Source organism: Bradyrhizobium liaoningense (assembly GCF_018130785.1).
Classification (GTDB): domain Bacteria; phylum Pseudomonadota; class Alphaproteobacteria; order Rhizobiales; family Xanthobacteraceae; genus Bradyrhizobium; species Bradyrhizobium liaoningense_A.
Window position 1 is genome coordinate 55475 of sequence record NZ_JAFCJT010000016.1, and the last position, 52768, is coordinate 108242.

59 protein-coding genes and 1 riboswitch (2 of these 60 cut by a window edge) are annotated in these 52768 nt (G+C 64.8%); of the genes, 27 read left to right on the forward strand and 32 right to left on the reverse strand.

Going from position 1 to position 52768, the window contains the following annotated elements; all coding sequences use genetic code 11:
• The 4 genes in view from dxs to JQ627_RS26500 are tightly spaced (at most 37 nt apart) and all read left to right on the forward strand, a layout consistent with a single transcriptional unit that may run on beyond the window.
• Window positions 1-725, forward strand: partial view of a 1-deoxy-D-xylulose-5-phosphate synthase gene (gene dxs / locus JQ627_RS26485; protein WP_212487017.1) — the 3' end only. 1204 nt of this gene lie to the left of the window's left edge; only the last 725 of its 1929 coding nucleotides appear in the window; its start codon lies off the left edge, out of view; the stop codon is at window positions 723-725.
• Window positions 726-762: 37 nt separating this feature from the next.
• Window positions 763-1317, forward strand: coding sequence for a nucleoside 2-deoxyribosyltransferase (locus JQ627_RS26490; RefSeq protein ID WP_212487018.1), 555 nt, complete (start codon window positions 763-765; stop codon window positions 1315-1317).
• A 27-nt stretch (window positions 1318-1344) separates the two neighbouring features.
• Window positions 1345-2079, forward strand: a complete 735-nt coding sequence (locus JQ627_RS26495; protein ID WP_212487019.1) for a TlyA family RNA methyltransferase — start codon at window positions 1345-1347, stop codon at window positions 2077-2079.
• Window positions 2072-3319, forward strand: coding sequence for a methyltransferase (locus tag JQ627_RS26500; RefSeq protein ID WP_212487020.1), 1248 nt, complete (start codon window positions 2072-2074; stop codon window positions 3317-3319). Before JQ627_RS26495 ends, JQ627_RS26500 begins: the two co-directional genes overlap by 8 nt.
• A 40-nt stretch (window positions 3320-3359) precedes the next feature.
• Here the strand turns inward: JQ627_RS26500 and JQ627_RS26505 are convergent, their stop codons facing one another.
• The 5 genes from JQ627_RS26505 to JQ627_RS26525 are packed head-to-tail and all read right to left on the reverse strand — an operon-like array spanning window position 3360 to window position 8295.
• Entirely contained in the window at window positions 3360-4211 is an 852-nt protein-coding gene (locus JQ627_RS26505; RefSeq protein WP_212487021.1) for an ABC transporter permease, read from the reverse strand.
• Between the two features lie 2 nt (window positions 4212-4213).
• Entirely contained in the window at window positions 4214-5062 is an 849-nt protein-coding gene (locus JQ627_RS26510) for an ABC transporter ATP-binding protein (RefSeq protein WP_212487022.1), read from the reverse strand.
• Entirely contained in the window at window positions 5059-6105 is a 1047-nt protein-coding gene (locus JQ627_RS26515; RefSeq protein ID WP_212487023.1) for an ABC transporter substrate-binding protein, read from the reverse strand. The genes JQ627_RS26510 and JQ627_RS26515 overlap by 4 nt, the downstream gene beginning before the upstream one ends.
• A 37-nt stretch (window positions 6106-6142) precedes the next feature.
• The gene (locus JQ627_RS26520; RefSeq protein ID WP_212487024.1) at window positions 6143-7363 is read right to left on the reverse strand and encodes a CaiB/BaiF CoA-transferase family protein; all 1221 of its coding nucleotides are present in this window, start codon (window positions 7361-7363) and stop codon (window positions 6143-6145) included.
• Window positions 7360-8295: a hydroxymethylglutaryl-CoA lyase gene (locus JQ627_RS26525; protein WP_249143383.1), complete on the reverse strand. Its 936-nt coding sequence runs from the start codon at window positions 8293-8295 to the stop codon at window positions 7360-7362. The genes JQ627_RS26520 and JQ627_RS26525 overlap by 4 nt, the downstream gene beginning before the upstream one ends.
• 193 nt (window positions 8296-8488) lie before the next feature.
• On the opposite strand from JQ627_RS26525, the gene JQ627_RS26530 reads away from it, so the two are divergent.
• Window positions 8489-9295: a GntR family transcriptional regulator gene (locus tag JQ627_RS26530; RefSeq protein ID WP_249143384.1), complete on the forward strand. Its 807-nt coding sequence runs from the start codon at window positions 8489-8491 to the stop codon at window positions 9293-9295.
• 48 nt (window positions 9296-9343) lie between these two features.
• On the opposite strand, the gene JQ627_RS26535 is transcribed toward JQ627_RS26530, so the two are convergent.
• Window positions 9344-9943 (reverse strand): hypothetical protein, encoded by a 600-nt coding sequence (locus JQ627_RS26535; RefSeq protein WP_212487026.1) that lies wholly within the window; start codon window positions 9941-9943, stop codon window positions 9344-9346.
• Between the two features lie 170 nt (window positions 9944-10113).
• On the opposite strand from JQ627_RS26535, the gene JQ627_RS26540 reads away from it, so the two are divergent.
• Entirely contained in the window at window positions 10114-11172 is a 1059-nt protein-coding gene (locus tag JQ627_RS26540; RefSeq protein WP_212487027.1) for a class I SAM-dependent methyltransferase, read from the forward strand.
• 30 nt (window positions 11173-11202) lie between these two features.
• Here JQ627_RS26540 and JQ627_RS26545 read toward each other — a convergent pair whose 3' ends face one another.
• Window positions 11203-11586, reverse strand: coding sequence for a VOC family protein (locus JQ627_RS26545; RefSeq protein WP_212487028.1), 384 nt, complete (start codon window positions 11584-11586; stop codon window positions 11203-11205).
• A 136-nt stretch (window positions 11587-11722) separates the two neighbouring features.
• Here JQ627_RS26545 and JQ627_RS26550 point away from each other — a divergent pair, with 136 nt between their 5' ends.
• The gene (locus tag JQ627_RS26550) at window positions 11723-12364 is read left to right on the forward strand and encodes a carboxymuconolactone decarboxylase family protein (RefSeq protein WP_249143385.1); all 642 of its coding nucleotides are present in this window, start codon (window positions 11723-11725) and stop codon (window positions 12362-12364) included.
• A gap of 52 nt (window positions 12365-12416) precedes the next feature.
• Window positions 12417-13190 carry an enoyl-CoA hydratase/isomerase family protein gene (locus tag JQ627_RS26555; protein WP_212487030.1) on the forward strand — a complete coding sequence of 258 codons (774 nt, stop codon included), beginning with the start codon at window positions 12417-12419 and terminating at the stop codon, window positions 13188-13190.
• A gap of 32 nt (window positions 13191-13222) precedes the next feature.
• Here JQ627_RS26555 and JQ627_RS26560 read toward each other — a convergent pair whose 3' ends face one another.
• Window positions 13223-13855, reverse strand: a complete 633-nt coding sequence (locus JQ627_RS26560) for a hypothetical protein (protein ID WP_212487031.1) — start codon at window positions 13853-13855, stop codon at window positions 13223-13225.
• 179 nt (window positions 13856-14034) lie between these two features.
• Complete coding sequence (locus JQ627_RS26565; RefSeq protein ID WP_212487032.1) at window positions 14035-14898, reverse strand: DUF1194 domain-containing protein; 864 nt, start codon at window positions 14896-14898, stop codon at window positions 14035-14037.
• Window positions 14899-15190: 292 nt separating this feature from the next.
• Window positions 15191-15268: riboswitch (Fluoride riboswitch) on the forward strand.
• 114 nt (window positions 15269-15382) lie between these two features.
• Here JQ627_RS26565 and JQ627_RS26570 point away from each other — a divergent pair.
• The 5 genes from JQ627_RS26570 to clpS are packed head-to-tail and all read left to right on the forward strand — an operon-like array spanning window position 15383 to window position 18128.
• Complete coding sequence (locus tag JQ627_RS26570) at window positions 15383-16591, forward strand: MFS transporter (RefSeq protein ID WP_212487033.1); 1209 nt, start codon at window positions 15383-15385, stop codon at window positions 16589-16591.
• Window positions 16566-17000, forward strand: coding sequence for a fluoride efflux transporter CrcB (gene crcB / locus JQ627_RS26575; protein ID WP_212487034.1), 435 nt, complete (start codon window positions 16566-16568; stop codon window positions 16998-17000). The genes JQ627_RS26570 and crcB (JQ627_RS26575) overlap by 26 nt, the downstream gene beginning before the upstream one ends.
• Window positions 17001-17006: 6 nt before the next feature.
• Entirely contained in the window at window positions 17007-17435 is a 429-nt protein-coding gene (crcB, locus tag JQ627_RS26580; RefSeq protein ID WP_212487035.1) for a fluoride efflux transporter CrcB, read from the forward strand.
• Window positions 17436-17437: 2 nt separating this feature from the next.
• Window positions 17438-17779 (forward strand): DUF190 domain-containing protein, encoded by a 342-nt coding sequence (locus JQ627_RS26585; RefSeq protein WP_018322578.1) that lies wholly within the window; start codon window positions 17438-17440, stop codon window positions 17777-17779.
• A 43-nt stretch (window positions 17780-17822) separates the two neighbouring features.
• Window positions 17823-18128: an ATP-dependent Clp protease adapter ClpS gene (clpS, locus tag JQ627_RS26590; RefSeq protein WP_014497217.1), complete on the forward strand. Its 306-nt coding sequence runs from the start codon at window positions 17823-17825 to the stop codon at window positions 18126-18128.
• Window positions 18129-18170: 42 nt separating this feature from the next.
• Here clpS and JQ627_RS26595 read toward each other — a convergent pair whose 3' ends face one another.
• The 4 genes from JQ627_RS26595 to fabI form a co-directional block, all read right to left on the reverse strand.
• A complete protein-coding gene (locus JQ627_RS26595; RefSeq protein ID WP_212487036.1) occupies window positions 18171-19361 on the reverse strand; it encodes an adenylate/guanylate cyclase domain-containing protein in 1191 nt (396 codons plus the stop codon).
• Window positions 19362-19436: 75 nt separating this feature from the next.
• Complete coding sequence (gene aroC / locus JQ627_RS26600) at window positions 19437-20525, reverse strand: chorismate synthase (protein WP_071916063.1); 1089 nt, start codon at window positions 20523-20525, stop codon at window positions 19437-19439.
• 89 nt (window positions 20526-20614) lie between these two features.
• The gene (locus tag JQ627_RS26605; protein WP_212487037.1) at window positions 20615-21214 is read right to left on the reverse strand and encodes a histidine phosphatase family protein; all 600 of its coding nucleotides are present in this window, start codon (window positions 21212-21214) and stop codon (window positions 20615-20617) included.
• 15 nt (window positions 21215-21229) lie between these two features.
• Window positions 21230-22045: an enoyl-ACP reductase FabI gene (fabI, locus tag JQ627_RS26610; protein WP_212487038.1), complete on the reverse strand. Its 816-nt coding sequence runs from the start codon at window positions 22043-22045 to the stop codon at window positions 21230-21232.
• 172 nt (window positions 22046-22217) lie between these two features.
• Here fabI and JQ627_RS26615 point away from each other — a divergent pair, with 172 nt between their 5' ends.
• Both JQ627_RS26615 and JQ627_RS26620 read left to right on the forward strand, forming a co-directional pair.
• Window positions 22218-22706: an RNA polymerase sigma factor gene (locus JQ627_RS26615; protein WP_212487039.1), complete on the forward strand. Its 489-nt coding sequence runs from the start codon at window positions 22218-22220 to the stop codon at window positions 22704-22706.
• Between the two features lie 106 nt (window positions 22707-22812).
• The gene (locus JQ627_RS26620; RefSeq protein ID WP_212487040.1) at window positions 22813-23583 is read left to right on the forward strand and encodes an anti-sigma factor; all 771 of its coding nucleotides are present in this window, start codon (window positions 22813-22815) and stop codon (window positions 23581-23583) included.
• A 312-nt stretch (window positions 23584-23895) separates the two neighbouring features.
• On the opposite strand, the gene JQ627_RS26625 is transcribed toward JQ627_RS26620, so the two are convergent.
• Both JQ627_RS26625 and JQ627_RS26630 read right to left on the reverse strand, forming a co-directional pair.
• Window positions 23896-24861: a DnaJ C-terminal domain-containing protein gene (locus tag JQ627_RS26625; protein WP_212487041.1), complete on the reverse strand. Its 966-nt coding sequence runs from the start codon at window positions 24859-24861 to the stop codon at window positions 23896-23898.
• Window positions 24862-24972: 111 nt separating this feature from the next.
• Complete coding sequence (locus JQ627_RS26630) at window positions 24973-25380, reverse strand: RT0821/Lpp0805 family surface protein (RefSeq protein ID WP_212487042.1); 408 nt, start codon at window positions 25378-25380, stop codon at window positions 24973-24975.
• A 113-nt stretch (window positions 25381-25493) separates the two neighbouring features.
• Here JQ627_RS26630 and pdxH point away from each other — a divergent pair, with 113 nt between their 5' ends.
• From pdxH to JQ627_RS26645, 3 genes are read left to right on the forward strand one after another with little or no spacing between them, the layout of a single operon-like run.
• Window positions 25494-26135 carry a pyridoxamine 5'-phosphate oxidase gene (gene pdxH, locus JQ627_RS26635; RefSeq protein WP_212487043.1) on the forward strand — a complete coding sequence of 214 codons (642 nt, stop codon included), beginning with the start codon at window positions 25494-25496 and terminating at the stop codon, window positions 26133-26135.
• A gap of 39 nt (window positions 26136-26174) precedes the next feature.
• Window positions 26175-26927, forward strand: a complete 753-nt coding sequence (locus JQ627_RS26640) for an SDR family NAD(P)-dependent oxidoreductase (protein WP_212487044.1) — start codon at window positions 26175-26177, stop codon at window positions 26925-26927.
• Window positions 26928-26944: 17 nt separating this feature from the next.
• Window positions 26945-27715, forward strand: coding sequence for a class I SAM-dependent methyltransferase (locus JQ627_RS26645; protein ID WP_212487045.1), 771 nt, complete (start codon window positions 26945-26947; stop codon window positions 27713-27715).
• 85 nt (window positions 27716-27800) lie between these two features.
• Here the strand turns inward: JQ627_RS26645 and JQ627_RS26650 are convergent, their stop codons facing one another.
• Complete coding sequence (locus tag JQ627_RS26650; RefSeq protein ID WP_028148212.1) at window positions 27801-28019, reverse strand: hypothetical protein; 219 nt, start codon at window positions 28017-28019, stop codon at window positions 27801-27803.
• 186 nt (window positions 28020-28205) lie between these two features.
• Window positions 28206-29183 (reverse strand): magnesium/cobalt transporter CorA, encoded by a 978-nt coding sequence (gene corA / locus JQ627_RS26655; RefSeq protein ID WP_212487046.1) that lies wholly within the window; start codon window positions 29181-29183, stop codon window positions 28206-28208.
• A 341-nt stretch (window positions 29184-29524) separates the two neighbouring features.
• Here corA and JQ627_RS26660 point away from each other — a divergent pair, with 341 nt between their 5' ends.
• The gene (locus tag JQ627_RS26660) at window positions 29525-30211 is read left to right on the forward strand and encodes a L,D-transpeptidase (RefSeq protein ID WP_212487047.1); all 687 of its coding nucleotides are present in this window, start codon (window positions 29525-29527) and stop codon (window positions 30209-30211) included.
• A gap of 35 nt (window positions 30212-30246) precedes the next feature.
• Here JQ627_RS26660 and JQ627_RS26665 read toward each other — a convergent pair whose 3' ends face one another.
• Window positions 30247-31344 carry an extensin family protein gene (locus JQ627_RS26665; RefSeq protein ID WP_212487048.1) on the reverse strand — a complete coding sequence of 366 codons (1098 nt, stop codon included), beginning with the start codon at window positions 31342-31344 and terminating at the stop codon, window positions 30247-30249.
• A gap of 65 nt (window positions 31345-31409) precedes the next feature.
• Between JQ627_RS26665 and JQ627_RS26670 the strand changes: the two genes are divergently transcribed.
• Both JQ627_RS26670 and JQ627_RS26675 read left to right on the forward strand, forming a co-directional pair.
• Window positions 31410-33038, forward strand: coding sequence for a fatty-acid--CoA ligase (locus JQ627_RS26670; RefSeq protein WP_212487049.1), 1629 nt, complete (start codon window positions 31410-31412; stop codon window positions 33036-33038).
• A gap of 292 nt (window positions 33039-33330) precedes the next feature.
• Window positions 33331-34185 carry a DUF1499 domain-containing protein gene (locus JQ627_RS26675; RefSeq protein ID WP_212487050.1) on the forward strand — a complete coding sequence of 285 codons (855 nt, stop codon included), beginning with the start codon at window positions 33331-33333 and terminating at the stop codon, window positions 34183-34185.
• Between the two features lie 55 nt (window positions 34186-34240).
• Here the strand turns inward: JQ627_RS26675 and JQ627_RS26680 are convergent, their stop codons facing one another.
• From JQ627_RS26680 to JQ627_RS26695, 4 genes are all read right to left on the reverse strand, one after another.
• Complete coding sequence (locus tag JQ627_RS26680) at window positions 34241-35164, reverse strand: MBL fold metallo-hydrolase (protein ID WP_212487051.1); 924 nt, start codon at window positions 35162-35164, stop codon at window positions 34241-34243.
• 171 nt (window positions 35165-35335) lie between these two features.
• On the reverse strand, window positions 35336-36550 hold the full coding sequence (locus JQ627_RS26685) for an acyl-CoA dehydrogenase (protein ID WP_212487052.1): 1215 nt from the start codon (window positions 36548-36550) through the stop codon (window positions 35336-35338).
• 137 nt (window positions 36551-36687) lie between these two features.
• Window positions 36688-37764: a 3,4-dihydroxy-2-butanone-4-phosphate synthase gene (ribB, locus tag JQ627_RS26690; protein WP_212487053.1), complete on the reverse strand. Its 1077-nt coding sequence runs from the start codon at window positions 37762-37764 to the stop codon at window positions 36688-36690.
• 174 nt (window positions 37765-37938) lie between these two features.
• Complete coding sequence (locus tag JQ627_RS26695; protein ID WP_212487054.1) at window positions 37939-39669, reverse strand: cation:proton antiporter; 1731 nt, start codon at window positions 39667-39669, stop codon at window positions 37939-37941.
• A gap of 67 nt (window positions 39670-39736) precedes the next feature.
• Here JQ627_RS26695 and JQ627_RS26700 point away from each other — a divergent pair, with 67 nt between their 5' ends.
• On the forward strand, window positions 39737-40264 hold the full coding sequence (locus tag JQ627_RS26700; protein WP_212487055.1) for a DUF3124 domain-containing protein: 528 nt from the start codon (window positions 39737-39739) through the stop codon (window positions 40262-40264).
• Between the two features lie 91 nt (window positions 40265-40355).
• Window positions 40356-41588, forward strand: a complete 1233-nt coding sequence (locus tag JQ627_RS26705; RefSeq protein WP_212487056.1) for a PLP-dependent aminotransferase family protein — start codon at window positions 40356-40358, stop codon at window positions 41586-41588.
• An 8-nt stretch (window positions 41589-41596) separates the two neighbouring features.
• On the opposite strand, the gene JQ627_RS26710 is transcribed toward JQ627_RS26705, so the two are convergent.
• Entirely contained in the window at window positions 41597-41869 is a 273-nt protein-coding gene (locus JQ627_RS26710; protein WP_212487057.1) for a helix-turn-helix domain-containing protein, read from the reverse strand.
• Between the two features lie 155 nt (window positions 41870-42024).
• Between JQ627_RS26710 and JQ627_RS26715 the strand changes: the two genes are divergently transcribed.
• Both JQ627_RS26715 and JQ627_RS26720 read left to right on the forward strand, forming a co-directional pair.
• Window positions 42025-42477 carry a hypothetical protein gene (locus JQ627_RS26715; RefSeq protein WP_212487058.1) on the forward strand — a complete coding sequence of 151 codons (453 nt, stop codon included), beginning with the start codon at window positions 42025-42027 and terminating at the stop codon, window positions 42475-42477.
• 149 nt (window positions 42478-42626) lie between these two features.
• Window positions 42627-42851: a hypothetical protein gene (locus tag JQ627_RS26720; protein WP_212487183.1), complete on the forward strand. Its 225-nt coding sequence runs from the start codon at window positions 42627-42629 to the stop codon at window positions 42849-42851.
• Window positions 42852-42920: 69 nt separating this feature from the next.
• Here JQ627_RS26720 and JQ627_RS26725 read toward each other — a convergent pair whose 3' ends face one another.
• The 5 genes from JQ627_RS26725 to JQ627_RS26745 all read right to left on the reverse strand — a co-directional run bounded on the left by JQ627_RS26725 (window position 42921) and on the right by JQ627_RS26745 (window position 48068).
• Window positions 42921-43739 carry an aldo/keto reductase gene (locus JQ627_RS26725; protein ID WP_212487059.1) on the reverse strand — a complete coding sequence of 273 codons (819 nt, stop codon included), beginning with the start codon at window positions 43737-43739 and terminating at the stop codon, window positions 42921-42923.
• A 304-nt stretch (window positions 43740-44043) separates the two neighbouring features.
• Complete coding sequence (locus JQ627_RS26730) at window positions 44044-45618, reverse strand: alkaline phosphatase (RefSeq protein WP_212487060.1); 1575 nt, start codon at window positions 45616-45618, stop codon at window positions 44044-44046.
• A 118-nt stretch (window positions 45619-45736) separates the two neighbouring features.
• Window positions 45737-46156 carry a hypothetical protein gene (locus JQ627_RS26735; protein WP_212487061.1) on the reverse strand — a complete coding sequence of 140 codons (420 nt, stop codon included), beginning with the start codon at window positions 46154-46156 and terminating at the stop codon, window positions 45737-45739.
• A 108-nt stretch (window positions 46157-46264) separates the two neighbouring features.
• Window positions 46265-47266 carry a nitronate monooxygenase family protein gene (locus JQ627_RS26740; protein ID WP_212487062.1) on the reverse strand — a complete coding sequence of 334 codons (1002 nt, stop codon included), beginning with the start codon at window positions 47264-47266 and terminating at the stop codon, window positions 46265-46267.
• Window positions 47267-47330: 64 nt separating this feature from the next.
• A complete protein-coding gene (locus JQ627_RS26745; protein WP_212487063.1) occupies window positions 47331-48068 on the reverse strand; it encodes an SDR family oxidoreductase in 738 nt (245 codons plus the stop codon).
• Between the two features lie 165 nt (window positions 48069-48233).
• On the opposite strand from JQ627_RS26745, the gene JQ627_RS26750 reads away from it, so the two are divergent.
• Entirely contained in the window at window positions 48234-48698 is a 465-nt protein-coding gene (locus tag JQ627_RS26750) for a helix-turn-helix domain-containing protein (RefSeq protein WP_212487064.1), read from the forward strand.
• A gap of 172 nt (window positions 48699-48870) precedes the next feature.
• Here the strand turns inward: JQ627_RS26750 and JQ627_RS26755 are convergent, their stop codons facing one another.
• The 4 genes from JQ627_RS26755 to JQ627_RS26770 form a co-directional block, all read right to left on the reverse strand.
• Window positions 48871-50484, reverse strand: a complete 1614-nt coding sequence (locus JQ627_RS26755; RefSeq protein WP_212487065.1) for a DHA2 family efflux MFS transporter permease subunit — start codon at window positions 50482-50484, stop codon at window positions 48871-48873.
• Window positions 50481-51635 carry an HlyD family secretion protein gene (locus JQ627_RS26760; protein WP_212487066.1) on the reverse strand — a complete coding sequence of 385 codons (1155 nt, stop codon included), beginning with the start codon at window positions 51633-51635 and terminating at the stop codon, window positions 50481-50483. Before JQ627_RS26760 ends, JQ627_RS26755 begins: the two co-directional genes overlap by 4 nt.
• 206 nt (window positions 51636-51841) lie before the next feature.
• Entirely contained in the window at window positions 51842-52000 is a 159-nt protein-coding gene (locus JQ627_RS26765; protein ID WP_212487067.1) for a hypothetical protein, read from the reverse strand.
• Between the two features lie 23 nt (window positions 52001-52023).
• Window positions 52024-52398, reverse strand: a complete 375-nt coding sequence (locus JQ627_RS26770; RefSeq protein ID WP_212487068.1) for a PRC-barrel domain-containing protein — start codon at window positions 52396-52398, stop codon at window positions 52024-52026.
• 152 nt (window positions 52399-52550) lie between these two features.
• Here JQ627_RS26770 and JQ627_RS26775 point away from each other — a divergent pair, with 152 nt between their 5' ends.
• A protein-coding gene (locus JQ627_RS26775; protein WP_212487069.1) for a hypothetical protein crosses the window boundary here: on the forward strand, window positions 52551-52768 show its 5' portion. Its footprint extends 10 nt past the window's final position; only the first 218 of its 228 coding nucleotides appear in the window; the start codon lies at window positions 52551-52553; its stop codon lies beyond the right edge, outside the window.

Genomic DNA, 52768 nt, shown 5'->3' on the forward strand with positions numbered 1-52768 from the left:
ACGATCAGATCGTGCATGACGTCGCGATCCAGAACCTACCCGTCCGCTTCGCCATCGACCGCGCCGGTCTCGTCGGCGCCGACGGCGCAACGCATGCCGGCTCGTTCGACAACGCCTATCTCGGCTGCCTGCCGAACATGGTGATCATGGCGGCGGCCGACGAAGCCGAGCTCGTGCACATGGTGGCGACCCAGGTCGCGATCGACGACCGTCCGAGCTCGCTGCGCTATCCCCGCGGCGAAGGCCGCGGCATCGAAATGCCCGAAATCGGCGTTCCGCTCGAGGTCGGCAAGGGCCGCATGATTCGCCAGGGCAGCAAGATCGCCTTGCTTTCCTTCGGTACACGCCTCGCCGAATGCGAGAAGGCGGCCGACGAGCTAGCCGCCCACGGCCTCTCCACCTCGATCGCCGATGCGCGCTTCATGAAGCCGCTCGACACCGAGCTGGTTCTCAAGCTCGCCCGCGACCACGAGATCCTGATCACGATCGAGGAAGGCTCGGTCGGCGGCTTCGGCTCGCATGTCGCGCAGTACCTGACCGATCAGGGCGCGCTCGACAGCGGCATGGTCAAGTTCCGCTCGATGGTGCTGCCCGACGTGTTCCAGGACCACGATACGCCGGCCGCGATGTACGGCCGCGCCGGTCTCGACGCCAAGGGCATCGTCGCCAAGGTGTTCGAGGCGCTGGGCAAGGACGTCAAGACCGAGACTGTCAAGCTCGCCTGACGGCGAGCTTCGACCTTCGCGAACCAGCGCGACCTTCATGAAAATCTATCTGGCAGGTCCCGACGTGTTCCTGCCGGATGCGGTCGAGATCGGGCGGCAAAAAGCTGCGATCTGCGGTCGCTACGGGCTCACCGGCCTCTATCCCCTCGACAACGCGATTAATCTCGCCGCGCCTGATGCCTCGCGGCAGATCTTTTGCGGCAACGAGGCGATGATGGACGAGGCCGCTGCCATCATCGCCAACCTCACGCCGTTCCGCGGCGCCGGCGCCGACCCCGGCACCGTCTACGAGCTCGGCTACATGGCCGGCCGCCGCAAGTTTTGCCTGGCCTATTCCAATGACGGCGCCGTCTATGCCGACCGCGTCGGCCGCTTCGTGGACGTGACCTCCGAGGACGGACGGCTGGTCGATGCACAGGGGCTGACGGTTGAGGATTTTGGCCTCGTCGACAACCTCATGATGATCCATGCGCTGGAGCTGCACGGTTGCCCGCTGGTGACGCCGGCGCAGATGCCGATCGACGTCTGGCACGATCTGGCCGCGTTCGAGGCTTGCGTCCGGATGGCGGCCGCGCGATTGATCGCTACATAGACGTTTCAGTCGTCTCTCGGAGATCCGATGCCCCCTGCCCGCAAGCGCGCGGATGTTCTGCTGGTCGAGCGCGGCCTGTTCGAGAGCCGGGCTCGGGCGCGCGCGGCCATCGAGGCCGGGCTCGTCACGGCCGACGACAAGCAGGTCGCAAAACCCTCGGAGACCATCGCCGAGAACGCGGTGATCCAGGCCGAGCCGGCGCATCCTTATGTCTCGCGCGGCGGCGTCAAGCTGGCCGGCGCGCTGGAGCGCTACCCTATCGAGATCGAAAACCATGTCTGCCTGGACGTCGGCGCCTCCACCGGCGGTTTCACCGAGGTGCTGCTGGCGAACGGGGCCAGCCTGGTGTTCGCCATCGATGTCGGCACCAGCCAGCTGCATCCCTCGCTGCGCGACCATCCCAAGATCGTGTCGATGGAGGAGACCGACATCCGCAGCTACGAAGGCAAGCGGCTGCCCGCGCGGCCCGACGTCGTCGTCATCGACGTCAGCTTCATCTCGCTCAAGACGGTGCTGCCCGTGGCGCTGTCGCTGGCCGCAGCCCCGATGAGCCTGCTGGCGCTGATCAAGCCGCAGTTCGAGGCGGACCGGAAGCACAACAAGAAGGGCATCATCCGCGACGCCGCCGTGCATCAGGAAATCTGCGACGACATCGCGGCCTTTGCCGCTTCGCTCGGCTGCACCGACATCGAGGTGTTCCCCTCCCCGATCACGGGCGGCGACGGCAACATCGAATTCTTCCTGGGCGCGCGCCGTGGTTGAGCGCGTGAGGATCGATCACGTCGGTCATCGCGGCGACGGCGTTTCGCTCGCTGCTGGCGATGCCGTCTATGTGCCCTACGCGCTTGGTGGCGAGACCGTCGAGGTCGACCACGTCGCGGGCAATCATCCCGACCGCCGCAAGCTGCTCGCGGTCGATGTCGCCAGCCCCGATCGCATCGAGCCGTTCTGTCCGCATTTCGGCATCTGCGGCGGCTGCGCGATCCAGCACTGGGCGCCCGCGCCCTACCACGCCTGGAAGCGCGGCATCGTGGTCGAGACGCTGGCGCAGGCCGGCATCGACTGCGAGGTGGCGCCGCTCGTCGATGCCCATGGTGCCGGACGCCGACGCGTCACGCTGCACGGCCGGTTCGGCACGCATGACGTCCTCAAGGTCGGCTTCTCGGCGGCGAGCTCGCACGACGTCATCCCGATCCATCGCTGCCCGATCCTCGATCCCGGGCTCGAGGGTGCGCTCGATGCCGCCTGGGCGCTTGCCGAACCGCTGATGTCCAAAATGGCGGTGACGAAGCCGCTGGACATCCAGGTCACCGCGACCGCCAACGGCCTCGATGTCGACGTGCGCGGCTCCGGCCCGCTGCCGACGCCGCTGGTCACGGCGCTCTCACGGGTCGCCGAGCAGCATCGGCTGGCGCGGCTGACGCGGCACGGCGAGCTGGTGCTGCAACGCCTGCCGCCGACGGTACGGATGGGCCGCGCCGAGGTGACACTGCCGCCGGGATCCTTCCTGCAAGCAACGGTCGCGGGCGAAGACACGCTGGCGTCTCTCGTCGCCGAGCGCGTCGGCAAGGCCAAGGAAGTCGCCGACCTCTTCTGCGGCGTCGGGCCGTTCGCGTTGAGACTCGCGGAGAAAGCGCGCATCACCGCCTGTGACAACGACGCCGGCGCCATCGCAGCGCTCGTGAAAGCCGCACGCGCACCGGGTCTGAAGCCGATCAAGGCAGAGCCGCGCGACCTGTTCCGTCGTCCCCTGGTGCCGCCGGAGCTGCGCGACTTCGACGCTGTCGTATTCGATCCCCCGCGCCAGGGCGCGCAGGCGCAGGCGCTGAAACTCGCTGCGAGCAAGATCCCCGTCGTGGTCGCGGTGTCGTGCAACGCCGCCACCTTCGCCCGCGACGCACGGCTCCTCATCGACGGTGGCTACAAGATCGAGACCGTGGTCCCGGTCGACCAGTTCCGTCACACGCCGCATGTGGAATTGGTGGCGCGGTTCAGCCGCTGACGCCGCACCGGCCGCCCACCGTCCGACTCTTTCCAGACTGCTATGCCGACGGCTCGAATTGCGGCTGCCATCGCAGCAGGTAGGACTGCAGCGAGCGCACCGCGATCGCCAGCAGGATTCCGACGAACATCATGACGAAGATGGCGACCATCATCTCGCTGGCGTTGGCATGCGCCTCGGCTTCGATGATGAGCTTGCCGATCCCGCGCTCGGCGCCGATGAACTCGCCGACGATGACGCCGATCAGCGCAAAAGACACCGCCGGCAACAGCGAAGCGAACACCCAGGCCAGTGCGGAAGGGATCACGACCGTGCGTAGCACGGTGAATTCGCTGGCGCCCAGCAGGCGGGCTGCGGCGATCTGGTCGCGGTCGACCGCACGCGTTCCCTCGAAGGTGTTGAAGAACACCACGAAGAACACGACGAGCCAGGCGGTGGCGATCTTGGAGAGATCGCCGAGGCCGAAGATCAGGATGACGAGCGGCACCAGCGCGATGCGCGGTATCGAGTTGAGCGCCACGACATAGGGCCCGAACACGCGGGCAAGGAAGTCCGAACGGCCGAGGACCAGGCCAGCCGCGATTCCGCTCGCTGACCCGAAGAGAAACCCCCACCAGGTGTTCTTCAGCGTGACGAGCGTGGCGAGCCACAAATTGTTGTCGTTGCCGTTGATGCAGGCGGCAAAGCCGGCGGAATCGGCAAAGCAGCCGAGCCGCAGGAAGCTCTGCCAGATCAACGACGGCTTGGCGACGAAATACGGATCGAGGATTTTCGGCACATAGGCCTTCGGCAACAGCGCCTTGCTCCATTCGAAGCCCCACTGCCAGACGACGAGAACCACCACGAGAATGGCCACTTGCCAGAACAGGACGGCGCTACGGCTGTTGGACATGGTCAGTCGGCCCTGGTGCGGCGGAATTCTTCGCCGAGGGAATGCCAGATGTGAGAGTAGAGGCGGCCGAATTCGGCAGTCTCGCGCACGGCCACGGGGTCGCGCGGCCGCGGGATGGCGACGTCGAAGTCTTCCCTGAGCCTCCCGGGCCGCGCCGAGAGCAGGATGATGCGGCTCGCCAGCGTCAAGGCCTCGCCGAGATCGTGGGTCACGAACAGCACGGTCTGCCGCTCGCGTTCCCAGATCTCCAGCAGCGTCTTGTGCATCTCAAGCTTGGTATGGGTGTCGAGCGCGCCGAACGGCTCGTCCATCAGCAGGATCTCGGGCTCCAGGATCAGCGTGCGCATCAAGGCGACGCGCTGGCGCATGCCGCCGGACAGCATGCGGGGAAAGCTCTGCGCAAAGCCGGAGAGCCCGGCCTTCTCGACGGCCGAAGCGACGCGCCCGGCGCGCTCGCTCCTTGGCAGCCCCGCGATCTCCAGCCCATAGCCGATGTTCTGCTCCACGGTTCGCCAGGGAAACAGCGTGTCGCGCTGGAAGACATAGCCGACCCTGGGGTTGACCTTGCCGGTCTCAACCGTGTCCTCATCGATCAGGATGCGTCCGCCCGAGCGCGGCAACAACCCCGCGACCATGTTGAGGATGGTGCTCTTGCCGCAGCCGGATGGACCGAGCAGCGCGACGAATTCACCCTGCTTGACCTCGAAGGAAACGTCATCGACCGCCACGAACTCGCGGCCGGACGCATTGAAGCGTTTGGCGAGACCGCGCACCGCGATGCGGGTGCGCGCCACCGCTCCCTCATCCTCGTCTCGCGCCAGCGCGAAGCCCGGACCTGGCGCGGCGATCATTTGTATTTCGCCCTGGCCGCCTGGAGGAAGCTCATGTCGACGACATCCTCGTATTTTGTCTCGGGAATATCCGTTCCCTTGCGGTGCCAGGGCTTGGCGCCGCGTTCGAACGAGGACTTGTCGATGACGCCGTCATAGGCCCAGGTCGACTTGTCGAAGCCGAGCTCGGCGCCGACCGCATCGGTGTCGATGCCCGAGAAATATTTCGGCGTGACCAGTGCCTGCACGTCCGCGAGCGGCGTCGCCTTCACGAAGGCCATCGCGCGGTGGATCGCGTTCACATAGGCCTGCACCATCGCCTTGTCCTGCTCGATCGTGTCCTGGAGCGTGTAGATCACGAGCACGGGCAGCGTCCCGCCGAAATCCTTTTCGAATACGCCGGGCTTGGAGGTGTCGTAGATCGTCCTGCCAAAGCCCTTCTTCTCGACCTCGACGATCCAGCTTGGCGGCGCCATGATGGCGTCGAACTGCTTGGTCTGCAGCGAGGGAAACATCGTGTTGGGCCCGCCGCCAGCGACCCAGTTCACCCTGTCGCCGAGCCCGCGCGTTTCGAACACATAGGTGCCGAACACCCAGGTGCCCGACCCGATCGCGGTGGCCGCGACGATCGGCTTGGCGCCGTCAGGCCGTTTGTAGCCCGCGAGCTTCTCGACCGAATTGATACCGCTGTCGTAAAGGTCCTGCCGGACCATGATGTTGGCGTAGGAGCACACCATCTCGGTCGCGAGCAGGATCTTGCAGGGCTTGCCGCGCGCACTGAGCTGGAGCGGATGGCTGGCATCGCCATGGGCGAACAGGGCCTGTCCCGCCGCCAATGTCTGCCGGCCGAACGTGCCGGCGTTACCGGTGACGAGCTTGGAGTCGAGACCTTCGTCCCTGAAGTACCCCTTCAGCTCGGCAATCATGCCGATGGCGTAGACCGGCGACACCGGCCCGAATGCGAGCGATACCTGCTTGGTCTCGGCGCGGAGCTGCCCGGGCAGCATCGATGCGCCGGCCAATGTGGAGCCCGCGATCAGCGCCTGGCGCCTGGTGATGTTCATGTGCTCCTCCCTGATTCTTGCTTGATCGATCCGTTCGTCAGGACGGCCCAGGCGCGATCCGGATCGTTCCTGCCTTTTGCAGTGCCTCGATCTCGCTCGACGAAACGCCGATCTCACCCAGGATCTCGCGCGTCTGCTCGCCGATCTGCGGCGGATCGTAGCGGTTGGGCAGGCGCCGGCCGTCCATGGAGATCGGCAACAGCGGCGTTCTTGCCTCACCGCCATCGGGCAGGTGAATGTCGGTCAGCCCGCCCGACTTGTTCAGATGCAGGTCGTCGAAGAGATCGCCGGGCTTGTTCACCGGCGCGTAGGGCAGATCGAGCTGCTCGAGGCGTGCCGCGAGATCGGCCTTGTCCCATTGCTTGAAGATCTTCGCGATCTCCGGGATCAGCCAGCCGCGATGGTCGACGCGGTCGTTGCTCGTCGCAAAACGCGGATCGGCAAGCCAGGATTCGCGATCGAAGGCGCGGCAGAACGCCACCCACTGCTCGTCGCCGACGATGGTGACGAACAGCTTCGAGCCGTCCCTGGTATCGAAGAGATCGTAGACCGGCCAGGGGCTGTCCTTGATCGAATAGGGGATCGAGGGCTGGCCGCTGACCACCTCGCACATCATGGCCTGCGCCATCAGAAACACGTTGTTCTCGTAGAGCGCGCTCTGGATGTAGCGGCCGCGGCCGGTGCGCTGCCGCTCGGCCAGCGCGGCCTGGATCGCAATCACGCCGAACATGCCGCCCATGATGTCGTTGACCGAGGCGCCGGCGCGCATCGGCCGGTCCGGCAGACCGGTCATGTAGGCAAGGCCGCCCATCATCTGCACGACCTCGTCGAGCGCGAGGCGGTTCTCGTATGGGCCCGGCAGATAGCCTTTGAGCGAGCAGTAGATCAGGCGTGGCGCAAATGCGGCAACCGTCTCGTAGTCGAGACCGACCCGCTTCAGCAGGCCGGGCCGGAAATTCTCGATCAGGACGTCGCTGTCCTCGATCAGCCGCCGCGCGATGTTCTGGCCTTCCGCGGTCGATGTATCCAGCGCGATGCTGCGCTTGTTGCGGCTGTAGGTGGCGAAAAAGCCGGCAGCGGGCCCCTTGAAATAGCGGGTGCGGTCGCCCTTGGGCGGCTCAACCTTGATCACGTCGGCGCCGAGATCGGCAAGGATCAAGCCACAGCTCGGCCCCATCACCATCTGGCTGAACTCGATGACGCGAAGGCCGGCCAGCGGACGCAGCTCCGCTGCCGTCTCGGGCGCGGCCGCCGTCATGCCGCCCTCCGCAGCACCTTGGGAATGCCGGCCTCGTGCAGGTGCCCGGTCAGATGTTTTGCCGGGATATGGCGCGCCAGAATCTCGCGCGTTTGCATCAGGCGATCGAGGTCGATGCCGGTGGAAAATCCCATGCGTTCCAGCATGAACACGAGATCCTCGGTGACGATGTTGCCGCGGGCGCCAGGAGCAAAGGGGCAGCCACCAAGTCCTGATACCGCGGCGTCGAAACGCCGGACCCCGGCATCGAGGCCGGCGACGGCATTGGCGAGGCCAGCACCGAGTGTGTCGTGCAGATGCAGCCGCAGCGTCATCTGCGATCCGACTTCGCGCCTGACGGCTTCGACGATCTGCCTGACCAGTTTCGGGGTGGCATAGCCGACGGTGTCGGCGAGCCCGATCTCGTCGGCACCGGCCTCGGCAAAGGCGCGCGCGACCCGGCACACGGCCGCTTCGCTCACCTCGCCTTCCAGCGAGCAGCCGAAGGAGGTGGCGATCGCGCCCATCAGGTGCGGCCGCCGGTCCGCCGGACTGGCGTCGATCGCGGCGCGGACTGCGCGAAACCCGTCGAGCTGCTCTTCAATCGAGCGGCGCACATTGGCGCGGTTATGCGTCTCGCTGGCGGAGATGACGAAATATATGGCGTCGACACCGGCGGCGATGGCGCGCTCGGCGCCCTTCACGTTCGGCACAAGTGCACCGATGGTCGCGGTCTTGTGCGCAAGTGCGTGCGCCATCACCGCATCGACGTCGGCAAATTGCGGCACGACCTTCGGCGGCACGAAGGATCCCGCGTCGATCTCGCGCACGCCGGCGGCGGCGATCATATCGACCAGCGCGCATTTGGCTTCGGTGGGAACGAACAAGTCCAGGTTTTGCAGCCCGTCGCGGGGGCCGACCTCGCAAATCAGGACATCCGGCGCCTGCGCCATCGAGCTCTCCCTGGCTTGATTGTATATTGTTGCATTAAAGAACAATCCGTGGAACAGTCTGTCAAGCTCAAAATCCGCGTGCACTGCAATGAAGGCTTCCGACAGTTCCCGACAGCCCGCCTCAAGCAGAGGCGGTTCCGAGCGCGCTGAGCACCTCGCCGGCCTGATCATGGCGTTCGCCCGGCGCGAAGGCATGAAGGCTGGCGATCGGTTGATCGAACAAAGGCTTGCTGATGCGCTCGATCTTTCACGCGCGCCGATCCGGCTCGGCCTCAAGGCTCTGGAAGCCGCAGGGCTCGCGCGCGGCGAGCCGCATCGCGGGTTCGTGCTCGCCAAGCATCCGACCAGCGGCGCAGCCCAGCCGGCGCTCGCAGCCGTCAGGCGCAGCGAACAGGTTTATACGTCCATCGCAGGCGACGTGCTCGCAAGCCGCCTGCCGGCTGACGTCACCGAGGCGGAGCTGATGCGCCGCTATGGCCTCAGCCGGGCCGAGCTGCAGCGGCTGCTTGACCGGATCGCCGCCGAGGGCTGGATTGCACGCCTGCCGGGTTATGGCTGGCGCTTCGCGGAGACGGTCTCGAGCCCCGAGGCTCAGGCCAAGGCCATGGCGTTTCGCGCGGTGATCGAGCCCGCGGCGATCGCGCAGCCCGGCTTTGCGCTGCCGCAGGAGGTGATTGCACGGTTGCGCGAGCGCCAGCTGCGCGTGTTCGAAGGCGAGCTCGAGAAGATGACGATCGGCGAGGTCTTTCATTCCGGTTGCGAATTCCATGAGGAGATCATCCGCGGCGCCGGCAATCCCTTCTTTCTTGAATCGCTCAGGCGCGTGAATTCGATCAGGCGCCTGTTCGCCTATCGCAGCTTCGCCGACCGCGACGGCATGCGGCGGCACGTGCGCGAGCATTTGCGCCTGCTCGAGGTTCTGGAAACGCGGCGTTACGCCGAAGCGGCGGAGCTGATGGCGAAGCACCTGCAACGCCCGCTGGTGGCGGGCTTGTCGTAGGCCGACGCCGCCGCGGTCAAGTGGGCGGTGAAAGCGACGCGTGAACGCTCAACGCCGCAAGCCGCCCAACGCCGGCGACTCGCCGGGCAGCATTGACGAATTGATATCGCTGTCCATGCGTCCCGATTGCTGCTGGGTGAAACCGGCGCCGAACGACAGGCTGAGGTTGGAGGTCGGCTTGAACTCGACACCGGCGAACGCGCCGTAACCGGGCGAGGCGCCGGAGGTGAGCGGCGCAAGCGAGCTGCCGATGCCGTCGCCGTATTTCTGCGCGTTGAAGCCGGCAAAGAACGTGACGGGCATGCCGCCCGCGGTCTTGGTGTTGTAGCCGAACTGCGTGCTGTCATAGGACAGCGCGCTGAAATTGCCGGCAAGACCGGTCTGGCCGAGGCCGCTCCAATTCAGATTGCCGCGCTGATTGCCGATGAAGAAGCCGTTGGTAAAATTGGTGCGCGCTGCATCGCCGGCATTGAAGCTCGGGAAATTGCCGTAAGCGTCGGAGGTCCGGCTTGCATCGCCGGCGAAGCCGAAAGGTCCGCCAGGGATCCAATATTGCAAGGGCGCGACTTGCGCATGAGCCGGTGCTCCGCCGAGGCAGAGCACGACAAGAAGAGGTGCAAGACCGCAAGAACGTGCAAGGATGGGCATTCGGAAACCGTCAAAAAGGTCACAAATCATACCCTCAGGACGCCGCGAATGCCAGCCGACCGATACCGGCGATCACGCCATCCGGTTCCCCGATCACCTCTTCCTGACGCGTTGAACCTCCCCCGTGCCGGCTTGACCCACATTGGGGGCACCTCAGCATGGAGGCTGTCATGGAGGTCAATTCCGACAGGTTGAATGCCTTTATGGGCAAAATGATCACCGAGGTCGGGGCCGCGATGAACGCATCGCTGGTCCTGCTGGGCGACAAGCTCGGCCTCTACCGCGCCCTCGCCGCCAAGGGACCCATGAACTCTGCCGAACTCGCAAGCGCCACCGGAACGAACGAACGCTACGTCCGCGAGTGGTTGGCGAGCCAGGCGGCTTCTGGTTACGTCGAATACGACTCCCCTTCCGGCAAGTTCTCGATGCTGCCGGAGCAGGCGCTGGCGCTTGCCGATGACGACAGCCCGGTCTTCCTCGGCGCGGTCGGCAACGTCATTGCCGCGGCGTTCCTCGACGAGCCGAAAATTACGGACGCATTCAAGTCCGGCAAGGGCGTCGGCTGGAATCGTCGCAGCGAGTGCCTGTTCTGCGGTACGGCCCGCTTCTTCCGCACCGGCTACATGCATCATCTGGTGCAGGAGTGGCTGCCCGCGCTCGACGGCGTCGTGGACAAGCTGAAGCGCGGCGCCAAGGTCGCCGATGTCGGTTGCGGACATGGCGTCTCGACCCGGCTGATGGCGGAGGCCTTCCCGAACTCCCGCTTCTACGGCTTCGACTATCACGAGGGCTCGATCGAGGCTGCACGGAAGGCGGCAACCGAGGCGAAGCTCGGTGATCGCGTCAGTTTCGCGGTTCACTCGGCGAAAACCTATCCGGCCGAGGGCTACGATCTCGTCTGCTTCTTCGATTGCCTGCACGACATGGGCGATCCCGTTGGCGCCATCAGCCACGTGCGCGAGACCATGGCGAAGGACGGCACCTGCATGCTGGTCGAGCCGTTCGCGAACGACCGCCTCGAAGACAATCTCAACCCGGTCGGGCGCGTCTACTATGCGGCATCCACCATGATCTGCACGCCGGCCTCGCTCGATCAGGAGGTGGGCCTCGCGCTGGGCGCTCAAGCCGGCGAGGCAAGGCTTCGCAAGGTCGCCAGCGAAGGCGGCCTGTCGCGCTTCCGCCGCGCCGCCGAAACACCCTTCAACCTGATCCTGGAGGCCCGGATCTGATCCAACGGCGGACGCGCGCGGCCGGCGATGTCAGGCCGCGTCGTCCGTTCCCATACCGAACGTGAGCTGATTGCCGTCGGCATCGACGACGTCGAAATCGCGCATACCATAGTCGCGGTCCTCCGGCCGGTTGAGCAGCCTGGCGCCGCGTCCCGACAGTTCGGCATAGATCTGATCGACGTCACTGACGAAGATGCAGATGCCGCCGTGCCCGGGCAACCGCTTGGTTACCGCCGCCGCAAGCAGATGCAGGCCGACCTCGTCACGGCAGAGGCAGGCGTAGGATGGAGGCTGACCGTATTCGAAGGTGACGTCGAAGCCGAGCACATCGCGGTAATAGGCGAGGCTGGCTGTGATGTCGGACACGACGAAGACGGTGGCTGAGCCGGCCATCATCGGGTGTTCGTCGGTCATTGGTCCCTCTCCTTCGCGCAAGCAATCTGCTGCACGCAGTCTAGCATGCATTCCGGAGGTCTTGCACGGCGCCCTCCGCACCGTAAGCTGTCACCCGAACAAGGCGGCGCGAGTCCGCCGGAATGGGAGGATGACGATGAAATATCATGGCCTGGCGCTGGCCGCGCTGTTCGCTGTGACGATCGCGGGAGACGGCCGCGCCGCCGAGCCGACCCGCTTCGTACCGCTGAAGCCGGACGAGCTCACACCGCCACAGAAGGAATGGGCGGACGCGATCGCGGTGCCCCCGCGCAACGCCAAATTCACCAACCCGCCCTATCGCGCCTATGTCCGCAATCCGGAGCTTGCACCAAAGCTCTCGGCGATGTCGGATTATCTGCGCTGGAATTCGTCGCTGCCGGCGCGCCTCAGCGAATTCGCCATCCTGATCACCGCGCGGCAATGGACAGCGCAGTACGAATGGTTCGCGCATTATCCGCTCGCGATGAAAGCCGGGCTCGATCCGCAAGTCGCCAAGGACGTCGCAAACGGCGTGCGGCCGCAGGCGATGAAGGATGACGAAGCTGCGCTCTATGATCTCGCGATGGCGCTGTACCGCGACAAGAAGGTGTCGGACGACGTCTACCGCGCGGCACAGCAGAAATTCGGCGAGCGCGGCATCATGGATATTATTGGCCTGATCGGCTATTACGACCTGGTCTCGATGACCTTGATCACAATGCAGGCGGAGGCGCCGAACGACAGCGTGCCGCCGTTGCCGCCGCTCGCCGCGAAATAGCCGCGTCACCACCGCGGTCGACGCCGCACACCCCTAAAGCAGGGAGAACCCGGTGACACCTGACGACCCCGTCGCCTACGAATGCGTCGGCGACATCGCCCGCATCACGCTGCGCCGCCCGCCCGTCAATGCGCTGAGCCTCGAGGTCATCCGTGCGGTGGTCGCGGCCCTGCGTCGCGCAGCGAACGATACGGATGCGCGCGTTGTGGTGCTGGCGAGCGCAATTCCAAAACGCTTTTCGGCGGGCCTCGACCTCGACATCCTGCTTGGCAAATCCGGAGCGCAGATCCGCGAATTCCTCCAGGCACTCTATATCGACCTCTACGACGCCCAGTACGGCCTCGGAAAACCGTCGATTGCCTCAGTCGGCGGCGCAGCGCGGGGCGGCGGCATGACCATGGCGGTGTCCTGCGACGTGGTGCTGGCGGCCGAGAGCGCGACGTTCGGCTATCCCGAGATCGACGTCGGCGTCATCCCCGCGATTCACTATGCGCATCTGCCGCGCATCGTGGGACGTCACCGCGCTTTCGAGCTGCTGTTCACCGGCCGCGTCTTCAGCGCCGCGGAGGCGCGCGAGCTCGGCGTGGTGAACCGCGTCGTCGGCGATGCCGAGCTCGACGCTGAGGTGCTGAAGCTTGCGACGCAGTTCGCCAGCAAGTCGGCCGCCGTGCTGCGGATGGGCCGCGCCGCATTCATGCGGCAGATCGATCTCGACTATCGGCGCAGCATCGCAAGTGCAGTGGACGATTTCTGCAACGTCGCGACGTCGGACGAGGCGCAGGAGGGGTTGAGGGCATTCGTCGAGAAACGGGCGCCGAAATGGTAAGGGGCAGCAGCCCGCCCAGGGAGGGCTGAAGTTCAGGCCGTCACGTCTACCGAGGAGGACGAATCCGCCGGTGGATATTTGGTCACGGGCACCATGAAGGATTTGGTGCCGACCTGATAGATGACCTTGCCGTTCTGGCCGTCGTCGGTGGAGATCTGCGACTGCCCGAACATGATGACGTTCTTGTAGACGTAGCCGGTGCCCTGGCGGGTGATACCGTCGGTGGTGACGCTGACAGTCGCCTCTTTGCCGTCAATGGCCAGCACGCGAAAGCTCGCGCTCTTGCCGTTGTCGGCAGAATAGCCTCCCCAGCTTCCCATGAGGTTGCTGTCGGAACCTGGGGGCGCCTGCTTCTGGAGAGTGGCGGTCGCCTCGCCGCCGCCGGCGGAGAACACGAGCGCGAGATTCTTGCCATCCTTGGTGCCGACGGTGACGGTGCCGTAGGTGATGGTTGCACCATTGACCTCGCCGAAACCGCGCTCGGTGCGCCCGTTATGGGTGTACTCGATCTGGGCCCGGGCCCCGCGGATGTTCACGACCTTGAAGCCGACTTCCTGGTTGTTGCCTGCCCAATTGCCCTTCCAGTCACCAACCAGAGCGCTCTGGTGATACATCCGCTCGTTGGCGGGCGAGATCTGGTTGGTGCTCGACGAGATGACGGCCATGGGATTGCTCGGCGGATTTGTCTGACGGACCGCTCTTGCTCGCACGCCGGACAGCAGCGCGAAGTAACTACCGGGAAGCAAACAGAAACAATTCGATTAGGCCCCGGCGCTGGTTAAAGAGTGGTTAAATTCAACCGTCAGGCGAGATGGGCAATTGGTCTCATTCGGGGTAGCGCGGATCAGCGCCCCCAGCGGTCCGACCAGATCTTCTCGCCGATCATGCAATTGACCCGCGGCTCCTTGTCGGCAACCCGCGTGACGGGACGCTCCGGCATGCGGCCCGCGACTTCCATCAGGAGTTTTGTGCGGATCGCTTCCTTGAACTTGTCGCGATCCTTGATCGAGATGACGAAGGAGCCTGGACCGCCGATGACGCAGTCCTCGTAGTAGTAGTCGAGATTGTCGATATCCATGGTCGAATAGGACGGCTCCTTGACCATGATCGGCAGGCCGTTGATGACGATGCCCTTCTCGAGGGCGGCGTCGCGTGCCGCCGTGACCGGGCCGCCATTGTTGTTGGGGCCGTCACCGGAAATGTCGATCACGCGGCGCAAGCCGCGATAGGGATCCTCGTCGAACAACGGCATCGCGAACGTGATCGCGCCGGAGATCGAGGTGCGAGAGGCGCGCCGGATCGGCGTCTTCATGATCTCGGCGGCGACCGCGTCCGCCGTCTCCGGTCCGTCGACCAGCCGCCACGGGATGATGATCTTCTGGTCGCTGGAAGCGGCCCATTCGAAATAAGTCACCGCAATCCGGCCATTCGGTCCGAGCTTCAGCGCCTGGAGGAATTCCTTCGACTGGATCGCCTGCGCATAGCCTTCGCGCTGGATCGCGAGTTCGTCCATGTCCATGGAGTAGGAGACGTCGACCGCGAGGATCAGCTCGACATCGACCGTCTGCGCGTCCCGGTCGGCCGCTAGCCGTTGTGGCGGATTCCTGGTCGGTTCAAATTTGGGCCCTGGTGCCGCGATGCCCGCGACGTCCCCTCCGGCAAGCACGCCGGCCACCAGCACAGCCCCGATCGAGAACAGCATGCGCATCGCAGTCTCCCGTCGTATGACGCGATGGTGACATGCAATCGCCTTGCCGCAAAGTCCGAAGATCGCTTGCGCTTCACATTCGAGTTAGGAATCTGAGAGTTAGGAATCTGCGCGTTGGGAATTTGCGCGCTTTGCGCAAAGTTGCCGCCGTGTTGCCGCGCGCTCGCCGCCGGAACATGCCCAATCCCGCACCGTCATTCCGGCGCGTCCGGCAGCATCGAGCCCGGATGACGACTCGCGGGACAGAGCTTCCCCGCCCACTTGTCCGGTGCGATTTCCATGCTAGGCTGGACGTAGAGATGGGGATGTTGTCCCCCGACAACCGCCCGCCGGCCTGTTGCCGTAGTGGGCTGATGACTCCTGCTTGAGGTGGGGCAATCTTGGAGCCTCTGCCTTCGGCGGGAGCATGGACAGACCCGCCGCTGGCGGGTTTTTTGTTGCCTGGAAATGAAGGCCGGGAAGGCCGGGGCATGAAGGCGAAGGCGTGACGACGACGACACCGAATGCTGCGCGCACCAAGCTGCCCAGGGGGATCTGGGTGCTCGGCTTCGTCTCGATGCTGATGGACGTCTCCTCTGAGATGATCCACGCGCTGCTGCCGGTCTATCTCGTCACCGTGCTCGGGGCCTCCACGCTCACGGTCGGCTTCATCGAGGGCATTGCGGAGGCGACCGCCTCGATCACGAAGATCTTCTCCGGCGCGCTGTCCGACTGGCTCGGCCGGCGCAAGCTCCTCGCAGCGCTCGGCTACGGGCTGGCCGCGCTGACAAAACCGCTATTCCCGCTTGCCCCCAGCATCGGATGGGTGGTTGCCGCGCGCTTCACCGACCGCGTCGGCAAGGGCATTCGCGGCGCACCGCGCGATGCGCTGATCGCCGATATCGCCCCTGTCGGTCTGCGCGGCGCGAGCTTCGGCCTGCGGCAGTCGCTCGACACCATCGGCGCGTTCGTCGGACCGCTCGTGGCGATCGGCCTGATGTGGTGGACCGCGGACAATTTTGCCGCCGTGTTCTGGGTGGCGGTGCTGCCGGCGTTCCTGTCGTTCGGCCTGATCGCGTTCGCGGTGAACGAGCCGGAGCCGGACCCGAGCCGGGAGCCCGCGAGGAATCCGCTGAACAGCGCCGCGATGCGGCAGCTTGGATCGGTGTACTGGCGTGTGGTCGCGATCGGAATCGTCTTCACGCTGGCACGCTTCAGCGAAGCCTTCCTGATCCTGCGCGCGCAGAACATCGGGCTCAACGCGATGTGGGTGCCGGCGGTGCTCGTGCTGATGAACGTGGTCTATGCCCTGTCGGCCTATCCGGCCGGCGTGCTGTCGGACCGGATCAACCGGACCGGCCTGCTCGCGCTGGGCCTCGTCTTCCTCGCCGGCGCCGATCTCGCGCTCGCGCTGCTGCCGAATCTGGCGGGCCTCGCGCTCGGGGTCGTGCTGTGGGGGCTGCATATGGGGTTTACGCAAGGCCTGCTGTCGGCCCTCGTCGCCGACGCCGCGCCGCCGAGCCTGCGCGGCACCGCATTCGGCTATTTCAACCTGCTCACCGGACTTGCCTTGCTGGCCGCAAGCGTGATCGCCGGCGCGCTGTGGGATGCCTACGGTCCGGCGGGCACGTTCCTGGCCGGGCTCGGCTTCGCGCTGGTCGCGCTTGCAGGGCTGCTCGCCGTCGGCAATGGTCTGGCAGCGGAGGACAAATGATGATGGAAGGGCGTTCGTCGTGTTGAGCGGAGTGATCGCGATCGTGGCCGGCAGCGTTCTCGGCGGCTGCGCGCGCTATTTCGTCTCGGGCGCGATCGCGCGTCGGCTGGGCGAGACCTTTCCCTGGGGCACCATGACCATCAACATCACCGGCGCCTTCCTGATCGGCATTTTCGGCGCGCTGGCAACCCATCCCGGCTCGGTCTTCGCCGCGCCCAATCCATGGCTGTTCGCGGTGACCGGGTTCCTCGGCTGCTACACCACGGTGTCCTCGTTCAGCCTGCAAACGCTGACCTTGGCGCGCAACGGCGAGCCACTGCATGCGCTCGGCAATGTCGCGCTCTCGGTCGGGCTGTGCCTCGCCGCCGTCAGTTGCGGCTTTCTCCTCGCTGACGGCCTTGGAGGCTAGAAGCGGATGACCGTTCCCTCCTCCACCGACCGCTGGCGCAGCGCGATGCTCTATGCCTGGGTTTCCTTCGGCAGCGTCCTTGGCGGCCTCGCGCGCTATTTCGTCTCCCTCGTGCTCGACACCGGCCCGGGCTTCCCCGTCGCGACGCTGTTCATCAATGCCACGGGATCGCTGATCATCGGCTTCTACGCGACGCTAACCGGCCCCGACGGCCGCGTGCTGGCGCGGCCCGAGCACCGGCAATTCGTCATGACCGGGTTTTGCGGCGGCTACACCACCTTCTCGGCCTTCAGCCTGGAGACCTTCCGCCTGTTCCACGGCGGCATGAAGTACACGGCGCTCGCCTATATCGCGGCATCCGTCATCTGCTGGCTGGTGTCCGTATGGCTCGGCCATATGATGGCAAGCCGCTACAACCGCTTGACGAGGAGCTGACCATGCAAATCCCCAATCAGGCTGTTTCGCTCCGGATCTTCATCGGCGAGAGCGACCATTTCGACGGCAAGCCGCTTTACGAAGCGATCGTGATGACGGCGCGCGAACGGCATCTCGCGGGCGCCACCGTGCTGCGCGGGCCGATGGGGTTCGGCAAGTCGAGCCGGCTGCACACCTCGAAGATCCTGCGGCTGTCGGAAGACCTGCCGCTGCTGATCGAGATCGTCGACAGCGAGGACAACATCAACGCATTCCTGCCCATCCTGGATGGCATGATGTCGAGTGGCCTGATCACCTTGGAGAAGGTGCAGGTCCTGCAATATGGTGCGAAGGCCGCGAGCTGATCGCTCCGGCTGGGACCCGAACCCGCCATGTCCAGGAGGCGGAATGAACGACACCGTTACCAAGCCGAAAACCAGGACGAAGACCAAGGTCGAGCGGCCCAAGCTGCACAAGGTCATCCTGATCAACGACGACTTCACGCCGCGCGAATTCGTCACGATGATCCTCAAGGCCGAGTTCCGCATGACGGAGGATCAGGCCTACAAGGTCATGATCACCGCGCACAAGCTGGGCGCCTGCGTGGTCGCCGTGTTCACCAGGGACGTCGCCGAAACCAAGGCCACCCGCGCCACCGACGCCGGCCGCGCCAAGGGCTATCCGCTGCTGTTCACGACGGAGCCCGAGGAATAGGCCTTCACCGTGCGACCGTGAACGTCTTCGGCTCATTGCGCATCACGCCATCACCACCGGCGTCTCCTCCGCGAGCCCATACACGCGCTGCGCCTTGGAAAATCCGGCGATCGGAAATTCGCCGAGCTCGCGCCAGTCATGGCGGCAGGCGTTGGCAAAGACTTCCGACACCACGACGGTGCGGCCGAGGCGGCCCGTGATCTTCTCAAGCCTTGCCGCGAGATTGACGGCGGGGCCGATGCAGGTGAAGTCGAGCCGATTGCCGCCACCGATATTGCCATAGAGAATGTTGCCGACGTGAAGCGCGACGCCGAAGCGGAAGCGCTCGACGACCTCGCCGACCGGAAAAGCGAGCGCCTCGACGCTGGCGCGGGATTCGCGCGCGGCCTCCAGGACGCGCGTGCAGACATGGGCGGCGTCGCCGACATATTCGTCGATCGGGAAGACCGCGAGCAGGCCGTCGCCCATGAATTTCAGCACCTCGCCGCCATGTCCGCGGATCGCGGCGACCTGGCAGTCGAAATACTGGTTGAGGATCTCGACAACGGTCTCGGCCGGCAGCCGGTCCGACAATGCGGTAAAGCCGCGCAGATCCGAGAGCCAGATCGCGGCCTGCATGGTGTCATTGTGGCCGCGGCGGATCTGGCCGCCGAGGATGCGCGCGCCGGCACGGTTGCCGACATAGGTGTCGAGCAGCATCTCGGCGGTGCGGCGCAGGCTGATGATCTCGCTGACGCGCGCGAGCGGCGTCACGATGGAGCGGATTGCCGCGATGTCGTCGTCGCTGAAGCCGCCGGGATGCCGCGTGACCCAGCTCGTCGCGTGGATCGAGCCGTCCAGATAGTGCATCGGCATCGCGAGATAGTCGGTCACGCCTTCGGCGCGCATGTCGTCGAGGAACGGAAACCGCTTGCTGTCTGGATCGTCCATTCGTCCCCGGACCTCGAGCCCCTCCTCGAACACGATCCGGAGCGGGCTCCGGGCGAACTCGGGCGTGTCTAGGATATCGAAATCGACAGTGCCGATCTCGACCTTCTGGCCCTGCCGCCAAATGAAGTTGCGGCCGAAGATTTCCGGATGCAGCGTGCGGATGAAGATGCCGAACCGCGACAGCGGCAAGCCGGCGGCGACCAGATGTTCGCAGACCTCGGCGATCATCTCGGAAGGGGTCCCGGACGACCTCGCACCGTCGATCAGCCAGTTGGTGATGCGCTGGATCTCGGAGTTTTGCATGTCCGCATTTGCGGACGAAGTTGTGGAGACGTCAAGCTGCGCGGTGGGCTGGTACCGCGACGATAGGACCGTGCGCTAGCGTCCAACCTGCCCGCGATCCCGAATGAAATGATCGGCGAGCACGCAGGCCATCATGGCCTCGCCGACGGGGACGGCGCGGATGCCGACGCAGGGGTCGTGGCGGCCTTTCGTGAAGATCTCGGTGTCGGCGCCCTTGCGATCGACGGTGAGACGCGGCTGGAGGATCGAAGAGGTCGGCTTCACCGCGAAGCGCACCACCACCGGCTGTCCGGTGGAGATGCCGCCAAGAACACCGCCTGCATGGTTGGAGAGGAAGCGCGTGCCGTCATTGCCGGTGCGCATCTCGTCGGCGTTCTCTTCGCCGGTGAGCTCGGCTGCGCCGAAGCCGGCGCCGATCTCGACGCCCTTCACCGCGTTGATGGTCATCATCGCGCCCGCGAGATCGGAATCGAGCTTGGCGTAGATCGGCGCGCCGAGACCAGCCGGCACGCCCTCGGCGACGACCTCGATGACAGCGCCGATCGAGGAGCCGCTCTTGCGGATGCCGTCGAGATAGGTCTCGAAGAACGCGGCCTTGTCTTTGTCGGGACAGAAGAACGGATTTTTCGCAATCTCGTCCCAGTCCCATTTGTCGCGGTCGATCTTGTGCGGGCCGATCTGCACCAGCGCGCCGCGGACCTTGACGTCGGGGAGCACTTTTCGCGCGATCGCACCGGCGGCAACGCGCATCGCGGTCTCGCGCGCCGAGGAGCGCCCGCCGCCACGATAGTCGCGCAGGCCGTATTTGGCCTCATAGGTGAAGTCGGCATGGCCGGGCCGAAACTTGTCCTTGATCTCGGAATAGTCCTTCGAGCGCTGGTCGGTGTTCTCGATCAGGAGCCCGATCGGGGTGCCCGTCGTCACCTGCACGCCGGTCTCCGGATGTGCCATCACGCCGGACAGGATCTTCACCTGGTCCGGCTCCTGGCGCTGAGTTGTGAAGCGCGACTGGCCGGGCCGGCGGCGGTCGAGATCCTGCTGGATGTCGGCCTCGGTGAGCGGGATCATGGGCGGACAGCCGTCGACCACGCAGCCGATCGCCACCCCGTGGCTTTCGCCGAAGGTGGTGACGCGGAACATGTGACCGAAGGTGTTGAAGGACATCGCTGCTCACTGGGTCGGTTCCGGCGTGTGGTAACGCGCGGGGGGCCGGGGGTCAAACCCATAGCCATCGTGGATGACGGCGAACCGGCCTAACTAAACTTCTCAAGCCGCCCGTCGCGGAAGACGTAGACGGCGCCCTGCTCGATATAGAGCTCGGCGGCGCTGGCGGGCGTCTCCAGGCCGAGCGAAACCATCAGGGCCCGGCAAGTCCCGCCATGGGCAACCGCAACGGTATCGGTCCGGAGCTCGTCGTACCAGGCCCGCACGCGGACCTGCACATCGGCGTAGGTCTCCCCGTCCGCGGGGCCGACCGTCCATTTGTCGGCGAGGCGCCGGGCGTAGACGTCCGGATCGGCCGCCTCGCTCTCGGCCAGCGTCAGCCCTTCCCAGCTGCCGTAGCCGATCTCGCGCAGGCGATCGTCGAGCGCGTAGTCGGCCAGCGGCAGTTCGAGCCTGCCGCGCGCGAGTTCCATGGTCTGGCGTGCGCGCCCGAGCGGGCTCGACATGTAGGGTAACGCCGCCTTGTCCTTGCCGTCGCGCTTGAAGAGATCCGCCAACACACCGCCGGCCTGCACGGCCTGACCGCGTCCACGCGCGTTCAGCGGAACGTCCTTGGTGCCCTGAAGCCTCCCGAGCGCATTCCACTCGGTCTCACCGTGGCGTAGATAATAGATCGTGGGCACGGGCATTCCAGATTTGAAGGCTTAGTCCTTGCCACCGAACGAAATGTCCGGCGCGTCCGGGCGTTTCATGCCCAGCACGTGATAGCCGGAATCGACGTGATGCACCTCGCCGGTGACGCCGCGCGACAGGTCGGAGAGGAAATACAGCGCGCTGCCGCCGACGTCTTCGGTCGACACGTTGCGCCGCATCGGTGCATTGTTCTCGTTCCACTTCAGGATATAGCGGAAGTCGCCGATGCCGGACGCCGCGAGCGTCTTGATGGGACCTGCCGAGATCGCATTGACGCGGATGTTCTTCTCGCCGAGATCAGCCGCGAGATACCGCACGCTGGCTTCGAGCGCAGCCTTCGCCACGCCCATCACGTTGTAATGCGGCATCCACTTCTCGGCGCCGTAATAGCTGAGCGTGATGAGCGAACCGCCGTCGGTCATCAGCTTCTCGGCGCGCTGCGCCACCGCCGTGAACGAATAGCAGGAGATCAGCAACGACTTGGAAAAGTTCTCCTGGGTGGTGTCGACGTAGCGGCCGTCGAGCTGTTCGCCATAAGCGATCGCATGCACCAGGAAGTCGATCTTGCCCCACTTCTCCTTCAGCACTGCGAACGCGGCGTCGATGGTCGCGGCATCCGTGACGTCGCAATGGCCGAGCACGAGCCCGCCGATCTCGGCAGCGAGCGGCTCGACGCGCTTCTTCAGCGCATCGCCCTGATAGGTGAAGGCGAGCTCGGCGCCGGCGGCGTGGCATGCCTTGGCGATGCCCCAGGCGATCGAGCGGTTGTTCGCAAGGCCGAGGATCACCCCGCGCTTACCCTGCATCAGACCTGAATTCTGCGCCATTTGCTAACGTCCCGTCGAACTCTCGTTGAGGTCTGGAGGTACACCAGCCCTCCTTCGCGGTACAGTCCTAATACGGGGCGTTAACGCTGTTTCGAGCGCCGGAATAGCCGTTCCATTCGGGTGTTATGATGATTGTGGCGCTTGCGCCGGACGGCAGGACATCAAAGACGGCATGAGTGCGTTTCGCCAGAGTGTGGAAGCCATGATCCCGGCGCTGCGCCGCTACGCCCGCGCGCTCACGCGCGACGCGGATGCGGCCGACGATCTGGTGCAGGATACGTTGGTGCGGGCGCTGCGTTCGGAGCGCCTGTTCCTAGGAGGCGACGTCAGGAGCTGGCTCTACACGATCCTGACCAACCTCAACAAGAACCGGCGGCGCTCGCTGGCAAGGCGGCCGCAGTTCACGCAGCTGACGGAGAACAACCCGGATGCCAGCGGGACCGAAGCCGAAGGGCGCGACATCGAGAAGGCGCTGGCGACGCTGGTCGAGGAGCAGCGCTCGGTGCTTCTGCTGGTGATGCTGGAGGGCATGAGCTACCGCGAGGTCGCCGATATCCAGAGCGTGCCGATCGGCACCGTGATGTCGCGCCTGGCCCGGGCTAGAGCCCACGTTAAAGCCTCGCTGGAAGGTGAGCGCCCGGCGCTCAAGCGGGTGAAATGATGACAGGGTTGATGCATCGCGCGGGTCGCTTCCCCTGCATGGAGCGGGAAGCAGCGCAGTTGAACTGCGAAGAACATTTTGGGCCGCAGAGCCAGAGACGATAGATATGAACGACCGCAATATTCCCATTACCGAAGACGAGTTGCACGCCTATGTCGACGGCGAGTTGCCCGCCGAGCGCCGCGCCGACGTCGAGGCCTGGCTTGCCACACACCCTGACGATGCCGGGCGCGTGCAGTCCTGGCGCGCCATGGCCGAGATGCTGCACGCCCGCTACGACACCGTTGCCCACGAGCCGGTGCCGGCCCGGCTGGAGCTCGAGCGGCTGGAGCGCCGCCCCCGACAATGGCTCTATGGCGCTGCGGCTGCTGTGCTGGTCGCCTTCGTGGCCGGCGGCACCGCCGGCTGGGTGGCGCATGGGGCCGCCAGCGCCCCGTCGACCTTCCAGAACTTTACGGCGGACGCGCTCGACGCCCACCGCCTCTATGTCGTCGAGGTTCGTCACCCCGTCGAGGTCGGCGGCAACGAGCGCGACCATCTCCAGGCCTGGCTGACCAGGCGCTGCGGCTGGACCGTGTTCGCGCCGAACCTGGAGGCGAGCGGGCTGAAGCTCGTCGGCGGCCGGCTCTTACCGGGGCCGAACGGCCCGGCGTCGTTCCTGATGTATGAGGGCGCCTCGGGCGAGCGGTACACGATCTACTCCGCCAAGACCGAGACCGGCGCGACTCAGATGCGCTACGCCAAAACGGACAAGGACGGGGCGCTGTTCTGGGCCGAGCGCGGCGTCGGCTACGTCGTCAGCGGCGGCGGCGACCGCGATCGCCTGACCAAGGTAGCGCAGGCGGTCTACGACCAGGCCGAGAAAAACGGGACCTGAGCAACCGCTTCAAGGCGGTGCCTCGATTCCGACATTGAAAATTTGGAATCAAGACATGGGTGCGTCTCATTATCGCACCGGATGCTCACGAGAAAATGAGCAGCGTTCGATCCGCCGATCGACGCGGGCGGCCTCGATTGGGGTTGTTGGTACCGCGCTGGTCCCCCTCTCGAGGCCGCACCTTTTTATCGACTGCCCCGCCGGACAGCCGACACGTCGAACATATGAAGCGCTACCACGCCTCAGGCGTATGATGGGCATCATCTCCTGGACGATGCCTAGGCCTTCAGGAGAAACCCCTTCAGTTCGATCCTAACCAAGCCCGCTACGTGGATTGTAGGGGTGTTGGTCCCGCCACTTCTCCATCAATGCTTCAAGCTCGGCGTCGTTCCCGTCCGGTAGCATAATCCTGATGGTGACGAAGAGATCCCCGGTTCCGCCAGCCTTTGGCAATCCCTTGCCCTTGAGGCGGAAGGTCCGGCCGCTGGAGGTGTTTTTCGGGACCGACAGTTCTACGGCATTGCCGAGGGTCGGCACCCGGACCTTGCCGCCGAGCACGGCCTCGTAGAGCGTGACCGGCAGGTCGATCCTGAGGTCGGCACCATCGATCTTGAAGAACGGATGCGGCGCGATGCTGATCGTGATCAGGAGATCGCCCGGCGGATGGCCCTGAGCGGTCTCGCCCTGCCCCCGCAACCGGATCTGCTGGCCCTCGGTGACGCCGGCCGGAACCTTGACGTTGAGCTCCTTGCCGTTCGGCAGCCGGACGCGCTTGTCGCCACCCTTGACCGACTCTTCCAGCGAGACGGACATGGCGACATTGACGTCGAGATCGAGCCCGATCCCGCCGGTGTCGAATTCGAACTGGCCCGCGCCGCCGGCTCCGGGCCGCGCACCACGCGCCCCGCCGCCGAACATGCTGTTGAGGATGTCCTCGAACGCGCCGCCGCCCTGACCAGGGCCCGCGCCGCCACTGCGGAACGTGTAGCTCTCGAACCCGCCGGGACCCGCGCGGCCGCGCGGCCCGCCGCCGCCCGGAAAACCCTGGAAGCGCGGCTTGCCGTCGGCGTCGATCTCGCCGCGGTCGAACTGCTTGCGCTTGTCCTCGTCGCCGATGATCTCGTTCGCCGAATTGATCTCGGAGAAGCGTTCGGCGGCCTTCGGGTCATCCTTGTTGCTGTCGGGATGGTGCTTCTTGGCAAGCTTGCGATAGGCGCTCTTGATCGCGGCAGCGTTGGCGCTCCGCGGCACCCCCAAGACCTCATAGGGGTCGCGCATCCGTCACGTCTCCTTCAAGAGAAATCGAATTGTTCAAAGGGCTCCCCGCCCCATCTGCACGTCATGTGGGAGGCGAGTGGCATTTTTGCAACTAGCCCGCGGAGCCGATTCCTAGCTCCGCCACGGCTTTAGCGTATGAATCTCCCAACGGCCACGGCTGCTTTGGCAGCCGGCGCCCTGGAGCCAGCTTTCGGTGCTGCCATTGACGTAGCTCGCCAGGAAGTCCCGGCACTTGCGGCCGTCCTCGGCGGCATAGGACTGCGCGATCGGCGTCACCGAGCCGCGTGCGCCGGTCTCCGGATTCTCCCAGTGCTGGCTGGAATCCTTGTCGCCCTTGCTCAGCACGTCGGAGGCGGCGTTTCGGGCGAAGGCAAGATCGGTATCCGTCGGCGGGGCGTCCTTCGCCGGCCGCGCGATCGAGCCGGTCAGGTCACTGTCGTCGGCCCTGGCGTAGGCGCGGGTGTCGTTGCGGGAAAAGCTGCAGCCGCCGGAGCCGAGCCCGATCAGAATCATTGCCATGACAAAGCCGGACGGCCGGATCGCCGATAGGCCAATGCGTCCCCATGCCCTATATAGGGCGGTAGCGGACAACAACGCGTTTTGGGCCGCGGGACGCAACTCGGACTCCGGACATGACCGACACGACCTCGATGAAACACCAGACACCCTTAACATCCGGTGATTTCACCGCCGCCGACGAGCCATTTGCGCTGTTCGAGACCTGGCTGAACGAGGCGATCAAGAGCGAGCCGAACGATCCGAACGCCATGGCGCTCGCCACCGTCGATCCCGACGGGCTGCCTGACGTTCGCATGGTGCTGATGAAGGGCTTCGATACCGAGGGTTTCGTCTTCTACAGCCACATCGCAAGCCAGAAGGGCCGCGAACTCGCCGCAAATCCTAAGGCGGCGTTACTTTTTCACTGGAAGTCGCTGCGCCGTCAGGTCCGCATCCGCGGCAAGGTGACGCCGGTGACCGACGCAGAGGCCGACGCTTACTTCGCCACCCGGCCCAAGCAGGCGCAGATCGGCGCCTGGGCGAGCAAGCAGTCGCAAGAGCTGGAAAGCCGCTTCGCCTTCGAACAGGCCATCGCAAAAGTTGCGGCCAGATACGTCATCGGCGAGGTGCCACGCCCGTCGGGCTGGAGCGGCTGGCGCATCACGCCGTCGCGTATCGAGTTCTGGCACGACCGCCCATTCCGCCTGCACGACCGCATCGAATTTCGCCGTGACGCGGCCGGCCAGCCATGGTCCAAGACGCGGATGTATCCTTGAGCCTCAATCTTTAGCCTTGGGTCGACCTGAAAGATGTCCATGCCGCATTCGTCCAATGCGCCGCGCCGCACGCTGCTCCTGACCGGAGCGAGCCGCGGCATCGGCCACGCCACCGTGATCCGCTTCTCGTCGGCGGGCTGGCGCGTCATCACCTGCTCGCGGCATCCCTTCCCCGAGGACTGCCCTTGGGACGCAGGCCCCGAGGATCACATCCAGGTCGACCTCGGCAACCCCCAGGACACCGCGCGCGCGATCTCCGACATCCGCAACCGGCTCGAAGGCGGCATGCTGCATGCCCTCGTCAACAACGCCGCCATTTCCCCGAAAGGCGCGGGCGGCTCGCGGCTCGGATCGGTCGACACCGATCTCGACACCTGGACGCACGTGTTCCATGTCAACTTCTTCGCACCGATCATGATTGCGCGAGGATTGATCGAGGAATTGAAGGCGGCCAAGGGCTCGGTCGTGAACGTCACCTCGATCGCAGGCTCGCGCGTGCATCCCTTCGCGGGCGCCGCCTACGCCACATCGAAAGCTGCGCTTGCATCCCTGACGCGGGAGATGGCCTCCGATTTCGGCCGCATCGGCGTCCGCGTCAACGCGATCGCGCCGGGCGAGATCGACACCTCGATCCTGTCGCCGGGCACCGAGAAGATCGTCGACCAGCAGATACCGATGCACCGTCTCGGCACGCCCGACGAGGTCGCCAAGATCATCTACGTGCTGTGCACGGACACCAGCTCTTACGTCAACGGCGCCGAGATCCACATCAACGGCGGCCAGCACGTGTAGGGCCAGGCAGGCGAAGCATGGGCCGGTTCGCGAGCACTGCGTTACTCTACGAGCATTTGCGGCCGCCCTACCCGAGCGAATTCTTTCGCGGCGTCGCGCACAAGCTTGGTCTCGCCAAACAGAGCAGCCTGATAGACCTCGGCACCGGACCCGGACTGTTGGCGCTCGGCTTCGGCCCCTATGTCGGCCGCGTCGTCGGCGTCGATCCCGAGCCCGAGATGATCGAGGCGGCGCGACGCGCCGCAGCGGGCGCAGGGCGGGATATCACGCTGATCGAAGGCAAGGCCGAAACGCTTGCTCCCGACATCGGCAGCTTCGATGTCGTGACGATCGGGCGCGCCCTGCATTGGATGGATCGTGACCTGACGCTTGCACTGCTCGACCGGCTGGTGGCGCACGACGGCGCAATTGCCATCTGCGCCTCATTCTCGGCCACCGACGGCCGCAACCCGTGGCTTGACGGCTACAATGAAGCGCGCCGCCGATGGTCACCGGCCAAGCTGTGGGAGGAGGCCGGTCGTGGCACGCGGACTCACCGCGACCTCCCATCATTCTTTCGCGGCAGCTCGTTTCAGCCCGCTGGCCTCGTCTCAATCGAGACCAGCCATCTGGTCGGCCTGCACGACCTGGCGGAACGCACGCTCACCTACTCGTCGTCATCGCCGGAAGCGCTTGGCGAAAATGCCGACGCGATGCTGCGCGACGTCGGGCAGCATCTCGCTCCCTACAGTCGCGACGGCGCCATCGCCGAGACCGTCGTCTCGACGGCCCAGATCGTGAAGCGCTAGATGATTTTCCCGCTCGAAGGGCGGGAAGCAAGGCGATCCAGACAACGCCGCCGCAGGACCTGGATCGCCTTTACCCTTCCGTTCCTCAATCGACTCGAATCCGACGCGACCGATCGCGCAGCCGCGGAGCGGCCGTGCTGAACGCAGTCGAGCAATCGTCGTCGTTCTCACCGTCGAGCAGCGGAGCACCACAGTGCCGGCACATGCGTGCCGACATCGACGACGCCTTGCCGCTCGCCAGGACCTGACGATAATTCGCCAGATCGATGACGTTGCGGGGCGACGTTATGTGTTTTTCAACCATGGCTGTTCCTCGCGGCTAACATGCTGCTTATCGCAGACAAGTTTCGCGCAAACGTTCAGCCCACTGCTCAAATTTTACCGGAGGAATTGGGGCGGCAGGCACGTATCACAGCGCGGCCGCAATCCCGCTCTATTCTGCGACATGAACCGCCGTGTCTCTGCGACCGCCGTAAGGTCTCGGTAGCTATTACAGCCACTTCTTCCACTTGAAGATCCAGTACGGGACGATCGCCGCGATCAGCATCAGCACCAGCGCAAACGGATAGCCGTGCGCCCATTCGAGTTCCGGCATCGCCTTGAAATTCATGCCGTAGATCGAGGCGATCAACGTCGGCGGCATCAGGACAACAGCCATGACCGAGAACAGCTTGATGATGTTGTTCTGCTCGAGATTGACGACGCCGAGCATGGCGTCGAGCACGAAGGTGATCTTGCTGGAGAGATAGGAGGCGTGATCGGTCAGCGAGGCGACGTCGCGCTGCATGGTCTTGAGCTGCTCGCGCATGTCCTTCGACCATTTCACGCCCTCCACCACCGCGGACAGGAACGTCACGACGCGGCCGATCGAGACCAGGCTCTCGCGAACCTTGGAGGTCAAGTCGCCCTTGCGGCCGATCGAGATCAGGATCTGGGAATATTGCTTGGCGTGGCCGTGGCGTTCGCTCTCGGGCTCGAAGATGTCGTGCGAGACCTGGTCGATCTCGGCGCCGCAGCGCTCGAGAATGTCGGCGCAGCGGTCGATCACGGCGTCCAGCAGCTCCATCAGCACCATCTCGCCGGAGATGGCAGGCGTGCAGGAGCGGGCGAGCTTGGCTTCGACCAGCGCGAAAGGTTTTGGCTGATCGTAGCGCACCGTCACCAGGCGATGGTCGCCGAGAATGAAGGTCACCGCCGTGGTCCGCGGCATGTCGGTATCGGAGTGGCACATCAGCGTCGCGGTCATGTAGCGCGCGCTGTTCTCAATATAGAGGCGGCTAGAGATCTCGATCTCCTGCATGTCCTCCCGGGTCGGGATTGCGATGCCCAGGAGCCGCTCCACCGCCTTGTCCTCGGCCCCGGTCGGGTTGACCAGGTCGACCCACACAGCATGTTCCGGCACGGCCGCCAGATCTTCGACCACGGCCTTCTTGAGGGTGCCCTCGGAGGGAACGAACACAGAAAACATGCACAACTCCAGCAGGGGGCCTGCGACAGACTGACAGCCCCTTAGCGCGATTCTGACAAGTTCATGATGACAAGCACATTAACGGAGCGTTTGCATTTGTGGCGGCGCCATGGCCCAGCCGTGGCACGGAATCGACAGTCCGGCGTCCCCCTGCCCAAAAACCAGCGCAGGAGTGCAAAACTTGCGGCAAAAAAGCCACAGGTTGGGTCTCGCAGCGCGGGATAAGGTCCGAAAAGCTGGAATTGTGGCAGATTTCAACGATAATAGGGACCAACGGAGTCGTGGTTTTGGGCTTGGCTCAAGCTCCGCGAAAGCATGTTGTTGTCGATTGGAACCAAATCATGTCGTCGCTGAAAGTTATGCTGGGTGTTTTGGCCGCTGGCCTGATGCTGTCGGGTTGCATGCAAGCCACACATTTTGAGGCGACCGACACCAAGGCCTTCAAGCCGAAGGACAAGGAACTCCTCGCCAAGGTCCGGTACGAGAACACCCCGGTCGCCGAGCCGTTCCGCCGCGCCATCGTCGACTACCACCGCAAGGAATCGCCGGGCTCGATCGTGGTCGATTCCGACAATCATTACCTCTACTGGGTGATGGATGGCGGCAAGGCGATCCGTTACGGCATTACCGTCGGCGAAGAAGCGATGGCCTGGTCGGGCATTGCCAAGGTCGGCAGCATGACCGAGTGGCCGGCCTGGCATCCGACCCCGGGCGAGATTTCGCGCCTAGGCGTGCCGACCTACGTTGCGCCCGGTCCGGACAATCCGATGGGCTCCCGCGCGATGTATCTCTACTCCGGCGGCAAGGACACGTTGTTCCGCATTCACGGCACCAACCAGCCGGAATATATCGGCGCCTCGATTTCGTCGGGCTGCATCCGCCTGACCAACGAGGACGCGATCGACCTCTATAGCCGCGTCAAGGTCGGCACCATCGTCGTGGTGCTCGAGCCGAAGCACGGCGACTCGCCCTACAATTCGCGGCTGGCGCTCGGCGCCGGTGGAACTGGCCAGGCGGGCAGCTACTGATCGCCTCCGATTTCTGACATTCAAAAGCGCCGGTTTCACCGGCGCTTTTTTGTTGCCGGCTTGCGCGGACGGGCTTTGTTGCCATCGGCGGCCGACTTGTCCGCGGGCGCTGGGGATTTCTGCGCCTCCTCATCGTCCGCCCCACCCTTATCCTCAGGCTTGGCCGCGACCTCGCGCGGCGGCGCCTCCTCGGGCCGTACCGCCGGCAGCAACGGAGCGACCTGCGGCAGGGGATCCCAGACGTTCCACTGACAAATCCGGTAGTCATTGCGCCGCTGCAACAGGTCGAGATGGATGTGGTCCTCGTGATACCAGTCCGAGCCCGGGCCGAGCACCGTGGAAAAGCGCGCGCAGACCGAATGCAGCACGCGCTCGCGCACATCGCGCGACATGCTGCGGTCGGTCAGGCCGATCGACTGCCCGTTGGCGAGCTTGATGGCGCGGACGTCGAGTGCGTTGGCCTTGCCGTGCTCGGACAGCATCGCTCCGACGACGCGGTTACGGCCTCGGCATTCGAAGCTGTCGAAATTGTCGAGCTCGCTGATGGTCGAGCCGAGGCCTGCGGCCAGCGGCACCATGTCCTTGCGGACCCAGTCGGCGATCGCGGAGGCCATGCTGCAGCGGAGGATCGCCGCCGGCTTGACTGAAACCTTGCGCTTGTCGGGCAGCACGATGGCTTCCAGCCGCACTAGATCCTCGCCGCCGCAGGCGCCGGGGCCACGGATGTCCGGAATGGACGGCGCGACCGCGATCTCCTCCGTCAGCGCGAGACGGCAGGCGGAGGGCTGCTTCTCGGGCGGCGGCGCGGCCTCGGCCGGCTTCGTGGCGTTCGGCTTGCCGGGAGAAGGTTTTTCTTCGGCCTCTGGAGGGGCCTTGTCCGTCGCTTTGGAAGCCTCCTCGGGACGCGGCTTTGGTAGTGGTATCCTGGCGGGCATCTTGGCGGAATGAGCCGTCCCGCGTGGCCGTGGTGTACCAAGGCCAAAGATATCCAGCGGCGAAGCATATTTTCGCGCCTCTGCCCTCTCGGCGAGCACAAGCGACAGCCCCAGAGCGGCGGTAACCATTGCCGCGCCGGCGGACATATAGCCGCGACAAGACCATTTGCGGCGAAAGTCCGGCAGGCTAAAACTCATGACAATTCTTTGGCCCAGCGCTGAGAGCGACAACCCGCCCAGCGAATTCTCGGAGGAACGACGGAATGCTTGGTTTGATGCAAGATTGGCCCCTGCTCTGCCACCGGATCATCGAACACGCCGCCAGGATTCATGGCAAGCAGGAGGTCGTTACGCGATCGGTCGAGGGACCGATCCATCGCACCACTTATGGCGAAATCCACAAGCGCGCGCTCAAGGTCTCGCAGGTGCTGGAGCGCGACGGCATCAAGTTCGGCGACCGTGTCGCAACGATCGCCTGGAACACCTGGCGCCATCTCGAGGTCTGGTACGGCATCATGGGGATCGGCGCCATCTGCCATACCGTGAATCCCCGCCTTTTCCCCGAGCAGATTGCCTGGATCATCAACCATGCGCAGGACCGCATCGTGATGACCGACATCACCTTCGTTCCGGTCCTGGAGAAGATCGCCGACAAGCTGCCCAGCGTGGAACGCTACGTCGTGCTCACCGACAAGGCGCACATGCCGCAGACGACGCTGAAGAATGTGGTGGCCTACGAGGACTGGATCGCGGAGGCCGACGGCAAATTCGAATGGAAGGACTTTGACGAGAACACGGCCGCCGCGATGTGCTACACATCCGGCACCACGGGCGATCCGAAGGGTGTTCTGTATTCGCATCGCTCCAACGTGCTGCACGCGCTGATGGCCAACAATGTCGATGCGCTCGGCACCAGCGCGTCCGAGACAATGCTGCCGGTGGTGCCGCTGTTCCATGCCAATAGCTGGGGCATCGCCTTCTCGGCCCCCTCGCAAGGCACCAAGCTGGTCATGCCCGGCGCCAAGCTCGACGGCGCCTCCGTCTACGAGCTGCTCTCGACCGAGAAGGTGACGCACACGGCGGGCGTGCCCACGGTATGGCTGATGCTGCTGCAGCACATGGCCGCCAACAATCTGAAACTGCCGGACCTGAAGATGGTGATCTGCGGCGGCTCGGCGATGCCGCGCTCGATGATCAAGGCCTTCCTCGACATGGGCTCGAACGTGCGCCACGCCTGGGGCATGACCGAGATGAGCCCGATCGGCAGCGTCGCGGCGCTGAAGCCGCCGTTCCAGAATGCGACGGGCGATGCGCGGCTCGACGTACTCCAGATGCAGGGCTATGCGCCCTTTGCGGTGGAGATGAAGATCACCGACGATGCCGGCAAGGAGCTGCCCTGGGACGGCAAGACCTTCGGCCGCCTCAAGGTCTCCGGCCCCGCCGTCGCCAAGGCCTATTACCGCGTCGACACTGACATCCTCGACGAGGAGGGTTTCTTCGACACCGGCGACGTCGCGACCATCGACGAGGCCGGCTACATGCGGATCACCGACCGCTCCAAGGACGTGATCAAGTCCGGCGGCGAGTGGATCTCCTCGATCGACCTCGAAAACCTCGCGGTCGGCCATCCCGCCGTGGCGGAAGCCGCCGTGATCGGCATCTATCATCCCAAATGGGACGAGCGGCCGCTGCTGATCGTGCAGCTCAAGCAGGGCCAGCAGGCCAGCCGCGAGGACATCCTGAAATACATGGACGGCAAGATCGCCAAATGGTGGATGCCGGACGACGTCGCCTTCGTCGACGGCATCCCCCACACCGCGACCGGCAAGATCCTGAAGACCGCACTGCGCGACCAGTTCAAGGATTACCGCTTCCCGAACGCGGCGGCGTAGACATGCTGCCACCCTCCCCTGGAGGGTGTGAGCGCTCGGCGCATTGAAGCCTCCACAACGTCATGGCCGGGCTTGTCCCGGCCATCCACGCCTTGCCTCGCGGCACGGAGAGCGTGGATGCCCGGGCATAGGCGAGCGTAAGCGACGACGTCCTTCGGACGGCTATGCCCGGGCATGACGGTCTGGGCGCATGCGGAACCCTTGAATTTGCCCCCGGGCCGTGGTCTCAACGGCTCATCGTCGCGCCAGGTCGGCCGACACCGCCCCCAAAACCCCGGCAGAGCTTCACCCGATGGCCCGCAGGTTTTCCGCTCCCTATCAGTCGGAGCCCGTGTCGAGCCTCGCGAGCTGGGCGCGTAATCTGGCCGTGTTCGCGGTGGTGGCGGTGGTGGTCTCGATCATCATCGTCCGCTTCGACTTCCTGGAGATGAAACCGGCGCTGATGGCTTTCTTCGGCGGGCTCGCGATCGCCGGCCTCTCGATCCTGTTTGGGCTCGCAGGCTTTGCCGCGATCTGGCAGAACGGTTCGCGCGGCATGGCGCGCATCCTGCTCGCTTTCCTCATCAACGGCGCAATCCTCGCCTATCCCGCCTATCTCGCCTTGCAATACCGCAAGCTGCCCCCGATCTACGACATCACCACCAATCCCATCGACCCGCCGCGCTTCGACGCGCTGGCGCACGTGCGCACCGGCGATGGCACCAACCCCGCGGTCTATGCCGGCCTCTATTCCGCCGAGCAGCAGCGCCAGTTCTATCCCGACATCGAGCCGATCGAGCTGGAGGTCCCGGTCGATCGGGCCTATGCGATCGCGCGCCAGCTCGTCATCAAGCGCAAATGGCTCGTCATCGACGAGCGCGAGCCGCAGCCGCCGCGGCGCGTCGGCCGCATCGAGGCGGTGGCACGGACGCCGATCATGGGGTTCCGCGAGGACGTCTCGATCCGGGTCGTACCCGACGGTGACGATTCCCGCGTCGATATCCGCTCGGCCTCGCGCTATTTCGACAGTGATCTCGGCAGCAACGCCGCGCGCATCAAAAAATTCATCGACGATCTCAACACCGCCGCCGATGCCGACGCGCTGAAACCGGTGAAGAAGACGCCGGTCACGCCGCCGAAGGCACCGGCAAAGACGGTGAAGAAATAGCGCCGCTGTCATTCCGGGCGGTCCGCAGGACCGAGCCCGGAATGACGCCGGAGAGCTACGCGCCCGCCATTCGATACGTCCCGCCAATCACGGGATCGCCATCCGTCGTCACCACGCCGCGCGCGACCAGATCTTCCAGATGCGCCAGGACGGAATAGCCGGCGGCCGTCGTCAGCCTGGGATCGATGCCGATATAGATCGCGCGGACCATGGTCGGGATGTCGGTCTCGCCCTTGGCGAGACGGTGCAGGATCGAGGCTTCGCGCGCCTTGCGGTGGCGAATCAGGAACCGCACGAAGCGCTGTCCGTCCGGGATTTCAGGACCGTGGCCGGAGAAATACAGATCCTCTTCGCGCGCGGCGAGACGGTCGAGCGACTCCATGTAGTCGATCATCGAGCCATCGGGCGGCGCCACGATCGAGGTCGACCAGCCCATCACGTGATCGCCGACGAAGTTGAATTTCCGTTCGGGCCAGGCGAAGGCGAGATGATTGGCGGTGTGGCCGGGCGTCGCCACGGCCTCCAGACGCCAGCCGGCCCCCTCGACGACGTCGCCATGGGCGATCCTGATATCGGGCGCGAAATCGCGGTCGGCGCCGGACTCCGGATTGTGCTTCTCGCTCTCGAAGCGCGGGCGGGAGGCACGGTGCGGGCCCTCGGCATAGACAGGCGCGCCGGTCGCCCGCTTGATCCGTGCGGTGTTCGGCGAATGGTCGCGGTGGGTGTGGGTGACGAAGATATGGCTCACCGTCTCGCCCCTGACAGCATCGAGCAGGGCGGCCGCATGCGCTTCGTCGTCCGGGCCGGGATCGATGATCGCGACCTTGCCTTGGCCTACGATGTAGCTGACCGTGCCGGTGAAGGTGAACGGGCTCGGATTGTTACAGAGCACGCGCCGCACGCCGGGACGGACTTCCTCGACGACACCGGCTTTGAGCGGAAAGTTGCGGTTGAACGGGACGTCGTCGTTATCGGACATGGGACTTCCTGTGCACTGCAGCCCCAACCCTCGTCGTCATACCCCGCGAAAGCGGGGTATCCAGTACGCCGCGGCGCCTGAGGCGAAGGCGAGGTCTCTAGGATACTGGATCGCCCGCCTTCGCGGGCGATGACAGCGGAGCAAACTAACCGCGGCCGAAGAACGCTGCGACTAGAAAAACGCCTGGATGCCCGTGATCGCACGTCCCAGGATCAGGGCGTGGACGTCGTGAGTCCCCTCGTAGGTGTTGACGGTCTCGAGGTTATGGACGTGGCGCATCACGTGGTACTCGGCCGAGATGCCGTTGCCGCCGTGCATGTCGCGCGCGACACGAGCGATGTCGAGGGCCTTGCCGCAATTGTTGCGCTTCATGATCGAGATCATCTCGGGGGCAAACTTGCCTTCGTCCATCAGACGGCCGACGCGAAGCGAACCCTGGAGGCCCAGCGCGATCTCGGTTTCCATGTCCGCCAGCTTCTTCTGCACGAGCTGGGTCGCGGCGAGCGGCTTGCCGAACTGCTTGCGGTCGAGCGTGTACTGGCGGGCGCGGTGCATGCAGTCCTCGGCGGCGCCGAGCGCGCCCCAGGAGATGCCGTAGCGGGCACGGTTGAGGCAGCCGAACGGGCCCTTGAGGCCGGACACGTTGGGCAGCAGCGCGTCCTCGGGAACCACGACGCCGTCCATCACGACCTCACCGGTGATCGAGGCGCGAAGCGACAGCTTGCCGCCGATCTTCGGCGCGGAGAGGCCCTTCATGCCCTTTTCCAGCACGAAGCCGCGGATCTGGTTGTCATGCTCGGCCGACTTGGCCCAGACCACGAACACGTCGGCGATCGGCGCGTTCGAGATCCACATCTTGCTGCCGGTCAGGCGATAGCCATCCGAGACCTTCTCGGCGCGGGTCTTCATGCCGGCCGGATCGGAGCCGGCGTCGGGCTCGGTGAGACCAAAGCAGCCGACCCATTCGCCGCTGGCGAGCTTCGGCAGGTACTTCTTGCGCTGGTTCTCGTCGCCATAGGCGTAGATCGGATACATCACCAGCGAGGACTGCACCGAGTTCATCGAGCGATAGCCGGAATCGACTCGCTCGATCTCGCGCGCGACGAGGCCGTAGGCGACGTAGCTCGCATTGGCACAGCCATATTCCTCAGGCAGCGTAATGCCGATCAGGCCGAGCTCGCCCATCTCGTTGAAGATCTCGCGGTCGGTCTTCTCCTCGAGATACGCCTTGGTGACGCGCGGCAGCAGCTTGTCCTGGGCGTAGGCGCGAGCGGTGTCGCGCACCATGCGCTCGTCTTCGGTGAGCTGCTCGTCGAGCAGGAACGGATCGTCCCACTGGAATGAAGCCGAAACCGGCTTGTCCTTGGCCTGAGGGCGCACGCTCATGAAACGTCCTTTCGTCTGGTTCCGTCAAAATTTGCCCGACAAAGTAAAGCGCCGCGGCAACAAGTGCAATTGCGTTGCACATCTGTGGGTCTGCGTGAATCCCGGGGATGCGCAGCGCGCGCCCCGGGATGACAGCGCTAGCTTTCGAGCTGCTCGTTCGCGACGATCTCGATGCCGAAGCCTGACAGGCCCTTGTAGTCGTGCACCGATGAGGTGAGGTGGCGGATCGAGGTGACGCCGAGATCGCGCAGGATCTGCGCGCCGACACCGACCTCGCGCCACTGGCGGTTGCGGTCCGCCTCGGTCGCGCTCTCATCGGGCAGCGGGGCAACGGGGACACCGGCGGCGCCGTCGCGCAAGTAAACCAGGACGCCACGGCCGGACTTCTTGAAGTGCTCGAGCACCGTCGCCATGCGCTTGTGGCCGGTGAAGATGTCCTTGACGATGTTGGGCTTGTGGAAGCGCGTCAGCACGTTCTTGCCGTCGCCGACGCCGTTATAGACGAACGCGACGTGGGCAATGGAATCGAACGGCGAGCGGTAGGCATAGCCCTGGAGCGGCCCGATCGGGCTGTCAGTGACGAAGGTCGAGACCCGCTCGATCAGCTTCTCGCGCACCTGGCGGTAGGCGATCATGTCGGCGATGGTGACATGCTTGAGCTTGTGCTGGGCGGCGAAGCGCGCGACCTGCTCGCCCTTCATCACGCTGCCGTCGTCGTTCATCAGCTCGCTGATGACGCCGACCGGCGGCAGGCCGGAGAGCTTGCACAGATCAACCGCTGCCTCGGTATGGCCGGAGCGCAGCAGCACGCCGCCGTCCTTGGCGATCAGCGGGAAGATGTGGCCCGGACGGGCGAAGTCGTTGGCGCCGACGTTGGGATTGGACAGCGCGCGGCAGCACGAGGCGCGCTCTTCGGCCGAGATGCCGGTGCCGCCGTCGGGCTTGTAGTCGATCGAGACCGTGAACGCGGTGGTGTGCGCGGAATCGTTGTGGGCCACCATCGGATCGAGCCGGAGGCGGCGCGCATCCTCGGTGGTCACGGGGGCGCAGACGATGCCGGAGGTATGGCGGATGATGAACGCCATCTTCTCGGCGGTGCAGAGCGAGGCGGCGACGATCAGATCGCCCTCGCCCTCGCGGTCCTCGTCGTCGGTGACGACCACGAGCTCACCCCGGGCAAAGGCCTGCAAGACTTCCTGAACGTTATCGGGCATTTCCCAATCTCTATCGGTTATGGCCGGGAGGCTTAGCCGGACTTGGGCCGGGGCGCTAGTCTCCCCAGCGCAACCACACATGCCGGACGGCAGGCTTGCCCAGGGGGTGGGCTTGCACCGGGCATACCAGGGATATAGGCGCGAACGGCGCGGGAAGAAGGCGGCCGGATACCCTCAGGGCAACACTTCCCGCCGCTCGCCGAGCCGCTGATCAAGCTCGGCGCGCTTGTCGGTCAGAAGCCCGGCCTGGGCGGCTTCGATCACGGTAAACAGCTCATGAGCATCGCTGAGCCGGGTCACAGTGACGTAGCTGGCTCCGGCCGCGTAGAGTTCGCCCACATCCGACAAAAGATCTGCTGTTGCAACGATCATGGCGGTCGGGTTGAGGGTGCGGACGTGGCGGACCAGCTTCTCGTTGCTGGCGCCCTTGAGAAGCGCGTCCGGCACGCTGAGGATGATCATCTCGGAGTTGCCGACGCCGGCATGGAGCAGCGTGTCGGCGCTACTGATGTCGCCGTAGATCACATGCAGGCCGCGCGACAGCAGCGTCTTGTACACATTGGGGTTGAAGTCGATCACGGTGATCTGCTCGAGAAGCACCGGCGCCTGCCGTTCGATCTCGGCCAGCAGCGCGCTCGCCGCACGGAAAAAGCCGAGGATGACGATGCGGCGGGCCTCGCCATGGCCGCCCTCGTGCCCGTCCTCGGCATGGCCGTTGCCATGGTCGAGGTCGCGCAGGCCGATCCGCTTCAGGGGGCCGATCGCCCAGCGGGTGATCTCGTCGCTGCGGGTCATCACGAACGTCGAAAGCACGGCCAGGACCACGAAGGCGAAGGAGGCCGCATTTGCCGTCTCGGCCGCGATGTGGTGGTCGGCGACGCCGGTCTGGATCACGACCAGCGAGAACTCCGAGATCTGCGCGAGGTTCAGGGCCGGCAGCAGGCTGGCGCGCAGGCCCTGCTTCATCAGGTAGAGCGGCGCGAAGGTGGTGACGAGGCGGCTCACCACGGTGAAGGCCGCGATCATCAGCGCAAGCCCGATCACGGAGAGGCCGGGCACGGGAATGGTCATGCCGAGCGCGACGAAGAACAGCGTGATGAAGAAGTCCCGCAGCGTGGTGACCTTGGCGGTGACGTCGAGCGCGTAAGGGAAGGTCGAGAGCGAAACGCCGGCGATCAGGGCCCCCATCTCGCGCGACAGCGACAGCCGTTCCGCGGTCTCGGCGACAAGGAAGCACCAGGCGAGCGCGCCAAGCAGGATCAGCTCGGGGCGGCGGGCGATCTGGTGGAACAGGCGCGGCAGCACGTAGCGGCTGACCAGCAGCGCGGCGGCGACCAGCACCGCGACACGACCGATCGACAGCAGGATGACGCTGACCTCGAGATTGGCGAGGCTCGGCTGCACCGCCAGGAACAGGATGGCGAAGATGTCCTGGAGCACCAGCACGCCGAGGGTGATGCGGCCGGGCAGCGTGTCGAGCTCGCGTTTCTCATAGAGCACCTTGACGATGATCACGGTGCTCGACAGCGCGCAGGCGACGCAGAGATAGATCGCATCGAAATGCCCGCCGCCGAGCGACAGACCGATGCCGACGAAGAACAACACCCCGAGCAGGCAACCGCCGAGAAGCTGGCCGCCCGCCGCGAACAGGATCACCTTGCCCGCGCGCACGATCTTCTTCAGGTCGATCTCGAGGCCGATCATGAACAGCATGAAGATCAGGCCGAGCTCGGAGATGACGCTGATCGATTCCTGCGACTGGACCCAGCCGGCGCCGAATGGACCTATGCAGAAGCCGGCGATAAGGTAGGCCAGGATCAGCGGCTGCCGCGAAAAATGGGCGAGCAGGCCCAGCATCCAGGCAAACAGAATACAGAGAGTGATGTCGCGAATGAGCTCGTGCATATCAAATTGGTCCGTTTTGCCGCACCCTAGAGACAGGTTGCGGCGCGGCAATCGAGCAATTCGTCACATGCGAAAAGGGCTTTTCGCAGCAATGCTGCTATGCCCCCTCGCCTGCACCGTGCCCGCAACCGCGCAATCCAAGGTCAATATCGAACAAAACTTTGCCGATTCGCTCACCACACTGCCGAAGGAGGAACTCGCCGTGTCCGGCGGGTTCTACGTGCCCGCCTATTCCAGCGTCGCGATGAGCCAGGGCAAGCTGCGTGTCGACTTCTCGGTGACGCTGAGCATTCACAACGCCTCCGAGACCCAGCCGCTGGTCGTCAAACGCATCGCCTATTTCGACACCGCAGGCAAGCAGGTCGAGAGCTATCTGAAGGCTCCGGTAGCCGTAAGGCCACTGGCCACCGTCTCGATCTTCATCCCGACCGACGACGTGCGCGGCGGGACCGGAGCCAACTTCCTCGTCGACTGGGCCGCAACGGGCGAGATTGCCGAGCCTGTGGTCGAGGCCTTGATGGTTGGCGGCGTCGCCAATGCGCACTACGCTTTCATCAGCCAGGGCCGTCCGACCCGGACGGTCGGCAAGAAGTAAGGTCGCCCCCTCGGGCGGCCGGCAACAAGGAAAACAGGCTGACCGGCGCAACACCGGCTGGCTCAACAAGAACAGAACGAGGAACGCTCCCATGACGTCCAGCTTCGATTTCGCGCCCCTGTTTCCCGCAGGGCTGCCGGCCCCATCTGCGCGCTGGACGGGCCTTGCCAAATACAGTTTTGTCGGCGGCAATAATGATTCCGAGCAACTGCCGCTTGACGGCCTGATCGAGGCGACCAACGCGGCCCTGCAACGCGAAGGCCGCTCGCTCGCCACCTACGGGCTGGCGCATGGTCCCCAGGGCTATTTACCCTTGCGCGAATTCCTGGTGACGAAACTGAAGCGCGATGCCGGCATCGACTGCACCATCGACGATCTGCTGATCGTCTCGGGCTCGCTCCAGGCGCTCGACCTCGTCAACGCTACGCTGCTGACGCGTGGCGACACCGTGATCTTCGAGCAGGAGAGCTATCAGGGCTCCTTGACCCGCCTGGCCCGGCTCGGGGTCAACGTCGTTGGCGTCCCCCTCGACCAGAACGGCATGCGCATGGACGTGCTGGCCTCGACGCTGGCCGACCTGAAGAGCCGCGGCATCCGTCCCAAATACATCTACACCATACCGACCGTGCAGAATCCAACGGGCAGCATCATGCCCGAGAGCCGCCGCGCCGAACTGGTGCGGCTCGCAACCGAATACGGCGTGCCCATCTTCGAGGACGATTGCTATGCCGACCTCGTCTGGTCGGGGCAGCGGCCGCCGGCAATCCACGCGATGAGCCCGAACGGCGGCGTGATCCATATCGGCTCGTTCTCGAAATCGATTGCGCCGGCGCTGCGCGTCGGCTTCATCGTCGCGCCCTGGGATGTGATGTCGCGGATGCTGGCGCTGAAGACGGATGCCGGTTCGGGCGCGCTGGAGCAGATGGTGCTGGCTACCTATTGCAAGCCGCATTTTTCGAGCCACGTGCCGGCGCTGACGAAGGCGCTGCGCACCAAGCTCGACACGCTGATGGAGGCCCTCAACGAGCAGTTCGGGACAGCGGCCGAGTTCGAGGAGCCGAAGGGCGGCATCTTCCTCTGGGTGAAGCTGCCCGACCAGGTCGATACGCTAAAGCTGTATCAGGCCGCGCTTGCCGCAGGCGTCTCGATCAATCCGGGACCGGAATGGTCGACCAACAAGAAGCATTCCAGCTCGCGTCTGCGGCTGTGCTTTGCGAGCCCAACGCATCAGCAGATCCGCGAGGGCGTCGCCGTGCTGGCCGAGGTCTGCCGCAAGGAGTTCGGCGTGCCCGCCCGCAGCGCCAACGTGGAGAAGCGGGCCTAAGGCTCGCATCAGGCAATTTGGGGCTGGCTGCCGTGGATCGCGGAGGCCAGCCGCAGCAGCAGCACGATCGAGACGTTGCCCTTGCCGGCCTCGATCTGGGCGATGTAGCGCTCGGAAATCCCGGAGCGGCGGGCCAGCTCCCGGCGCGACAGCTCGCACCGCGCGCGCGAGGACCTCAAGCGTTCGCCCAGCTCGGCCAGGAACGCGGTCTCGGAATAAGGCGGCACGGCGCAGCTCCCCGGCAGCACCTCGCCCGCGAAATCCATGACTTGATTCAGCATCGGTCTATCCAATTTCGCCTTCGGGAGCGCCATCCTACCCTTGATACGGCCGGCCTCATTGACGCGGATCAAATTCGCGCGTGATTGATAGCTCGCGTGGACGATCGCGCGCGGGATGCTACATTTGGAATTGTTCGAGGCGGGGTTTTCAGGACATGACGCGTTGTTTGAGCCGCTGGATCGCGGCGGCGGTGCTGTGGATTGCGTTCACGCCCGCGGCCCGCGCCGAGACGCTTGCGGCGACGGTCGAGCAATGGGGCCTGCTCGGCTCATGGGCGGTCGATTGCGCGGCTCGGCCCGACCGCGACAAGGGCTCGCTGTTGACTTACGAGATCAGGAAGGACGGCCGGGTGATGTACCGGCGCGATTTCGGCGAAGCCAAAGACGAGAACGAAGTGGTGTCCGCCGCGGTCGACGCCGAGGGGCTGCTCAATGTGATGGTGTACTTCCCCTCGCTGCACCAGACGCGTGAGTTCGGGCTGTTGCTGACGAAGGACGGCAGCCTGCGCGCGATCTACAATCGCAGCGAGCGCGGCGTGTACACGATCAGGGACGGCAAGTACGTCGCGACAGGCGCGCCGACACCTCCACAGCAACGCTGCGATTGACCATCACGCTTGAGCATGATCTCTCGGAAAACCGCTTCATACTTTTTCCGGATCATGCTCTGTCTGAACAGGCATTCAGAATTCTCTTCCCGTTCCTCCGGAACGTTCACGCACATGCGCCGTTCTCATTTGCATTGGAGGAGGACATCATGAAGAAGCTTGGTTATGTGGTTGCGGCTCTCGGCGCACTCGTCATCGCGGCGCCGACGCTGGCAAGTGCGGAAACGGTGGTGATCAAGCATGGTCATCATCACGGCCCGTACGGCGCCCGCGCCGAATACGGCATGCATCGTGACCACGGCTGGCATCGCGGCTGGCACCATCGCGACCGGGTCGTGGTGGTCAAGCGCAGCCATCGTCACCACTGGGACTAACGCGCAACGCAACATGGAAATGGCCCCTCGCGGGGCCATTTCTTTGCGTGCTCGAAACGTTCGGCGAGACTAATCCCACACCGGCGCAAAGCCTGGATTGACGCAACGCCTGTCCTTGGGCAACGCGGCGATCTTCTTGCGGTCGGCATCGTCGAGCGTGATCTTCAGCGCATCGAGATTGGCCTGCTGGCTCTCGCGGCGCGAAGCCTTCGGGATCGCAGCGACGCCGCTTTGGTCGAGCAGCCATTTCAGCGCGACTTGCGCCGCGGTCGCGTTGTGCCTGGCGCCGATTTCAGTCAGCACTGGGTCTGACGCAATGCGTCCTTGCGCGAGCGGGCAATAGGCGACCAGCGGGATCGACCTGGCGTTGAGATAGGCGAGCAACTTCGATTGATCGAGCATGGCGTGATATTCGACTTGGTTGCAGGCGATCGGCGCCTTGATGTCCTCGACCACGGTCTTGAGCAGCGCCGTGGTGAAATTGGCAACGCCGATCGCCCGCGTGCGTCCTTCCTCCTTCAGCTTCATCAAGGTCTCGAACACCGCGCCCCAGTTCGCTGATTTCGATGGCCAATGCACGAGATAGAGGTCGACATGGTCGAGCCTGAGCTTGGCCAGGCTGGCGTCGAAGGCGCGGCGGATTGCATCGGGGCTGAGGTTCTCGTGCCAGACCTTGGTCGTGACGTGCAACTCGCCGCGCGGCAGCCGGGCGGCGGCGAGTGCAGCACCGATCGGTTCTTCGTTGGCGTACATCTCGGCGGTGTCGATATGGCGATAGCCGATCGACAGCGCGCTCTCGACCGCAGCCCGGCAGGCATCACCCTGCATGCGGAAGGTGCCGAGGCCGAGTTTGGGCATGCTGATGCCCTGTGTCTTCAGATTATCCATGGGTCAACTCCTGACGTATTTCAGCCGCCGAACACGCGGTGAGGCCGCGGGGGACAGACTCTTCGGTGATGGAAAAGAGATGGCGGGAGCGATCAATATAGCGCGGAAGGCGCAGGCCCGCCAACCAAGATCGGGTTAGCACTGGGGGGCGCGATGCCTCTCCACTGTCATGCCCGGGCATAGCCGTCCCATGGACGGCGTCGCTTCCGCTCGCCTATGCCCGGGCATCCACGTTCTTCGCGCGGGGAGCAAGGCGTGGATGACCGGGTCAAGCCCGGCCATGACGCGGAGAGACCCCCGTCCCTCACGAATGCTGCGCGACCACGGCCGGGCGTGCCTGCGGCTGCGGCACGATATCGACCGACCAGAGGTCCCGGTTGTCGACGTCTTTCAGCGTCACCGTCATGACGCCGCTGCGGCCGTCGATGTCGACGCGGCCGAAGAACTGCAGGCCGAAGCACGGCGCGAGGTTCTCCCCCTGCGCCGCGCTGCATCCGTTCTGATACATCGCGACCGGGCCAAAGGTGTTGTCGAGTTCGCCTGGTCCCCAGGTGCCGGCATGCAGCGGGCCGGAGACGAACTCCCAGAACGGCTCAAAGTCCTGGAACTGCGCCTTGTTCGGATCGTAATAGTGCGCGGCGGTGTAGTGCATGTCGGCAGTGAGCCAGACGATGTTGCGCACGCCTGCGCGCTTGATGGAGCTGAGCAGATCAGCGATTTCGTGCTCACGCCGATCGGGCGCGCCATTGCCGAGCGCGACCGCGTCAAGGCTCACGAGGCTGATCGGCAAATCGGCTGCGATCACCTTCCAGGTCGCGCGCGAGGCAGCGAGCTCCCGCTTCAGCCAGGCGAGCTGCTCGGTGCCGAGAATCCAGCCGCCATGATCGTCGCCCTTGTTCCAGGTTTCGTCGCGAAAACTGCGCATGTCGATCATGAAGACGTCGAGCAGCGGACCGTAGGCGACCTTGCGATAGATGCGGCCCTGCCGTGTACCGAGGTCGCGGATCGGCATGAAGTCGAAGAAAGCGCGGCGCGCGCGTGAGACCAGACGCGGGGTGCCGTCATCCTCGTGGCCGGCCTCGTCATAGCTGCCGGTCGGGGACCAGTCGTTGGTGACTTCGTGGTCGTCCCACTGCGCGAGCATCGGCACCTCCGCGTGGAAGGCGCGAAAATGCGCGTCGAGATGATTGTATTTGTAGTTGCCGCGGAACTGAGCCAGCGTGTGCGCGACCTCGGCTTTCTCCTCGGTCACCAGATTGCGCCAGGTCTCGCCGTTCGGGAGCTTCTGTTCGGAAGGGATCGTGCAGTCGGCGTAAATATGGTCGCCGGAATGGATGAAGAAATCCGGGCGGTTGTCGAGCATGGTGCGATAGCTGCGATAGCCACCGCGCGAGATGTCGATACCCCAGCCCTGCCCCGCGACGTCGCCGGACCACACGAACGAGATCGACTGGCCCGCGGCCGGCGCGGTGCGGAAATGGCCGACGCGGCTTTCGCCGGCGATGCCGGTCGCGATGTCGTCGAAGCGCACGCGATAGAAGATGTCCTGCCCGGACGGCAGATCGTTCAGCAGCAGTTTTGAGGTGAAGTCGGCATCGGGCAGCGCATCGCGCGAAGCTGACGCTACGATCGTCTTGAAACTCTCGACGGTTGAGCATTCCACCTGCATCCGCGCGGGCCTGTCGGCGCGCGCCCAGATCACGGCAGAGCCGTCCGAGACATCACCGGACTGAATGCCGTCCGCGATTTGCGGGCGATCGGCAGCGCGGCTGATGGATGGCTTTGCGAGTGTGCCGAGCGCGGCAACGGCGAAACTTGAAGTCGAGCGGACCAGGAACTGCCGCCGGGTCCATGCGCGCGAGGCGCGGAGCGTTGCCATTCAGGAAACCTTCGTCGAATCGCGACGGAAGGTGCCTGCGCCGTTTGACTCCTATCCTGACGGTTTCTTGACTCCGGGCCTACGGTTTTGCGACGCCCGGATGACGCGGCAGACCCGGCTAGCGCTTCCAGTTGCAGATGCCGCCGGTGCGACACGGCCAGGTCTGGATGCGGGTGTCCATCGCCTGCGCGTCCAGCGGATTACCGCGACGATGTGCAAGCTTGGTGCGCGCTGCGCCGCGTGGCTGGGCGCTCCTGGCATGAACAACCTTCGGCTCGGCCACGTGCACGCGCTCGGCGGCAACCTTCTTCGGCACGTCGATGGGTTCGACGCGCGCCTGCGCCTCGTTACCACCCTTCGCCTCCAACGCGACCGGGGCGAATTGCGTCTCGGGCCCGAGCCGCTTTGGCGACAGCACGGCCTTGGAGAGATCGAGGCCAAAATACTCACCGGGCTTATAGTCGTCAGCGCGCGCGACGCCGCCACCCGCGAACACGAGAGCAACGGCAACCGCCAAATGAACGCTCTTCAGGACCACTGACGCCTCCTGAAATTGATTATTGAAGGGGTAATTTACCCCTATTTAGGAGACGTCCCGCGCAATTCCAGCGGCCAAGTGCCGCCGTGGTTAAGAAGTTTGGCTGTGTCAGGCGACCTTTCGCGCCGCACCCGTCCCGTCCAGGAACCCCATCAGCCGGCTGCGGATGATTTGTTCCGCCTCGGACATGATGCGATCGACGAGTTCCTTGCAGGAGGGGATATCGCGGATGAGGCCTGCGACCATGCCGCAGCTCCAGGCGCCCGCGTCCATCTGGCCGTCCAGCATGATCTTCGGATAGACGCCCGCGACCTGGTCGTGGATATCGTCGATGGTCAGCTTGGCGCCCTTCTCGCGCTCGATGTCGAGCAGACGATCGACATTGGCGTTCTTCAGCACACGTTCGGTATTGCGCAGAGCGCGCATGATCAGGCGGGTGTCGAGCTCGGTGGCCGCGACCAGCGCGTTCTTCACGTTCTGATGCACCGGTGCTTCCCTGGTGGCGATGAAGCGCGTGCCCATGTTCATGCCCGCTGCACCCAGCGACAGCGCCGCGACGAGGCTGCGCCCGTCAGCCATGCCGCCGGAGGCGACGAACGGAATCTTCAGTTCCTCCGCCGCGCGCGGCAGCAGGATCATGTTGGGAATGTCGTCCTCGCCGGGATGGCCGCCACACTCAAAGCCATCGACGCTGACGGCGTCGCAACCGATGCGCTCGGCCTTCAGTGAGTGGCGGACCGAGGTACATTTGTGGATCACCTTGATGCCGGCGGCCTTCAGCGCGGGCATGTATTGCTCCGGACTGCGCCCCGCGGTCTCCACCGCCTTGATGCCACCTTCAACGATGGCCGCGATGTATTCCGGATAGGGCGGCGCCGAGAAGGTCGGCAGGAAGGTGAGGTTCACACCGAACGGCTTGTCCGTCATGTCGCGGCAGCGCGCGATTTCCTTCGCGAGCAACTCCGGCGTCTTCTGCGTCAGGCCCGTGATGATGCCGAGCCCGCCGGCATTGGAGACGGCAGCGGCGAGTTCGGCAAAGCCGACGAAATGCATGCCGCCCTGGATGATCGGATGCTCGATGCCGAACAGTTCGGTGATCGCGGTCTTCACGTAAGTTCTCCTCCCGGAATTTTGCCTAGGTTGGGATCAGTCTAGCCGGGCTTTTGCGCCGCCGTCACCATTTCTCTCCGAACGGGCGGATCTCCATCTCGAAGGTCCAGGCGCTCTTCGGCTGCTGATAGAGCTGCCAATATGCATCCGCGACCGACGACGGCGGCATCAGGAGATCGGGATTATCAAGCGCATCCGGTCCGAGCGCTTCGAGCCGGCGCTGCCGCACCCATTCGGTATCGACGCCGGAATCGATGATGAGATGGGCGACGTGGACGTTCTTCGGACCAAGCTCGCGCGCCATCGCCTGCGCCACCGCGCGCAGGCCGAATTTCGCGCTGGCAAACGCTGCAAAGCCGCTGCCGCCGCGCAAGCTCGCGGTCGCACCGGTGAAGAAGATGTTGCCGCCGCCGCGCGGCAGCATCAGCCGTGCTGCTTCGCGGCCCGCGAGGAAGCCGGAATAGCAGGCCATCTCCCAGACCTTCCGGAACACGCGCTCGGTGGTGTCGAGGATCGGGAAATTGACGTTGGCGCCGACGTTGAAAATGCAGACTTCGAGCGGCGCGTGCTGGTCGGCGTCATTGAGGAAGGAGATGATCTCCTCCTCCTTGCGCGCATCGAGCGAGCGCGCGTGAATCTCGCCGCCTGAAGCCTCGATGTCCTTCACCAGCGGCGCCAGCTTGTCGCCGTTGCGACGTCCGGCGAAGACCGTGAAACCTTCCGCGGCAAATTTCTTGGCGATCTCGGAGCCGATGAAATCGCCGGCCCCGATCACAGCTGCTGTCGCGTTTCGCTTGGGCAAGGTCGCCTCCTCCGGTGAGAACGATGTGTGATTGGGGTGAAGGCTATAGTTCTAAAATAGAACTGTCAAACCACGAGGGCGAATGGTAGCCTTCGCTAGAAATAGCGCTGATCATTCAAGTCAGTTCCTTTTTCTGACTTACTACCCTTTGCCGGAGATCGCTGCATGAAGTGGGACACGCTGGATGAAGAGCCCTGCTCGCTCTCCCGCACCGTCGCCGTGGTCGGCGACCGCTGGACGCTGCTGATCCTGCGCGAATGTTTTTTACGCGTGCGGCGGTTCGAGGGATTTCAGTCCTCGCTCCAGATCACGCGCCATCTGCTCTCGGAGCGGCTGAAGAAGCTGGTGCGGTTCGGCATTCTGCGCCGCGTCCCCTATTCCGAGGCGCCGAAGCGCTACGAATATATCCTGACGCAAAAGGGCCTCGACCTCTACCCGATCATCATGGCAATGGTGCATTGGGGCGACACCCACATGGGCGACGAGCGCGGCCGACCGCTGCTGCACCAGCACAAGACTTGCGGCAAGCAGTTCGACCCCGTGATGGTGTGCTCGGAATGCGGTGAGCCGCTGCATGCGAAACAGGTGCATGTGCATGCGGGGCCTGGGCGGAAGGAGGCGCTGGGGTGAGTGGCGCCGAGTAACAGGTGTCATGCCCCGGCTTGACCGGGGCGTCCAGTACGCCGCGGCCTCTCTGGATCCCCCGACTGCCTCTGGAATACTGGATCGCCCGCCTTCGCGGGCGATGACAGCGATGGTGGGATACGCTCTTGCGCCAAAGACGCACTGATGGCATTGCCCCTCAATGCCCCCTTGCCGGCGCATGCAGATCGATCGGCCGCAGCACGGCCGCCGTCGGGATCATCAGCACCGCGACGATCGCAAGCGTCCAGAACACATCAATATAGGCGAGGAAATCGACCTGCTGCTGCAAGGTCTTCCCCACCCAGGCGACCGCCTGTGACGCCGCATCGCTCGCATTCGAGCCTTGCGCCTGAAAATAGCGTGTCATGGCGTCGATGGTCTGCTGGTAGCCGAGATCGGATGGCGCGGCGTGCTCGATCAGGCGGCTCTGGTGGAATTGCTGACGCTGCGCCAGAATCGTCTGCGCGAGCGCAACGCCCATGGAGCCGCCGATGTTGCGGGCGACGTTGATCAGCGCGGAGGCCTGGTTGGTCTTGTCGGGCGGCACGCCGTCATAGGACGCGGTCGTCACCGGCAGGAACAGGAAGGGCAGGCCCAGCGCGAGGAAGATGCGCGACAGCGCCGCATAGCCGTAGGTGATGTCGCCGGTGAGCCCCGTCAGATGCCACATCGAGAACGCGACGATGGCGGCCCCTAACATGATGAGGTATTTCGGCTGCACCGTGCTGACGAGGCGACCAACCACCGGCATCAGCACCAGGGTAGCGACGCCGCCGGGCGACAATGCGAGACCGGCCAGCAGGGCCGTGTAGTTCAACTCGGTCTGAAGCAGTTGCGGCAGGAGCTGGGTCGTCGAGATCAGCACCGCGCCGGTGCCGAGCATGACCAGGAAGCAGGCAGCGAACTGCCGTCGGCCGAGCAGGCGGAGGTCGACGATGGGGTCCTCGCGCGTCAGCTCCCATGGGATCAGCGCGAGCAGCGAGACGGCTGCGAGCACCGCGAAGAAGACGATCACGTTCGAGCCGAACCAGTCACTGCGCTGGCCTTCGTCGAGCACGTATTCGAGCGAGCCAAGTCCGATCGCGACGAGTGCGAAGCCGACATAATCGACGCGCAGGCCCTTGCTCAGCAGCTTCTCCCTCTCCTCCTCCGCACCCGACGGTTCCTTGACCAGCGTACCGACCAGGAACAGCGAGAGCATTCCCATCGGCACGTTGATCAGGAACACCCAGTGCCAGCTGTAGGTATCCGTGATCCAGCCGCCGAGTGTCGGGCCGATCACGGGCGCGACCACCACTGCGACCCCGTAGATCGCGAAGGCCTGGCCGCGCTTGTGAGGCGGAAAGGAGTCCGCGAGGATCGCCTGCTCGCTGGTCGCCATGCCGCCGCCACCGAGACCCTGGAGGATGCGGAACAGCACCAGCGCCTCCAGATTCCAGGCGAAGCCGCACAGCAGCGACGCGACCGAAAACGTCGCCACGCATATCATGTAAAAACGCTTGCGGCCGATCACGGTCGACAGCCAGCCCGATATCGACAGCACGATGGCGTTGGCGACGAGATAGCTGGTGATGACATAGGTGCTCTCGTCGATGCCGACGGCGAGCCCGCCAGCGATGTGACGCAAGGCGACATTGGCGATGGTGGTGTCGAGCACCTCCATGAAGGTCGCGATCGAGACCACGAAGGCGATGAGATAAGGATTGTGTCCGCCAGCAGCCGAGCGCTCCGGCGACCAGCCGCCTGCGTCACCTCGCGCGGTGTCCGTCATCGCACCCTGGTCCAGGGCACGACCGACATGCCGGGACCGACCGGCAGATCGGCCGGCCAATTGTCGACCACGATCTTCACCGGCACGCGTTGCACCACCTTGACGTAATTGCCGGTGGCGTTCTCCGCCGGCAGCAGGCTGAACGCGGTGCCCGATCCCGGCTGCACGGAATCGACATGTCCCGTCAGCTTGCGCCCGGGATAGGCATCGATGCGGATCTCGACCGGCTGCCCCGGACGCATGTCGTTGAGCTGCGTCTCCTTGTAGTTGGCGACAATCCAGACTTCGTCGGGCACGAACATCATCAGGCTCTGCCCCGCCGTCACGAACGTGCCTTTGGCGCCGCTGAGCTTGGCGATCCGGCCGGACTGCGCAGCGACGACGCTGGTATATTGCAAATTCAACTTGGCCTGGTCGAGCTGCGCCTGCGACTGCTCCAGCTGCGCCTTGGCGCCTTCAAGCTGCGCTTGCAGCGTCTTGATGCCGACTTGCGCGGCCGTCACCGCGGTCCTGGCGCGCTCGGTGTTGGCCTGCTGCGCCTGAAGATCGGAGCGGGTCTGCTGCTGGCGCTGCACGGTGCCGGCGCCCTTTTCGACCAGATCCTGGGCGCGCGCAAATTCCTCCTGGGAGAACCGGAGCTGGGCCTCGGCCTGTTCGAGCTGCGCCTGGGCTTGCTTGATCTGCTCCTGCTGGGAGTCGATTTGCGCCTCGACATTCGCGATGTTGGCTGCCGAGACGGCAACCTGCGCCGTCGCCTGATCGACGGCGATGCGATAGTCGCGCTCGTCGATCTTGGCGATGAGATCGCCCGCGTTGACATGCTGGTTGTCGGTAACGGGGATATCAGTCACGTAGCCGCCGACCTTCGAGGCCACGGAGAAGCTGCGTGCGGCAATGAAGGCGTCGTCGGTGGATTCATAGTGACGCGCCTCCAGCCAATAGAGCAGACCGCCGACAAGAGCCGCGATCAGCACGATGGCACCGACAGCGGCGAGCAGCCGATGCTCCCGAAGCCGTTCGCGCAGCGTTGGCGTCTTCGCCGGCTGCTGGTCCGTGGCGTCGCCGGTCTGATCAGGAGATGTTTTCGGAGCGTCCTTCCCCTTCTGCGGCTGTTCCGCGGACGGGCCACGCTCCCGCGTTCGAGCATCCACGGCGAACACCTTTCTCGGGATTAGCCGGCGGCAGGGCGGCTAAAGCCGGCTCGAGCCGGCTCGCGCGCCCCGAGCCTAACCGCAGCGCCAAGGCATGGTTCCGGCTGCGGGGAGCACCGCTGTTATTCGTGAATGCACTGCCCAAAAAAGAAGCGCGGCACCGTGCGTGCCGCGCTCGTCTCGAATGCCGTTGTCGGCGCTTTTGCTCAGTGCGTCTTGGTCTCGTGCCACTTCTCGAGGTCGGGCTTTGTCTCGCCCGACTTCTGCTCTTTCTCGGGATTGCCCTTCCAGGGCTTGTCGGTCTGGGCGTGCGATCCCCAGTCATTCTGACGCCGGGGATCGTCGGTGGGCCGTTCCTTGCTCATCGGATCTCGCTTTCCATCACAGCTTACGCGAAGGGGACGCCGTAATACGAGTTGATGCCACGGACTGCCGCGTCGTCACCCCAGTTCCAATCGCTTCGTTCACCGTATTTCGGCGCGCCTTCGAGCGCCTTGGCGGTGATCCCGGTGACATAGCCGCCAAGCTCCGTGTCGTATTTCAGCGACTGCCAAGGCAGCGGATAGTGGTCGTTGCCGAGGCCCAGGAAGCCGCCGAAGCCGAGCACGGCGTAGGAGACCTTGCCGCTGACCTTGTCGATCATCACGCGTTCGATCGCGCCGATCTTGTTGCGATCAGCGCCATAGACCGATGTTCCCTCGACCTTGTCGCTGCCGATCAGCCTGCCCATCTCGCTGCGGTCCAACTCGCCTTGTTTCAGCATCTCAATTCTCCACTCGGCCAATGTGTGGATCAACTTGCGTGAAGGACTGATCGTTCCTGCGTGCAGGTGCGGCATCTCGCGACCAAACGGGAACATCACGGAAAACGCGCCGTTTTCATATTCACATCAGGAAACCTGGCGTGAGGTGAAGCATGAGCGATTTCCGCGATATCCAGCACGGCATCAACGATCCCGTCGACGGGGTCGACGTCAAGCGGCAGATCAACACCAACCAGACCCCGCATGAGCGGGCGCAGCGACACGCCGATGTGCGCGCCGATCCGTCGGCCTCGCCGACAGAAACGTTCCTGCCTGAGAGACTGCGGCGCAAGCCGACCGATCCGATCAATCCGCGCACCGGTCGCAATCC

What these genes read in the sequence shown, in the direction of transcription:
- JQ627_RS26710 (WP_212487057.1), bottom strand. Translation starts at nt 41,869, where the DNA reads ATGCTGAATCAAGTCATGGATTTCGCGGGCGAGGTGCTGCCGGGGAGC.
- JQ627_RS26755 (WP_212487065.1), bottom strand. Translation starts at nt 50,484, where the DNA reads ATGACGGACACCGCGCGAGGTGACGCAGGCGGCTGGTCGCCGGAGCGC.
- JQ627_RS26615 (WP_212487039.1), top strand. Translation starts at nt 22,218, where the DNA reads ATGAGTGCGTTTCGCCAGAGTGTGGAAGCCATGATCCCGGCGCTGCGC.
- pdxH (WP_212487043.1), top strand. Translation starts at nt 25,494, where the DNA reads ATGACCGACACGACCTCGATGAAACACCAGACACCCTTAACATCCGGT.
- JQ627_RS26685 (WP_212487052.1), bottom strand. Translation starts at nt 36,550, where the DNA reads ATGAGCGTGCGCCCTCAGGCCAAGGACAAGCCGGTTTCGGCTTCATTC.
- JQ627_RS26665 (WP_212487048.1), bottom strand. Translation starts at nt 31,344, where the DNA reads ATGAGTTTTAGCCTGCCGGACTTTCGCCGCAAATGGTCTTGTCGCGGC.
- clpS (WP_014497217.1), top strand. Translation starts at nt 17,823, where the DNA reads ATGAACGACACCGTTACCAAGCCGAAAACCAGGACGAAGACCAAGGTC.
- JQ627_RS26515 (WP_212487023.1), bottom strand. Translation starts at nt 6,105, where the DNA reads ATGAACATCACCAGGCGCCAGGCGCTGATCGCGGGCTCCACATTGGCC.
- JQ627_RS26750 (WP_212487064.1), top strand. Translation starts at nt 48,234, where the DNA reads ATGAAGTGGGACACGCTGGATGAAGAGCCCTGCTCGCTCTCCCGCACC.
- JQ627_RS26640 (WP_212487044.1), top strand. Translation starts at nt 26,175, where the DNA reads ATGCCGCATTCGTCCAATGCGCCGCGCCGCACGCTGCTCCTGACCGGA.
- JQ627_RS26550 (WP_249143385.1), top strand. Translation starts at nt 11,723, where the DNA reads ATGAAATATCATGGCCTGGCGCTGGCCGCGCTGTTCGCTGTGACGATC.
- JQ627_RS26605 (WP_212487037.1), bottom strand. Translation starts at nt 21,214, where the DNA reads ATGCCCGTGCCCACGATCTATTATCTACGCCACGGTGAGACCGAGTGG.
- crcB (WP_212487034.1), top strand. Translation starts at nt 16,566, where the DNA reads ATGGTCTGGCAGCGGAGGACAAATGATGATGGAAGGGCGTTCGTCGTG.
- JQ627_RS26695 (WP_212487054.1), bottom strand. Translation starts at nt 39,669, where the DNA reads ATGCACGAGCTCATTCGCGACATCACTCTCTGTATTCTGTTTGCCTGG.
- JQ627_RS26545 (WP_212487028.1), bottom strand. Translation starts at nt 11,586, where the DNA reads ATGACCGACGAACACCCGATGATGGCCGGCTCAGCCACCGTCTTCGTC.
- JQ627_RS26630 (WP_212487042.1), bottom strand. Translation starts at nt 25,380, where the DNA reads ATGGCAATGATTCTGATCGGGCTCGGCTCCGGCGGCTGCAGCTTTTCC.
- JQ627_RS26720 (WP_212487183.1), top strand. Translation starts at nt 42,627, where the DNA reads ATGAAGAAGCTTGGTTATGTGGTTGCGGCTCTCGGCGCACTCGTCATC.
- JQ627_RS26770 (WP_212487068.1), bottom strand. Translation starts at nt 52,398, where the DNA reads ATGCTGAAACAAGGCGAGTTGGACCGCAGCGAGATGGGCAGGCTGATC.
- JQ627_RS26660 (WP_212487047.1), top strand. Translation starts at nt 29,525, where the DNA reads ATGTCGTCGCTGAAAGTTATGCTGGGTGTTTTGGCCGCTGGCCTGATG.
- JQ627_RS26530 (WP_249143384.1), top strand. Translation starts at nt 8,489, where the DNA reads ATGAAGGCTGGCGATCGGTTGATCGAACAAAGGCTTGCTGATGCGCTC.
- ribB (WP_212487053.1), bottom strand. Translation starts at nt 37,764, where the DNA reads ATGCCCGATAACGTTCAGGAAGTCTTGCAGGCCTTTGCCCGGGGTGAG.
- JQ627_RS26715 (WP_212487058.1), top strand. Translation starts at nt 42,025, where the DNA reads ATGACGCGTTGTTTGAGCCGCTGGATCGCGGCGGCGGTGCTGTGGATT.
- JQ627_RS26535 (WP_212487026.1), bottom strand. Translation starts at nt 9,943, where the DNA reads ATGCCCATCCTTGCACGTTCTTGCGGTCTTGCACCTCTTCTTGTCGTG.
- JQ627_RS26565 (WP_212487032.1), bottom strand. Translation starts at nt 14,898, where the DNA reads ATGCGCATGCTGTTCTCGATCGGGGCTGTGCTGGTGGCCGGCGTGCTT.
- JQ627_RS26650 (WP_028148212.1), bottom strand. Translation starts at nt 28,019, where the DNA reads ATGGTTGAAAAACACATAACGTCGCCCCGCAACGTCATCGATCTGGCG.
- JQ627_RS26765 (WP_212487067.1), bottom strand. Translation starts at nt 52,000, where the DNA reads ATGAGCAAGGAACGGCCCACCGACGATCCCCGGCGTCAGAATGACTGG.
- JQ627_RS26520 (WP_212487024.1), bottom strand. Translation starts at nt 7,363, where the DNA reads ATGACGGCGGCCGCGCCCGAGACGGCAGCGGAGCTGCGTCCGCTGGCC.
- JQ627_RS26670 (WP_212487049.1), top strand. Translation starts at nt 31,410, where the DNA reads ATGCTTGGTTTGATGCAAGATTGGCCCCTGCTCTGCCACCGGATCATC.
- JQ627_RS26540 (WP_212487027.1), top strand. Translation starts at nt 10,114, where the DNA reads ATGGAGGTCAATTCCGACAGGTTGAATGCCTTTATGGGCAAAATGATC.
- JQ627_RS26560 (WP_212487031.1), bottom strand. Translation starts at nt 13,855, where the DNA reads ATGGCCGTCATCTCGTCGAGCACCAACCAGATCTCGCCCGCCAACGAG.
- JQ627_RS26730 (WP_212487060.1), bottom strand. Translation starts at nt 45,618, where the DNA reads ATGGCAACGCTCCGCGCCTCGCGCGCATGGACCCGGCGGCAGTTCCTG.
- JQ627_RS26725 (WP_212487059.1), bottom strand. Translation starts at nt 43,739, where the DNA reads ATGGATAATCTGAAGACACAGGGCATCAGCATGCCCAAACTCGGCCTC.
- JQ627_RS26505 (WP_212487021.1), bottom strand. Translation starts at nt 4,211, where the DNA reads ATGTCCAACAGCCGTAGCGCCGTCCTGTTCTGGCAAGTGGCCATTCTC.
- JQ627_RS26620 (WP_212487040.1), top strand. Translation starts at nt 22,813, where the DNA reads ATGAACGACCGCAATATTCCCATTACCGAAGACGAGTTGCACGCCTAT.
- JQ627_RS26645 (WP_212487045.1), top strand. Translation starts at nt 26,945, where the DNA reads ATGGGCCGGTTCGCGAGCACTGCGTTACTCTACGAGCATTTGCGGCCG.
- fabI (WP_212487038.1), bottom strand. Translation starts at nt 22,045, where the DNA reads ATGGCGCAGAATTCAGGTCTGATGCAGGGTAAGCGCGGGGTGATCCTC.
- corA (WP_212487046.1), bottom strand. Translation starts at nt 29,183, where the DNA reads ATGTTTTCTGTGTTCGTTCCCTCCGAGGGCACCCTCAAGAAGGCCGTG.
- JQ627_RS26495 (WP_212487019.1), top strand. Translation starts at nt 1,345, where the DNA reads ATGCCCCCTGCCCGCAAGCGCGCGGATGTTCTGCTGGTCGAGCGCGGC.
- JQ627_RS26490 (WP_212487018.1), top strand. Translation starts at nt 763, where the DNA reads ATGAAAATCTATCTGGCAGGTCCCGACGTGTTCCTGCCGGATGCGGTC.
- JQ627_RS26700 (WP_212487055.1), top strand. Translation starts at nt 39,737, where the DNA reads ATGCGAAAAGGGCTTTTCGCAGCAATGCTGCTATGCCCCCTCGCCTGC.
- JQ627_RS26525 (WP_249143383.1), bottom strand. Translation starts at nt 8,295, where the DNA reads ATGGCGCAGGCGCCGGATGTCCTGATTTGCGAGGTCGGCCCCCGCGAC.
- crcB (WP_212487035.1), top strand. Translation starts at nt 17,007, where the DNA reads ATGACCGTTCCCTCCTCCACCGACCGCTGGCGCAGCGCGATGCTCTAT.
- JQ627_RS26595 (WP_212487036.1), bottom strand. Translation starts at nt 19,361, where the DNA reads ATGCAAAACTCCGAGATCCAGCGCATCACCAACTGGCTGATCGACGGT.
- JQ627_RS26625 (WP_212487041.1), bottom strand. Translation starts at nt 24,861, where the DNA reads ATGCGCGACCCCTATGAGGTCTTGGGGGTGCCGCGGAGCGCCAACGCT.
- JQ627_RS26675 (WP_212487050.1), top strand. Translation starts at nt 33,331, where the DNA reads ATGGCCCGCAGGTTTTCCGCTCCCTATCAGTCGGAGCCCGTGTCGAGC.
- JQ627_RS26585 (WP_018322578.1), top strand. Translation starts at nt 17,438, where the DNA reads ATGCAAATCCCCAATCAGGCTGTTTCGCTCCGGATCTTCATCGGCGAG.
- JQ627_RS26510 (WP_212487022.1), bottom strand. Translation starts at nt 5,062, where the DNA reads ATGATCGCCGCGCCAGGTCCGGGCTTCGCGCTGGCGCGAGACGAGGAT.
- JQ627_RS26680 (WP_212487051.1), bottom strand. Translation starts at nt 35,164, where the DNA reads ATGTCCGATAACGACGACGTCCCGTTCAACCGCAACTTTCCGCTCAAA.
- aroC (WP_071916063.1), bottom strand. Translation starts at nt 20,525, where the DNA reads ATGTCCTTCAACACCTTCGGTCACATGTTCCGCGTCACCACCTTCGGC.
- JQ627_RS26705 (WP_212487056.1), top strand. Translation starts at nt 40,356, where the DNA reads ATGACGTCCAGCTTCGATTTCGCGCCCCTGTTTCCCGCAGGGCTGCCG.